The organism is Shewanella sp. GutDb-MelDb (assembly GCF_002836075.1).
Taxonomy (GTDB): domain Bacteria; phylum Pseudomonadota; class Gammaproteobacteria; order Enterobacterales; family Shewanellaceae; genus Shewanella.
In genome coordinates, this window is record NZ_PJBM01000257.1 from 57,672 (window position 1) to 98,219 (window position 40,548).

At 43.8% G+C, this 40,548-nt stretch carries 41 protein-coding genes and 1 pseudogene (1 of these 42 cut by a window edge); 29 read left to right on the top strand and 13 right to left on the bottom strand.

The features are described from left to right. From argS to tsgA, 7 genes are all read left to right on the top strand, one after another. On the top strand, positions 1 to 192 hold the end of the coding sequence (gene argS / locus CXF82_RS18240) for an arginine--tRNA ligase (RefSeq protein ID WP_101089815.1). It extends 1,554 nt beyond the left edge of the window; only the last 192 of its 1,746 coding nucleotides appear in the window; its start codon lies off the left edge, out of view; the stop codon is at positions 190 to 192. Positions 193 to 202: 10 nt separating this feature from the next. Beyond that, positions 203 to 772: an SPOR domain-containing protein gene (locus CXF82_RS18245; RefSeq protein WP_102038898.1), complete on the top strand. Its 570-nt coding sequence runs from the start codon at positions 203 to 205 to the stop codon at positions 770 to 772. Positions 773 to 1,567: 795 nt separating this feature from the next. Further along, the gene (gene hslV / locus CXF82_RS18250) at positions 1,568 to 2,092 is read left to right on the top strand and encodes an ATP-dependent protease subunit HslV (protein WP_101089813.1); all 525 of its coding nucleotides are present in this window, start codon (positions 1,568 to 1,570) and stop codon (positions 2,090 to 2,092) included. Positions 2,093 to 2,142: 50 nt separating this feature from the next. Further along, positions 2,143 to 3,468, top strand: a complete 1,326-nt coding sequence (hslU, locus tag CXF82_RS18255; protein ID WP_101089812.1) for an ATP-dependent protease ATPase subunit HslU — start codon at positions 2,143 to 2,145, stop codon at positions 3,466 to 3,468. Between the two features lie 105 nt (positions 3,469 to 3,573). Next, positions 3,574 to 3,966, top strand: coding sequence for a gamma-butyrobetaine hydroxylase family protein (locus CXF82_RS18260; RefSeq protein ID WP_101089811.1), 393 nt, complete (start codon positions 3,574 to 3,576; stop codon positions 3,964 to 3,966). A gap of 219 nt (positions 3,967 to 4,185) precedes the next feature. Then, positions 4,186 to 4,890, top strand: coding sequence for a purine-nucleoside phosphorylase (deoD, locus tag CXF82_RS18265; RefSeq protein WP_102038899.1), 705 nt, complete (start codon positions 4,186 to 4,188; stop codon positions 4,888 to 4,890). A gap of 78 nt (positions 4,891 to 4,968) precedes the next feature. After that, positions 4,969 to 6,138: an MFS transporter TsgA gene (gene tsgA / locus CXF82_RS18270; protein WP_101089809.1), complete on the top strand. Its 1,170-nt coding sequence runs from the start codon at positions 4,969 to 4,971 to the stop codon at positions 6,136 to 6,138. Positions 6,139 to 6,188: 50 nt separating this feature from the next. Here the strand turns inward: tsgA and CXF82_RS18275 are convergent, their stop codons facing one another. The 4 genes from CXF82_RS18275 to CXF82_RS18290 all read right to left on the bottom strand — a co-directional run bounded on the left by CXF82_RS18275 (position 6,189) and on the right by CXF82_RS18290 (position 9,069). Further along, positions 6,189 to 6,860: a Crp/Fnr family transcriptional regulator gene (locus tag CXF82_RS18275; protein WP_101089808.1), complete on the bottom strand. Its 672-nt coding sequence runs from the start codon at positions 6,858 to 6,860 to the stop codon at positions 6,189 to 6,191. Positions 6,861 to 7,012: 152 nt separating this feature from the next. Then, complete coding sequence (locus CXF82_RS18280) at positions 7,013 to 8,068, bottom strand: MJ1255/VC2487 family glycosyltransferase (RefSeq protein ID WP_102044706.1); 1,056 nt, start codon at positions 8,066 to 8,068, stop codon at positions 7,013 to 7,015. A 9-nt stretch (positions 8,069 to 8,077) separates the two neighbouring features. Beyond that, the gene (locus CXF82_RS18285) at positions 8,078 to 8,590 is read right to left on the bottom strand and encodes a phosphatase PAP2 family protein (protein WP_101089806.1); all 513 of its coding nucleotides are present in this window, start codon (positions 8,588 to 8,590) and stop codon (positions 8,078 to 8,080) included. A 227-nt stretch (positions 8,591 to 8,817) separates the two neighbouring features. Beyond that, positions 8,818 to 9,069: a YgjV family protein gene (locus tag CXF82_RS18290; RefSeq protein WP_101089805.1), complete on the bottom strand. Its 252-nt coding sequence runs from the start codon at positions 9,067 to 9,069 to the stop codon at positions 8,818 to 8,820. A gap of 335 nt (positions 9,070 to 9,404) precedes the next feature. On the opposite strand from CXF82_RS18290, the gene rraA reads away from it, so the two are divergent. From rraA to CXF82_RS18355, 13 genes are all read left to right on the top strand, one after another. Continuing rightward, the gene (gene rraA, locus CXF82_RS18295; RefSeq protein ID WP_101089804.1) at positions 9,405 to 9,890 is read left to right on the top strand and encodes a ribonuclease E activity regulator RraA; all 486 of its coding nucleotides are present in this window, start codon (positions 9,405 to 9,407) and stop codon (positions 9,888 to 9,890) included. A gap of 156 nt (positions 9,891 to 10,046) precedes the next feature. After that, entirely contained in the window at positions 10,047 to 11,081 is a 1,035-nt protein-coding gene (locus tag CXF82_RS18300) for a formimidoylglutamase (protein WP_102044707.1), read from the top strand. A 374-nt stretch (positions 11,082 to 11,455) separates the two neighbouring features. Further along, positions 11,456 to 12,211 (top strand): bifunctional demethylmenaquinone methyltransferase/2-methoxy-6-polyprenyl-1,4-benzoquinol methylase UbiE, encoded by a 756-nt coding sequence (ubiE, locus tag CXF82_RS18305; protein ID WP_101089802.1) that lies wholly within the window; start codon positions 11,456 to 11,458, stop codon positions 12,209 to 12,211. An 11-nt stretch (positions 12,212 to 12,222) separates the two neighbouring features. Beyond that, positions 12,223 to 12,846: a ubiquinone biosynthesis accessory factor UbiJ gene (locus CXF82_RS18310; protein ID WP_101089801.1), complete on the top strand. Its 624-nt coding sequence runs from the start codon at positions 12,223 to 12,225 to the stop codon at positions 12,844 to 12,846. After that, positions 12,843 to 14,492: a ubiquinone biosynthesis regulatory protein kinase UbiB gene (gene ubiB, locus CXF82_RS18315; protein ID WP_101089800.1), complete on the top strand. Its 1,650-nt coding sequence runs from the start codon at positions 12,843 to 12,845 to the stop codon at positions 14,490 to 14,492. Before CXF82_RS18310 ends, ubiB begins: the two co-directional genes overlap by 4 nt. Positions 14,493 to 14,553: 61 nt before the next feature. After that, the gene (gene tatA / locus CXF82_RS18320) at positions 14,554 to 14,811 is read left to right on the top strand and encodes a Sec-independent protein translocase subunit TatA (protein ID WP_101089799.1); all 258 of its coding nucleotides are present in this window, start codon (positions 14,554 to 14,556) and stop codon (positions 14,809 to 14,811) included. A 6-nt stretch (positions 14,812 to 14,817) separates the two neighbouring features. After that, complete coding sequence (gene tatB / locus CXF82_RS18325; RefSeq protein WP_102038904.1) at positions 14,818 to 15,213, top strand: Sec-independent protein translocase protein TatB; 396 nt, start codon at positions 14,818 to 14,820, stop codon at positions 15,211 to 15,213. Positions 15,214 to 15,216: 3 nt separating this feature from the next. After that, positions 15,217 to 15,981 carry a twin-arginine translocase subunit TatC gene (gene tatC / locus CXF82_RS18330; RefSeq protein WP_101089797.1) on the top strand — a complete coding sequence of 255 codons (765 nt, stop codon included), beginning with the start codon at positions 15,217 to 15,219 and terminating at the stop codon, positions 15,979 to 15,981. A 382-nt stretch (positions 15,982 to 16,363) separates the two neighbouring features. Further along, complete coding sequence (locus CXF82_RS18335; RefSeq protein WP_101089796.1) at positions 16,364 to 16,882, top strand: hypothetical protein; 519 nt, start codon at positions 16,364 to 16,366, stop codon at positions 16,880 to 16,882. Next, a complete protein-coding gene (locus CXF82_RS18340; RefSeq protein WP_101089795.1) occupies positions 16,882 to 17,676 on the top strand; it encodes a TatD family hydrolase in 795 nt (264 codons plus the stop codon). Before CXF82_RS18335 ends, CXF82_RS18340 begins: the two co-directional genes overlap by 1 nt. Continuing rightward, positions 17,676 to 19,547 carry a sensor domain-containing diguanylate cyclase gene (locus CXF82_RS18345; protein ID WP_101089794.1) on the top strand — a complete coding sequence of 624 codons (1,872 nt, stop codon included), beginning with the start codon at positions 17,676 to 17,678 and terminating at the stop codon, positions 19,545 to 19,547. The genes CXF82_RS18340 and CXF82_RS18345 overlap by 1 nt, the downstream gene beginning before the upstream one ends. Positions 19,548 to 19,590: 43 nt before the next feature. Continuing rightward, entirely contained in the window at positions 19,591 to 20,601 is a 1,011-nt protein-coding gene (gene hemB / locus CXF82_RS18350; protein WP_101089793.1) for a porphobilinogen synthase, read from the top strand. A gap of 247 nt (positions 20,602 to 20,848) precedes the next feature. Further along, a complete protein-coding gene (locus tag CXF82_RS18355) occupies positions 20,849 to 21,388 on the top strand; it encodes a thioredoxin family protein (protein WP_101089792.1) in 540 nt (179 codons plus the stop codon). A 59-nt stretch (positions 21,389 to 21,447) separates the two neighbouring features. Here CXF82_RS18355 and CXF82_RS18360 read toward each other — a convergent pair whose 3' ends face one another. From CXF82_RS18360 to rhlB, 3 genes are all read right to left on the bottom strand, one after another. Then, on the bottom strand, positions 21,448 to 24,447 hold the full coding sequence (locus CXF82_RS18360) for a TonB-dependent receptor (protein ID WP_101089791.1): 3,000 nt from the start codon (positions 24,445 to 24,447) through the stop codon (positions 21,448 to 21,450). A 350-nt stretch (positions 24,448 to 24,797) separates the two neighbouring features. Beyond that, positions 24,798 to 25,712, bottom strand: a complete 915-nt coding sequence (locus CXF82_RS18365) for a Ppx/GppA phosphatase family protein (RefSeq protein ID WP_102038907.1) — start codon at positions 25,710 to 25,712, stop codon at positions 24,798 to 24,800. 15 nt (positions 25,713 to 25,727) lie between these two features. After that, positions 25,728 to 27,041 (bottom strand): ATP-dependent RNA helicase RhlB, encoded by a 1,314-nt coding sequence (gene rhlB, locus CXF82_RS18370; protein WP_101089789.1) that lies wholly within the window; start codon positions 27,039 to 27,041, stop codon positions 25,728 to 25,730. 408 nt (positions 27,042 to 27,449) lie between these two features. Here rhlB and trxA point away from each other — a divergent pair, with 408 nt between their 5' ends. Beyond that, the gene (trxA, locus tag CXF82_RS18375; protein WP_101089788.1) at positions 27,450 to 27,776 is read left to right on the top strand and encodes a thioredoxin TrxA; all 327 of its coding nucleotides are present in this window, start codon (positions 27,450 to 27,452) and stop codon (positions 27,774 to 27,776) included. A 234-nt stretch (positions 27,777 to 28,010) separates the two neighbouring features. Further along, positions 28,011 to 29,276: a transcription termination factor Rho gene (gene rho, locus CXF82_RS18380; protein WP_101089787.1), complete on the top strand. Its 1,266-nt coding sequence runs from the start codon at positions 28,011 to 28,013 to the stop codon at positions 29,274 to 29,276. Positions 29,277 to 29,377: 101 nt separating this feature from the next. Here the strand turns inward: rho and CXF82_RS22710 are convergent, their stop codons facing one another. From CXF82_RS22710 to CXF82_RS18405, 6 genes and pseudogenes are all read right to left on the bottom strand, one after another. After that, positions 29,378 to 29,845, bottom strand: coding sequence for a GNAT family N-acetyltransferase (locus tag CXF82_RS22710; protein ID WP_308304389.1), 468 nt, complete (start codon positions 29,843 to 29,845; stop codon positions 29,378 to 29,380). 36 nt (positions 29,846 to 29,881) lie between these two features. Beyond that, positions 29,882 to 30,781: pseudogene (locus CXF82_RS22650) on the bottom strand (LysR family transcriptional regulator); the annotation flags it as partial. Positions 30,782 to 31,005: 224 nt separating this feature from the next. After that, positions 31,006 to 31,749 (bottom strand): fumarate reductase iron-sulfur subunit, encoded by a 744-nt coding sequence (locus tag CXF82_RS18390; RefSeq protein WP_101089786.1) that lies wholly within the window; start codon positions 31,747 to 31,749, stop codon positions 31,006 to 31,008. Beyond that, entirely contained in the window at positions 31,746 to 33,743 is a 1,998-nt protein-coding gene (locus tag CXF82_RS18395; RefSeq protein WP_101089785.1) for a fumarate reductase flavoprotein subunit, read from the bottom strand. Before CXF82_RS18395 ends, CXF82_RS18390 begins: the two co-directional genes overlap by 4 nt. Before the next feature lie 90 nt (positions 33,744 to 33,833). Continuing rightward, positions 33,834 to 34,508 (bottom strand): fumarate reductase cytochrome b subunit, encoded by a 675-nt coding sequence (locus tag CXF82_RS18400; protein WP_102044709.1) that lies wholly within the window; start codon positions 34,506 to 34,508, stop codon positions 33,834 to 33,836. Between the two features lie 149 nt (positions 34,509 to 34,657). Next, entirely contained in the window at positions 34,658 to 35,362 is a 705-nt protein-coding gene (locus CXF82_RS18405; protein WP_101089783.1) for a fumarate reductase cytochrome b subunit, read from the bottom strand. 498 nt (positions 35,363 to 35,860) lie between these two features. Here CXF82_RS18405 and prmA point away from each other — a divergent pair, with 498 nt between their 5' ends. The 7 genes from prmA to CXF82_RS18445 all read left to right on the top strand — a co-directional run bounded on the left by prmA (position 35,861) and on the right by CXF82_RS18445 (position 40,374). Continuing rightward, positions 35,861 to 36,742, top strand: a complete 882-nt coding sequence (gene prmA / locus CXF82_RS18410) for a 50S ribosomal protein L11 methyltransferase (RefSeq protein ID WP_101089782.1) — start codon at positions 35,861 to 35,863, stop codon at positions 36,740 to 36,742. A gap of 151 nt (positions 36,743 to 36,893) precedes the next feature. Then, entirely contained in the window at positions 36,894 to 37,865 is a 972-nt protein-coding gene (dusB, locus tag CXF82_RS18415) for a tRNA dihydrouridine synthase DusB (RefSeq protein ID WP_101089781.1), read from the top strand. Between the two features lie 14 nt (positions 37,866 to 37,879). After that, entirely contained in the window at positions 37,880 to 38,185 is a 306-nt protein-coding gene (gene fis, locus CXF82_RS18420; RefSeq protein ID WP_012153658.1) for a DNA-binding transcriptional regulator Fis, read from the top strand. A 263-nt stretch (positions 38,186 to 38,448) separates the two neighbouring features. Further along, complete coding sequence (locus CXF82_RS18425) at positions 38,449 to 38,706, top strand: helix-turn-helix transcriptional regulator (protein ID WP_102044710.1); 258 nt, start codon at positions 38,449 to 38,451, stop codon at positions 38,704 to 38,706. Beyond that, positions 38,706 to 38,912 (top strand): helix-turn-helix transcriptional regulator, encoded by a 207-nt coding sequence (locus CXF82_RS22805; RefSeq protein WP_374702377.1) that lies wholly within the window; start codon positions 38,706 to 38,708, stop codon positions 38,910 to 38,912. Before CXF82_RS18425 ends, CXF82_RS22805 begins: the two co-directional genes overlap by 1 nt. A 412-nt stretch (positions 38,913 to 39,324) precedes the next feature. Further along, a complete protein-coding gene (locus CXF82_RS18440) occupies positions 39,325 to 39,570 on the top strand; it encodes a hypothetical protein (RefSeq protein ID WP_102044712.1) in 246 nt (81 codons plus the stop codon). Positions 39,571 to 39,750: 180 nt separating this feature from the next. After that, entirely contained in the window at positions 39,751 to 40,374 is a 624-nt protein-coding gene (locus CXF82_RS18445) for a YagK/YfjJ domain-containing protein (RefSeq protein WP_102044713.1), read from the top strand. Positions 40,375 to 40,548: the final 174 nt, after the last annotated feature.

The window sequence follows — 40,548 nt, forward strand, 5'->3', positions numbered from 1 at the left end:
CAACCACATGCACTATGTGCTTACCTATTTGAACTTGCCGGTGCATTCTCTAGCTTTTATGAAGCATGCCCAGTACTGGCTGCCGATAACGAAGCACAGAAGAAGAGCCGCTTATTATTGGCTAAGCTAACAGCGAAAACACTTAAGCAAGGGCTGAACTTGCTAGGACTAGACACTTTAGAGCGGATGTAATCATAACCCTATGACGAGTCGTGACTACGCAAACCGTAAACCCACGCGCAAAGGCAGTACTAAAAAGCGTGGTTCAAAGGGAAATGCCCCCAAGCGTTTCCCTGTTTTACTGCTATTAATAACGCTCGCAGGTCTAACTGGGTTTGGTTATGTATTATGGTTATTAAGCAGTGAAGATGAAGTCGTAACAACACCGGTTGTGGTTGAAGAACCAAAGAAAGCCAGTGTTAAAAAAGATCCTAATGCGCTACCGCCGGCCCCAAAAGAAGAGTGGACCTATCTTAAGGAGCTGGAAAACAAAAAGGTCGAAGTGGACCTGCCTGCAACTTCCACTAAGCCTAAGCGTCCTTACCAGATGCAATGCGGTTCATTTAGAAAGGAATCTCAAGCAAATTCGCTTAAGGCAACCATTGCGTTCCAAGGGTTGGAAGCGCAAGTGCGTAAAGTTAAAGGCACTAGTGGAATGTGGTATAAGGTCGTTCTAGGGCCTTACGACAAGAAACGTGATGCTGAAAGACAGCGCCATGTACTGCAAAACTCTGGCACTAACGGCTGCCAAATCTGGTTCTGGGAAAGTTAAATCCCGCTTCAGAATCTAATCTTAAAGCGCTACTCATGTAGCGCTTTTTTATTGCTTTAACTAAAAGCCTATACGTCATTTAATTGTTTTTTATTACGCTATTGGATATTTGCTTCCAATGACCTGCGGTCAGCGTATCAGCAGACACTACTGAAGTACGCCGCAAGCAAATTTGATCTCCAGAGATGGAACAAAACAGGCCTGTTTCCGAAGGCCTCAGCCGTATTTACACTGGGTTAGAAAAGCGCAATTCTCAGCATTTTAGTTTTTAAATTGAAAACACTATGACCACCATCTCCTTGAACTCATTGATAACACCCATTCCCCATCGAAGTTGCCGAAATACGTAGACATTAATGCCGTGGAACCATCATGGATGATGGTTCAGGCTCGGGGGTACATGGATGTACCATCTGAGCCGTTAGACAATTTTTGTTGAAGTATGAGGAAGACAACTTCGTCCGGGCGGCAGGGGCGATCCAAGAGGGGATATTGCTGTTGATCCCCTTTTGGCCGAGTGTGGGATGGAATCCCACGACCTTTATCAAGCGGAGTTTGATTATCTCAATTTATATGTGGGCGAAGCACCACGACTTACCTCGGCCGTAAGACCGAAGCTTTCAATAGCAATCAGATAACCACTCATAGACCGGCCATGACCAGCAAATAAGCAGACCCTAGCTGAGTCAGGCTAGCAATCCAAGTTCCCCCTTGATATTTACTCAACTCCCCCCCATATCTCTATTATCACCAACCAGCAGGCACATTGTCGCTGGCTAGAGAAGAGGATTTATCGTGACCACTATCGTATCAGTACGCCGAAATAACCAAGTGGTTATCGCCGGTGATGGCCAAGTTTCTCTTGGTAATACCGTGATGAAAAGCAACGCTAGAAAAGTTCGTCGTCTATACCACAATAAGGTATTGGCAGGCTTTGCTGGCGGTACAGCAGATGCATTTACATTATTCGAGCGCTTCGAAGCCAAACTCGAAATGCATCAAGGCCATCTTATGCGCGCAGCCGTTGAAATGGCCAAAGACTGGCGTTCAGACAAGGTGCTACGCAAACTAGAAGCACTGTTAGCTGTCGCTGATGGTGAATCGTCATTGATCATTACCGGTAACGGTGATGTTATTCAGCCAGAAAATGACTTAATTGCTATAGGTTCTGGTGGCAACTTTGCCCAATCAGCAGCCATAGCATTGCTTGAAAACACCGATCTTAGCGCCTTAGAAATTGCAGAAAAGTCATTAACGATTGCCGGCGGCATCTGTGTTTTCACCAACCAATTTAAGACCATCGAAGAGTTAAAGTACTAAACGAACTTTCGTTTATACCCAAGACTGATGCTTAAGCATGAGGAAATAATATGTCTGAAATGACACCGCGTGAAATTGTTCACGAACTAGATAGTCACATTATTGGTCAGCAAAAGGCCAAACGCTCAGTCGCAATCGCGCTACGTAATCGCTGGCGCCGTATGCAACTGGATGCTGACCTTCGTCAAGAGGTCACACCTAAAAACATTCTAATGATTGGCCCAACAGGTGTGGGTAAAACTGAAATTGCCCGCCGTTTAGCACGCCTTGCAAAAGCACCGTTCATCAAAGTGGAAGCCACTAAGTTCACTGAAGTGGGTTATGTCGGTAAAGAAGTTGACCAGATTATTCGCGACCTTACCGATTCAGCCATTAAGCTGACACGTGAAGAGCAGATGGCTAAGTGTAAATTTAGAGCCGAAGAAGCCGCTGAAGAGCGCATTCTTGATGCCCTATTGCCTAAACCAAAAGAAGATTGGGACAGCGAAAAACCTAGCGACAATAGCACTCGCCAAGTTTTTCGTAAAAAACTACGTGAAGGCCAGTTAGACGATAAAGAGATTGAAATTGACGTCTCTGCGCCACAAGCCGGTATTGAAATCATGTCGCCTCCAGGCATGGAAGAGATGACTAACCAGCTACAAAGCATGTTCCAGAACATGGGACCCGGTGCGAGCAAGCGCCGTAAAATGCCGATTAAAGAAGCCTATAAACTGCTTATAGAAGAGGAAGCGGCCAAACTCGTTAATCCTGATGATCTGAAGGAGCAAGCGATCGAATTGGTTGAGCAGCACGGTATCGTTTTCTTGGACGAGATTGATAAAATTTGTAAGCGCGGTGACTCTTCAGGCCCAGACGTTTCTCGTGAAGGTGTGCAGCGTGATCTGCTTCCTTTAGTTGAAGGTTGCACGGTTAATACTAAACACGGTATGGTCAAAACAGATCACATTCTGTTTATTGCATCGGGTGCATTCCAGATGTGTAAGCCGTCAGATTTGATCCCTGAGCTGCAAGGCCGCTTGCCGATTAGAGTCGAACTTGATGCGCTATCAGCAGGTGATTTTAAACGTATTTTGACTGAGCCGTTCGCATCGCTAACTGAGCAATATGTTGCCCTTATGGGGACTGAAGGCGTTAAAGTTGAGTTTACCGAATCGGGTATCGACTCTATTGCTGAAGCCGCATGGCAAGTCAACGAGCGCACAGAAAACATTGGTGCCCGTCGTCTGCATACTGTGATGGAGCGTTTGATGGAAGAGTTATCTTACGAAGCGTCTGACAAATCAGGTTCTGTAACACTAATCGATGCCGATTATGTGAGCGCACATCTCGATAACTTGGTCCAAGATGAAGATTTGAGCCGCTTTATTCTCTAATCTTGCAGTAACCAAACGCTAATTTAGTGATGGCGGTTAAGGACAGTTCTGTGCTTAACCGCTATTCTGTTTTATGAACCGAGACTTTTAATCATTGGTAGACTTATGACTCAAGATAACACCCCTAATGTTGAATCCTTAAAGCTTAAGCGTAAATCTCGCCAGCTAGAGGTGCACTTTGATAATGGCGACATTCATCAGCTGAGCTGCGAAATGCTAAGGGTTTACTCTCCATCAGCAGAAGTACACGGTCATGGCAATCCAGTACTGGTTACCCACAAGAAAATGGTCAATATCTCTGCCATTGAGCCTGTCGGCAATTATGCCGTTAAAATCATCTTTGATGATGGCCACGATACAGGGCTCTTCTCATGGAAGGTGCTTTATGACTTAGCCACTCATCAAGTCGACTTATGGGAAAAATACTTAGCGCGATTACGAGCAGCAAAAGCCAGCCGCGAACCGCTTATCGATATGGCAGTGAAATACCACAAGTAACACAGTGTTTATTCGAAATGCTCCGCCCAAAAAAGGCGACCGACATCACACTCCAAGTAGTAGCAAAAAAACACTCCATCACAAAATGACGCAGATAAGCGTCATTTTTTGTGATCAAACAGTAGATCCTGTGTATTAATCCCCCTATGCGGACTTATGTCCTCAACGGATTATAAACAGACAATTACTATCGAGAGTAATCAAAATAGAGGATTACTCATGACTGCACATATTAATGGTAAAGCCGGTGATTTTGCCGAAACCATCATCATGCCTGGCGACCCACTTCGCGCTAAGTATATCGCTGAAAACTTTTTAGATGATGCGGTGGAAGTGACCAATATCCGCAATATGTTTGGCTATACCGGTTTTTATAAAGGCCAACGTATTTCTGTTATGGGCCATGGTATGGGTATTCCCTCTATGGTGTTATACGCCCATGAACTAGTCACTGATTTTAATGTGAAACGTATCATCCGCGTCGGTAGCCTTGGTGCAACCCAACATAACGTCAAGATCAACGACGTCATCCTAGCGCAAGCTGCAGGTACTGATTCACCCACGAATGCCAAGCGTAGTAGTGGTTATCAAATGGCGACCTCTGCCACATTCGAGCTGCTGCACAAAGCCTACACCATCGCTCAACAGAAGCAGATCAACGTTAAAGTGGGTAATGTGTTCAGTGGTGACATGTACTACGATCCAGATGAAGATATGATCCCAGCATTAGAACGCTTTGGTGTATTAGGTGTTGATATGGAAGTCGCTGGCTTATATGGCCTAGCGCATCACAAAGGTTTCGAATCACTCGCGATTCTTACCGTTTCAGACCATTGCTTAACGGGCGAAGAGACCAGTGCTGAGGCTCGCCAGTTAACCTTTAATCAGATGATAGAGCTGGCATTAGAAACAGCCTGTCAGTAACGCTTTATTAAGCCGCTCGAAGCATCCCTTTGCGCGGCTTAACTTTAACGCTTGATATAGTGATACTAGGAACTAATGATGAAAAATAAAATATCCTTAACCTTGCTCAGCTTTTTAGCCAACTTTGTGATGGCAGGCTTTGCGACCCAGTTCGGCATGCTGATTGAACCTATAGCTGAGAAGTTTTCAGCTAACGTCAATGAAGTCGCCTCAATATTCTCACTGCTTAATGGCGGAGCCCTCGCGGGTACTATTGCTGCTTTTTTCTTAATTGAAAAAATCGGTGTAAAACGCATGACACTTATTAGCTACGTGAGCATAGCACTCAGTGCAGCAGCATTACACTTCACCGGTTCACTCACTGTTGTGATGATCGCAATGACGATTATCGGACTTTGTGGCGGTGTTGGCCTTTGTATCGCAGGTACTATCGTAGTATCGGTATGGAAAGATAAAATCCAAAGCACCATGCTCGTGGTACAAGATGCCACCTTTAACGTAGCGGGCGTTGTATTCCCACTCATTACCACTTATGCATTAAGCCATGCACTATCTTGGAGCTTCAGCTATTTGGCCGTGGGTATCGTTGCATTAGCGACGGCAGCCATTGCACTTGCGACCAACTTTGAACTTGTTGAAAATCAAACATCAGCAGAAAATGGTAAAGATGAGTCTGAGTGGAACTTAGGCATCATTAGTGGCGGACTGGGTTTATTCCTTGGCATGCTAGCACTCTACACCTTCCTAACTTGGGCACCGATGTTCGTTAAAACCAAGTTCGATATTCCATTCGAGGAAGCGGGTAATATTATCACTCAGTACTGGTCTGCCGCGCTAATTGGTGCGCTAGTGTCGACGGTGATTGTATCAAGAGTTAAGATTCAGCACTTCATTATGGGGATGATTTCACTGGCTTTTATCATCACCAGTTTGATTGTAACTACAGATAATTTAGCGTGGATTGGTTACCTAACCTATGGTTATGGCTTTGCTTGTGCCGCGCTTTATAACGCCTTTATTGCTTACGGTGTGTCATTTGTCAAAAATGCCAGTAGCCGGAACGTCTCTTACATTTTGATTAGTGGTAGTGCGGGCGCAATGTTCAGTCCTGCAATTAGCTCACTATTTGAAAGCATTATTGGCTTACAAACCGTTATGTATGCCATACCAGTGATCTATGGATTAATCATCGTCATGCTAGTGCTCTCTATGCGCCAAAAAATCGGCCATACTGCGCAAGTTGCATAATTAACCATTAACACCTTATCGGTCCCAAGCCTTAAGACTAAGGTTTGGGACTATTCGATAAAGGCTTTTAGGCCGGCTAAATCACAAATTATCAGCCCCTCTTTATCTCGCTTAATCAAGGCTAAATCTTCCAACTTTTTAACTGCACGGCGATAAACTCTATCGGTTGTCGCAAAGCGTTCAGCTTCTAAATAGCACTTAGTGAAGCCCTCTACAGGCTGATCTTTTAAATACTGATGATAGAGGTCGTAAGCAATATTATAAGCGATGGGGTATAACATGCGGCGGGTGAAAATATCCACAGTATCTTGATAGTCTATGGCGATAGCACTGGCAAAAAACAGTGCAAACTGAGGCGTTTTTAATAAAGCCTGTTGTAACTTATCGCCATTAATAATTGAGATTTCTAATGGCTCTTCGGCAATAATATCTAACTGGCACAAGTAGTGAGTAAAAAACTCCATCTCCCCAAACAGCTGAGAATCGCAAGTCATGGTTCCCAACTGAAAGCTACGGCCATTTCGAGCGGTATAACCCATTGAGATACGGCCATGTGGCACCAGTATGAGGTCGTTAACCTTTTGGCCTTGCTCCATTAGTCGATGTTGTGCAGTCACCGTTTTCGTTTCGGTAATGCACTCACGCATAGTCTGCTCAATGGCATCATGTTCTTGATGCCATAATGAATGAAAACGCCCTTTCTCGAGTGGTTTTAGCTGCATAGTATTGCCGATATGGATTTATGTTAGGCGAAAGACTTAAGCATTATACCTCTTTAAAAGTCAGTAGTAATAGCGCACGCCTAGGTATGTACAGCGGCAGCATTGTCTCTTTATATTAGTGACATACTAAATCCCAGTAGTAACCATTAGTTTTAAGGGCTCTTTTTTTGCCAGCTCTGAGGTAAATTGACTTGCGACCAAAGTGACTGGCATAACTCCTCAGGCTGATTCCAATCGCCCTTAAGTAACCAGCTGACTAACTCATCTGCCACTTGAGGATAGTCTATAGATTCGGGCGTCGGTGACTTTAACCAACGCCGCAGTGCATCAGGTTCTAAACATGTTTTCATGCACTCAGCGGCCCCCAGTAGTTCAAGTGCTGCGACATTAGATAACTGTTCAAATTGGCCTAACAGTGGCTTGATCAGCAGCTTTTTACCCAAGGTTAACGCTTCACTGGCAAGCTCAAAACCCGCATTGCCAATCACACCACCACAGCTTGCCATTGCCGCTTTAAAACCATCGCGGTCAAAACCATGCCATTTAATATGTGACGGCATTGACTGGTGAGTTATCCCTGCGTGGTACACCAAAAAGGTGTAATCAGTAAAAGGCGCCAAGAAGTCTACAATTGCATCTGGGGACTCAAAAGGCAGATAGACTAATACTTGATGCGCTAACTCTTTCTCAACTTTATCAACCTCGACAAAAGGTGGCAAAATGGGGAAGCCAAAGTGATGCCAATGGCAGCCTAACGCTATATCCACTGGTGCAAAGTAGTTCAACATCGTTTCGTTAAACCAATTGTCACCCACTTTAGGCACCGAGAAATTAAGCGCGGCTTGATGGCTGATACCAATGGACGGCACACCTTGATTTTTAGCTGCCCAAGCGGATACGGGCTCAAAATCATTAAGGACCAGATCATAGCCGCTTAAATCTAGGTTTTTGACATCTTTAACGAATCCAAACCACGCGTTCATCTTAGCGGTTTGCCCCACATTCACGCGACCATCTTTAGTCGCAAACGTCAGGCCTGATTGCACCCGATATTGCCCAAAGCACTGCATATCAAAAAATTGCTCCGAAGAGCGGCCGGAAAAGAAAAAGTCTACGTCGACTCCTTGCTTATGCATCGCTTTAGCCATCACTCTTGCCCGACTTAAATGGCCATTTCCAGTGCCTTGTACTCCATAGAGGATCTTCAATGCGCTCTCCTAAATAATTTGCTGACTAAGCACAACAGAAGCGATACCGAGTAAGGCACCGGCGATAATATCCAGCGGATAGTGAACCCCTAAAATAATGCGCGACAGACCAATGCCTATTGCCCAGCACGTGGCAATATAAAACAGTTGTGGATAGATAAAGTAGATGCTTGTAGCCATCACGAATGCAGCAGCGGTGTGACCCGAGGGCAAACTAAATTTGTCAGCGGGTTCAAAACGGGCAATGCCATCAGCAAGCGCATGGCAAGGACGTTGTCTACGGATCATATTTTTAAGCAGAAAATAAAGCGGCAACTCAACCAAATATGAAGCTAATAGCGTATTAAGCAGTGACTCGCCATTACTATCTAGCAGTAAAAACAGCACCACCATGTATAGGTAAACAGGTCCGTTACCTGAGGCCGAAAGTGATAAAGCCAACGGTTGTAAACCATGCTGCTGGCCTTGCTTAACCACAAATTGATAGCCACTGCGATCTAGTCTTGATATTGAGGTGATCATTGCAAACTCCAAAATCATTATTTAATAGCAAGCTATGAAAAATCCATGACGTGAAGGTGACAGCGACCCTAAAGTTTTATGACACTGTGTAAAAGTAGACGTTATCGTGTTGGATGATTATCGAGGAGAGATGAAAAAATAAGAGAGGAAAGAGATTTGCTAACCTAATTATCCGTAGATAATCAGGCCAGCGTGAAATACCCAAGTCGCTTAGGTATATCTACTCATTAATCAGTAGCAAGCTCAACATTATTGCGATTACGGTAAATCTTTAGCAAGTGGTAAATATTAATACATGCAACAAAGGCATTCATACCCGCAACAGGCCATGCTTCAATTGACGCTCCATAAATAACAAACAGTGAACAACCGGTAAAGTTCAAACATCTCAACCAGGTAATGTCTTTCATCATTAGCGAAATCGCGACCATAATTGACGCAGCATAACCGATGATTTCAATAGTATTAATAGCTTCCATAAGGCACCTTTTAGGCCCTCTGCCGTCCCTAAGCTAACCGGGGGATCCGTGCCCCTAAAGCGACTCAAAAATTAAGTTAAGTTAATATGTCTACACTTATGCTAACAAAAATACACCATCTTGGTAATAAAAAAACGTTATATAATGACCTATGTCATATTTTTGCTGAATTAGTAACCTAGATGTCGAAATATTACCACAACATAGCTGAGTGATGCGTTTATCGGCAATTGCGTGATTGATAAGACTTTTCTTTTCAACAATCCCTTATATACTGGTTAAATTACTCTTTTGCTCAAATTACTGAGCTACGCCTATCTACCAGGAGCGTTCTTATGGAATACAACACCTCAGAACTTTGTGACACTTATATCGATGTAGTTGATGTTGTCGAACCCATGTTCAGTAATTACGGTGGTAGTAACTCTTTTGGTGGCTCGATTAGCACCATCAAATGTTTCGAAGATAATGGCCTCATCATCGATGCTCTACAGGAAGATGGTGAAGGCAAAGTATTGCTCGTTGACGGCGGTGGTTCACTGCGTCGCGCCCTACTCGACTCAACGATTGCCCAAGTGGCTGTGGACAATAATTGGGAAGGGATCATCATCTATGGTTCAATTCGTGATGTTGATGCATTAGAAGATTTAGACATTGGCATACAAGCGTTAGCCTCTATTCCCGTTGGCGCCGATAGCCATGCCATTGGTGAGCTTGAAGTTCCAGTCAATTTTGGCGGCGTGAGCTTCTTACCCGGTGACCATGTTTATGCCGATAACACTGGCATGATTTTATCACCTGAACCGCTCGACATTGATTAATCAAATAACACATTTAGATTAAATCTCGATTTAATCTAACCAACTAAGCCAGCCGAAGTGCTGGCTTTTTTGTGGCTGATTGTTCAGCAAGGCTTGCGGTGTTAACCCAAGGGCTTACACTGTCGGTAATGAGCACTAAAATATAAGAATAACTCAATGCAGTATCTCAGCCCTTTTACCACCATTAAGCTTGAGAGCTTATTCGCGCCGAGAGCTGGCGAAACCAAACTCGGACAACGAGTACACATTCCTACGGCAACGGATAATCTCTCAACAATACTGGCACAAGCCAAGACTGGGGGTGCCCGTTTTGCAATTATTGGTATTGGCGAAGATATTGGTCCTCGTGCAAACCTGGGCCGAGGTGGCTCAACAGACGCTTTTGACAGCGCAATGACACAGTTTCTCAATTTTCAATCCAACCGCTATTTATCGGGCGACCAATGCTTAGTCTTAGGTCAAATAAAAACCACTGATTTACAGCTGCCTGGCAGCAGTACCGCAGAGCAACTGCGCCACAATGTAGAGCAATTAGATTTAAGAGTGATTGAGGTGTTATCTCGGGTCATGCAAGCAGGGTTAGAACCCATTGTTATTGGCGGTGGGCACAACAATGCCTACGGTTTACTGATGGCCGCTAAAGCCAGCCATAAGCGCCCAATTGCCGCCGTGAATCTAGACCCTCATTCAGATTTCAGGCCAAAAGAAGGTCGCCACAGTGGTAACGGATTTAGTTACGCTGCCGCTTCTGGTGCACTGGGTATTTATCATGTACTTGGACTGCATGAGCTAAAAAACAGCGAAGCAACATTAGAACAACTCAAAGCATTTGGTGGCCACTGGCATACTTTTCAGCAAATTTGGGTGCGTCGAGAACTAAGCTTAGAAACCGCGTTGAAATCCATTACCAAAGCGCTCAATAACAGCTCGCTACCGGTGGCGGTTGAGCTCGATTTAGATGCCATAACGAACATGCCGAGCAGCGCTTCAACCGCAGCAGGAGTGCCTTTGCTCGATGCATTACACTACGTCAGCTATGTTGCTAAGCATTGCCCTTGTGCCTATTTACATTTAGCCGAAGCGGCTCCAAGTTGCCATGTTGCAGGCGTCGATGCCGGCTACCGTGAAACAGGACAAAGTATTGGCGAGTTGATCTATAGCTATATCAACGGACGTATTAATGCATTGTAGTAAATACCAATTGCATTAAATATGTAGTCAATTCAGAAGCGCTCAATCTTTTCAATTCAAGGCGCATTGACGAAAGAATGGTTATTCCCTTGTGAGCCGATGCAATACAGAAGTGGAATGAGTGAGCGCGTGAGCTGCAAAGTACTGAATGAACAGATACTCATTACAATTGGTATAATAACGATTCAACATTGGCTAGGATTATGGTGTAATGCGCAGTCAATTTTGCGAAACCCTGTGTCATCGCTCATTTTTACGAACTCCAGCGACTGATAGATAACATACATCACATAGTGATGGATGAAAGATTCAGCAATCTGGCTTGATGACTTACAATCGCGATAATTCAATTGTTAACGTATAGGAATAGATAGATGTCAGAGGACACTCCAAAGAACACTCACTTCGGTTACAAAACGGTTGAAGCTGAGCAAAAGGCCGAGATGGTCGCTGGCGTATTCCATTCTGTCGCCGCTAAATACGACATCATGAATGACGTCATGTCTTTCGGTATCCACCGCATGTGGAAACGTTTCACTATCGAAAGTGCTGGTGCACGTCCAGGCATGAAGGTTCTTGATTTAGCCGGCGGCACGGGTGATTTAACCGCTAAGTTTTCTCGTATTGTCGGTGAAAAAGGCCAAGTTACTTTAGCCGATATTAACGACTCAATGTTAAAGGTTGGCCGCGAAAAGTTAAGAGACAAAGGCATTGTGGGCAATGTGAACTATGTGCAAGCTAACGCTGAATCACTGCCGTTTCCAGACAATCATTTCGATATTATTACCATCGCCTTTGGTCTACGTAACGTCACCGATAAAGATGCCGCTATCGCTTCAATGCTAAGAGTATTGAAACCCGGCGGAAAATTATTAGTGCTTGAGTTTTCTAAGCCTAAGCACAACGTGATGCGTAAATTATATGATCTATACAGCTTTAAAGTGATGCCTAAAATGGGCGCGTTAATTACACAAGACGCTGAGAGTTACGCGTATCTTGCTGAATCTATTCGCATGCACCCAGATCAAGAAACATTGAAACAAATGATGGTAGATGCTGGTTTTGAGCAAGTGAACTATACCAATATGACTGACGGTATTGTGGCCTTGCATAAAGGTTACAAATTCTGATTGGACTCACTATGTCTCGTGACATGTCACTGCTTACATGTGCGGCGATTGAGGTTAGCTTAAACAAGCTAATCGCCCAATCGCCTGAAGACTACGCGACCCTGCGTAGTCTGCATGGCAAAGTTCTTTGCATTCAACTGACTCAGCTTAATTGGCCACTTTTTCTCTTGTTTGCTAAAGAGATCCAAGTTTACAGCCAATACGAAGGTGAGGTTACCACTCAAGTTAATGCCGATATCACCACTTTATATCAACTCACTGAAGGTGCAAACCTCACTGAATTGATCAAACAAGATAAGCTTAGCCTCGAAGGCGACCTCGGTTTATTGCAAGCTTTTAGCCACTATATTCAAAGTGTTGAATTCGATTTTTACGAGCCACTATCTCGTTATATCGGTGATATTCCAACTCACTTTGTTTGCCAAACGGTTAAGCGAGCAAAACAAGATATCACCCAAATATGGCTCAAAACACGTTCCCACTTAGGTCAGTTAACGACCGAAGAGTATCGACTTGCACCGCATAAACTCGAATATATTCACTTAAGTGATACCATCGAAGATATCGCCGTCGACGTCGACGCTTTGGAAGCACGGATAGAGCAATTACTAAATAGGGCAAGAGTTAAACCATGACAGTAACAAGTATCAGGCGCGCTTATCAAGTCATCCGCACCGCGTTGCATTACGGATTAGATGATTTAATTCCCTCAAAGTTAACGCCTTGGTACTTCAAGCTATTAAGAGGTTGTCTCTTCTGGCTCAGAAACCAACACAAAGATAAAATCGGCGGCGAACGCTTAAAACTGGCGATGCAAGAGCTTGGCCCTGTCTATATTAAGTTTGGCCAAATGCTCTCAACCCGACGCGATCTACTCAGTGATGAATGGGCTGAAGAGCTGGCGATGTTGCAAGACAGAGTGCCTCCCTTTGATTCCGCGATTGCTCGCGCCTCTATTGAGTCCGAACTTAAAGCCCCCATCGAAAATTACTTTGATGACTTCGAAGACACGCCGCTTGCATCAGCCTCTATCTCACAAGTGCATACCGCGACGCTAAAGTCTAACGGCGCTAGAGTGGTATTAAAGGTACTGCGCCCAGATGTAGAACAAAAAGTTCATGCCGACATTCAGCTAATGTCGCAGACTGCGGGCTTTTTAGAGTTACTGCTAGGGGCAAACAATCGCTTACGTCCAGCCGAAGTTGTCGAGGATTATCGCACCACCATTGAGGGTGAGCTCAATTTAAAACTTGAAGCCCTTAGTGCGATTAAGTTACGTAATAATTTCTTGGGTTCAAATTCGCTTTATATCCCTTTTATGTATGAAGAGCTTTGTTTTACCCGACTGATTGTAATGGAGCGTATTGACGGTGTACCTGTATCAGATAAAGCGGCACTTATAGCGCAAGGTACCAATCTAAAGCTGCTTGCTGAACGCGGTGTAGAACTATTTTTCACTCAAGTATTTCGTGATAATTTTTTCCACGCAGATATGCATCCCGGCAATATTTTTGTCAGCCGTGAACACCCAGATGATCCCTTTTACATCGGTTTAGATTGCGGCATCATGGGCACACTGACCGATGAAGATAAACGCTATTTAGCAGAAAACTTTCTCGCCTTCTTCAATCGTGATTATCACCGCATTGCTCAGCTTTATATTGAATCCGGTTGGGTATCACCCGATACCGATATCAGTGCATTTGAACAAGCGGTTAAAGTTGTTTGTGAGCCCATGTTTAATAAACCATTAGATGAAATTTCATTTGGTCACGTTTTACTTGAGCTATTTCGAACTGCGCGTCGGTTCGACATGGTTGTCCAGCCTCAGCTGGTATTGTTAGAGAAAACCTTACTCTATATTGAAGGTTTAGGGCGTCAGCTATACCCACAATTAGATTTATGGCAAACCGCTAAACCTTTTCTTGAAGACTGGATGGCCGAACAAGTAGGCCCTAAAGCCATGGCAAGCAAAATTAAGCAGCAACTGCCTTATTGGGCAGAACACCTGCCAGAGCTGCCAGAGCTCATTTACGATAATTTAAAAATGGGTCGCAACCTAGCAAAGACACAAAACAAATTACTCGATCGATATCTAAAACATCAGCAAAAAGCACATAAAAGTAACTATTTTTTGATCACCGCCGCTATTTTAGTGATCTGTGGCACTATTTTGTTCAATCAAGACGCTACACTATGGGCGTCTTACGGCAGTATCGGCCTAGGCGCCACATTGTGGCTGCTCGGATGGCGATCTAGACCAAAGATCCGTAAACTTTAGCTAGACCTAAATAACCAAAGGTTCATAATAGATTCAATATCTAAATTAAGAGGATTCATTCATGGGTGGCATTAGTATTTGGCAACTTCTTATCGTTGCATTGATTGTCGTATTATTGTTTGGAACAAAGAAATTACGTTCTCTAGGCGGCGATTTAGGCGGTGCTGTTAAAGGCTTCAAAAACGCCATGTCTTCTGAAGAAGATAAAAAAGCGCTAGAAGAAAAAACAGCGCTAGAAGACAGTGCAGCTGAAAAAACAGTTCAGGGCACTGAGACAGCCGAAAAAAAGGCTGAATCTAAGGACAAAGAACAGGCGTAATCGACTATGTTCGACGGTATCGGCTTTATGGAGTTGCTGTTGATTGGAGTCTTAGGGCTAGTTGTACTTGGCCCTGAAAGACTTCCTGTCGCCGTGCGCTCAATCTCAGGCTGGATCCGCGCCATGAAAAAAATGGCTAACTCAGTTAAAGACGAATTAGAACAAGAGCTTAAAATCGAGCAATTGCATACTGATTTGAAAAAAGCAGAAAGCCAAGGCTTAAAAAACCTTGCGCCTGAGTTACAGGATTCAATCGATCAATTAAAACAAGCAGCGCAATCTGTTAATCGTCCCTATCAAGTAGAAGATGTTCCTTTGGCAAAAGAAACGCCAGCCAAGGACGCCCCTACTATTGAGACATCTTCAACAGATAGTGCTAAGTCAGACAAACCTAACGGGTAGTCCATGTCACAACAAAAGCCGTTAATAAGCCATTTGCTTGAGATGCGTAATAAGCTGCTTCGAGCAATAGCGAGTGTTCTCTTGGTGTTTATCTGTTTGGTCTATTGGGCCAATGATATTTACCATTATATGGCGATACCATTGATGCAAGCTCTGCCCGACTCGAGCAGCATGATTGCAACGGATGTTGCCGCACCCTTTTTTGCACCATTCAAACTAACATTGGTACTGTCATTTTTTATTGCCATACCTTATGTTCTGTTTCAAGTATGGTCATTTGTTGCACCAGGGCTTTATAAGCATGAAAAGCGCTTAGTGGTGCCGCTGCTTACCAGTAGTACCTTGCTGTTCTACCTCGGTATTGCATTTGCTTATTACGTAGTATTCCCTGTGGTATTTGGTTTTTTTGCGTCTGCAGCACCTGAAGGTGTAGAAGTTGCGACCGATATCAGTAGCTATTTGAGTTTTATTCTCAAGCTGTTTTTTGCCTTTGGCTTAGCGTTTGAAATACCTGTAGCAGTCGTTCTTTTGTGCTGGGCGGGTGTCACCTCACCTGAAGAGCTGAAAAAGAAACGTCCATACATAGTGGTTGGTGCATTTATTGTGGGAATGTTTTTAACACCTCCCGACATTATTTCGCAAACTATGCTCGCGATTCCAATGCTCATCTTGTTTGAAGGTGGACTCATCGCAGCACGCTTTTATAGTAAAGATGAATCTGAAGACGATGAAGATGAAGATACGTCTGAAGAGAGTGAACAAAAGTAACTAAACATTTGTTGATAGAGATAAAAGGTATTGCCATTCAGTTGATGAAGGCAGTACCTTTTTTTTGCACTGAAAAACCATTAGGTTACGATGCCAGAGCCGAGAATAACTATTAGCTTCAATTCCTAATCTCGCCTACAGGGCTTTGAATTCCCGCTGAATGTTCAAACTTTTAATGCAACAGGTATAAGCCCTACCCTCTAATAGCTAACATTCTCACTGGTAACTCTGTAGGTATATTGAATCACAAAAGCAATAGACCTTAGCTTCTTTACATACCTTAATGGCCTTAACATTGAGGCTCTGAATTGATTACATATATAACGGAATTGGTATAAAATCGTCCCGTAGCCTGCTTTCTAATAATAAAAAGGAAATTTTAATGATTAAGCCGTATCTGTTATTACTGACAACAGCCTCTATTTTGTTATCGACATTTGCAAATGCCTCTGTTGAAACTCAGCTATCACAATGTGCTGCGGTACCAGACAAACTGGATCGTCTTGTCTGTTACGACAACCTCTCCGCGTCATTAGTAACAAACAGCGTCACCAGTGTTAGTTCGGCACCAGAAACCATTGCCGTCGCCGCCTCAGCAACCGTTGTCACCAGTACCGCAAATGCACAAAAAAACGCTATTGAAGAGTTTGGCAATATCAAGAATGACAAAGCGGGGCAAGAGGTTGTGGTCATCAATCTAACCGTAGATAAAGTCACCAAAGATCCATATGGCGCGCTTAAAATTCAATTTGATAACGGTCAAGTTTGGAAACAAACTGATTCACGCTCTTTCAAACTCAAGCCAGAACAACAAGTCTATATTGAGAAAGCAGCCCTTGGATCTTTTATGTTAGGCACAAAAGATCGTAACACCACCATTCGGGTTAAACGTCTTAAATAATGCCGCAGTTTATGGACATTGCTGTCAATCTCATTGGCAGCAGCTTAGAAAAAGATCTTCACGAGGTTGTAGCAGCCGCTAATCATGTTGGCGTCTCCTCTATGGTTGTTGTCGGCAGCCACATTGAAGAGAGTGAGCAAGCGATTGCGCTATGCAATTCATTTTCAGGAACGCTCTATAGCACAGCAGGTGTTCATCCGCATCATGCGAGTGAATGGACGTCCCAAAGCTGTCATCGCATTAAGCAACTAAGCTTATCTCAATGTGTCGTTGCCATTGGAGAATGCGGTCTGGACTATAATCGAGATTTCTCACCGAGAGCCAAACAAAGGCAGGCTTTTGCCCAGCAACTTGATCTGGCAGTTGAGCTAAAAATGCCAGTATTGATGCATGAACGAGACGCTCATACAGATTTCCTCACCATATTAAAAGAATACCGCTCAGCATTACCCGCGGCGCTATTGCACTGTTTTACAGGGAACCGGGAAAGTCTAGAGGCTTATCTAGAACAAGACTTACACATAGGGATCACCGGCTGGGTGTGTGATGAACGTCGAGGTCAGGAGCTAGCCGAGCTAGTGCCATTTATTCCTGACAATCGTATTGTAATTGAAACTGATAGCCCCTATTTATTGCCAAGAAGCATGCGACCAAAACCGAAATCAAGTAAGAACCAACCTAAATACTTACCTTATATCGCTGAGTATATTGCGAATCTTCGTGGGCAACAGATTGATGATTTTGCACTACAAACTTATCAAAACAGCCGTTCCTTTTTTGGTTTAACGTATTAATGCGGCTATTCATTCGTTTTATAGCCATCGCGATGCTTTTTATATCAAGCTGTACAAACGCCGAAAACATCTTAACGCTCGATAGCCATACCCCTACAGAGCAAGCCTTAAATGACTGGGTCTATTACACACCAGTAACGCCAAACACGGACGTATTCCAAGTCAGCCAGTTGTCATCAACACGTTGGGATAAATTCACGCCGGATATTATTCGCGGTCTAAGTAACAAGCAATTTTGGGTCAAGTTTAGCGTGCACAGCAGCGGTTCTTTTGTAACCCATAGAATATTATCAATAACCAACCCCCACTTGGATCTGATTGAGTTATATCACTTCAATCGACACCGTTTAGTCAACAAAGTCGTTATGGGTGACAGTATCCCTTTCTCTCGAAGGCCCATTGTTAGTAATGATTTTTCGTACCCGTTTAGCAGTAAAAATAATGATTTTCATACCTTTTACTTAAAAATAAGCACTGCGGGGTCTTCAAGTATTCCACTCACGCTTTGGACCGATAACGCCTACTATCAAAGTGCTGAGCAGCAATCATTACTCTATGGCTTCCAAATAGGTGTCTTAACAGCGATTGGGATTTTCAGCCTCTTTATTGCCATTAGCTCACACTCATTTAGTTACACCTATTATGCAGGTTATGTGCTCTCTTTGACGCTATTTGTCGCCGCTTTACACGGTATCGCCTTTCGTTTTATTTGGCCTAATTTACCGATAGTACAAACGTTTATTTTGCCTGTACTATTATGTTTATCGATGGCATTTGCCTTTCTGTTTTCAGAGAAAGTCATGCAGCTTAAGTACCATAGCCAGCCGATGCTACGGATTTGCCGGGTCGGTGCGGCCATTTCAATTTTCCTGCTTTTTATTGGATTATTACTCGACTACAACCTAGCGCTAAAAATGGATGTCTGCGTAGTCATGCTCAGCAGTTTAATACTGATGTATATCGCACTTGTTCAAGGATTTAGAGGCCATAAACTGGCTAAGTTATTCGCTATTGGCTGGGCCTGTATGATGCTAGGAGCCTTAATTTCCGGCATGATGTATATGGGTTATATCGAACTTGAGCTGCAAGCTAATACTCCCTTCATGCTTGGATTAAGCTTCGAAATTCTATTCATGGCGGCACTACTAGCGATACGCTATAACGATGAACGCCTGTCTAAACTGCAGATCCAGAAAGAAGCGTTAATTCAAGCAGAAAGAGTGAAAATAACCCGAGAAGATGCACTTCGAATAGAGGCTCGAAGTAGCGAGCAACTTGGAAAGATGGTTCAAGAGCGAACATTAGAATTAGAAATTGCACTAAGAGAGCTCAACGAAGCAAATCAAAAGCTGACGGAACAAACTACGATTGATAGCCTTACAGGTGTAAAAAATAGAAATTCGTTTGATAAGCGTATCCTTGCAGAAGGCCGCATAAGCCGTCGACAACAAACGCCAATGGCTATCCTCATGCTAGATATAGACCACTTTAAGTCGATTAATGACACTCATGGACACCTTGCCGGCGACCAAGCCTTGCGAGTTATCGCTGATGAACTTAAGCGAAAATTAAAGCGACCAACCGATCTGGTATCACGTTTTGGTGGTGAAGAGTTTGCTATTATATTACCGAATACGAATCAAGAAGGCGCCCTGCAAGTTGCTGAGACCATAAGGAAAGCTATTTTTGAATTACCGATTAGTTGGGGAAAAATAACCATTCCTCTAACCGTCAGTATTGGAGTGAGCGTTGAAATCGTTTCATCCGAACAACATACAACATTGTTATTAGACCAAGCCGATAAAGCACTTTATCGCGCAAAGAACGAAGGGCGTAATCGCGTTATGCTATACAGCCCTGAGCAAGATTGAGCCCTGAGCAAAATTGACATCATCAAAAAGTCTGGAGTCGAATGTGAATATTATTACTAGTGCCTACCCACAGCGTAGAATGCGTCGTATGCGCAAACATGAGTTTAGTCGTCGTCTCATGGCTGAAAACCAACTCTCTGTAAATGACTTAATTTATCCGATGTTTGTGCTGGAAGGGAATAATCGTACAGAGCAAGTTGCTTCTATGCCTGGTGTAGAGCGCCTTTCAATTGACCTACTGCTTAAAGAAGCGGCAGAATTAGTTGAACTTGGGATCCCACTTATTGCACTATTTCCTGTCACGCCTTCAGAGAAGAAAACCCTGATGGCTGAGGAAGCTTATAATGCCGACGCGCTAGCACAACGTGCCGTGCGTGCATTGAAAGAGGCTTTCCCACAGCTAGGCGTGATGACTGACGTCGCACTGGACCCGTTTACCACTCATGGTCAAGATGGCATCATTGATGAAACTGGCTATATCATCAATGACATCACTACCGATATTTTAGTTAAACAGGCACTTTCTCATGCTGAAGCCGGTGCTGATATTATCGCACCTTCAGATATGATGGATGGCCGTATTGGTGCTATTCGCAAAGCGCTTGAAGCCGCTGGTTATGTCAACACACAGATCATGGCATACTCTGCCAAGTATTCATCAAACTACTATGGTCCTTTCCGTGATGCAGTCGGTTCAGCGGGTAATCTCAAGGGTGGCAACAAGCATAGCTATCAAATGGATCCTGCTAACAGTGACGAAGCACTGCATGAAGTTGCTCTCGACATTCAAGAAGGCGCAGACATGGTAATGGTTAAGCCTGGTATGCCTTATCTTGATATCGTCCGTCGCGTTAAGACTGAGCTTGCCGTGCCAACGTTTGCTTACCAAGTCAGTGGTGAATATGCGATGCATATGGCCGCGATTCAAAATGGTTGGTTAGCTGAAAAAGCGATTGTAATGGAGTCATTACTTTGCTTTAAACGTGCGGGTGCAAATGGCGTCCTGACTTACTTTGCCAAGCGCGCTGCGCAGTGGTTAAAAGAAGATAAATAACCGTTTATAGATGCAGAAATGCCACTCCCTAGCGAGTGGCATTTTTATTTCTAACGTCAAATCCCCCCTATAAAGTTCAATATTTCGGTTCCACTTTTAGAGCTTAGTCTCTATTGTGTGACTCCTGCCACTAAACGAACAATCATGCAGTGATCGATATAACAGTCCTTCTAGCCCATGCTTCACCCATTAGTTAAGACATGATTGAATAAAGCAGAATTCATTTCTTCTTGCTAGAGGTATAATCATGCACAATAACGTCAAAGCATTGCTTGCCACCACCGTTTTATTTTTTAGTAGCCAAAGTATGGCTAGTGGCGGCTGTGCATTCGAAGGCCAACAAGAGGGCTTTATGGCCACTTGTAGTGAGGAGAAACAAGAAGTGATCTTAACTGGTAGCGTTACAACCGAACAACTCAACGTGCTTGATTGGTTCAATCAAGAATATACTGATTACAAAGCCGACAAAGCAACAGTAGCGCAGTTACAGGCTGTCACTGAGGCAACTGAAATCACCGTTATTATTGGTACATGGTGCCCAGATTGTCACCGTGAAACGCCGCGACTTATTCGTATAATGGAACAGGTAAATAACCCTCTGATCACGGTGAAATACATTGGTGTTGATAGAGCTAAAGAAGATCCAAAAGGCTTGGCTAAACACTATGATTTCTCACGTATACCGACTTTCATCGTTTCACAAAAAGATGAAGAGATTGGTCGTATTGTCGAAAGACCTAAAGTGTCTTTAGAGAAAGATCTCGCGGCCATTTTAAAAGCCTCGTAACTCTACCTTTAAAAACATAAAAAAGGCCGCAAAAAGCGGCCTTTTTATTTACGCGTTATTTAAAACTCGTAACGTGCAACAACCGAAAAGAAACGCTCTTCTTGACGGTCTGTAACCATGCCGTAATCAGGGTTTAATTCAAGCCCTGACGCTGTATCTGCATAGCGTGCTCTTTCTTCATTAATGTTAATTGCCGAATCAGAGTCTAATACATTGTAAACAGTTCCCTTGATGGAGAAGTCACCCTCAAAAATATCGGTCATGTAAGTCAAAGATAAATCGATATTCGTTACCCAAGGCAAGTTACCCGCTTCACCGCGTGGTGCAGGGTTTCCATTTTCATCATAGTGCGACGCTTGATCATAATAACGGCTGATACAGTCATCCCACGGATTACCCGCAGTACAACTACCCACGCCTTCTGGATGCTGTGAGAAATAACTCTGTGGACGACCCGAAGTCACACGCGTTACAAAACCAAAGATAAACTCATCGGTAATGTTATAAGCACCACTGACCTTAAATGCATGTGTATGGTCATTCGGTAAATCACCATTTGAATGATCCATCAAGTCGCCATAATCATAAGAGGTTGTCCAACCTGGATCGGCCTGATTATTATCCGTCTTAACTAAACCTTCGGTATTACCATAGCTATGCGACCAAGTGTACGATGAGTTAATACGTAAATCGTCAGTAACAGCGCCATCAAGTGTGAACTCCATAGCTACATATTTACGCTCAGCTTCAGGCAATGCCATCTCTTCTGCAGTCAAATTCACATTATCGACAGTACCATCGCCATCGAAATCATATGCTATACCCACATCTTCACCAGGATTTAGCAGCACATAGTAAGAGCTCTGACCTACATTATCTTCAATACCTAACTCTTTGAGTTTCTTACTCAATACTGGACCAACATCAGTATCTTCGACGCTGCGGCCTAAGTTACGGTATATACCACGAACACCCGCCGTCATCGTTTCAAATACTTCTTGCTGGTAACCTAACGTAAACTCATCTGAGTACATAGATTTAAGAGAAGATGAAGCGATCAAACCAGGCTCAGTAATTCCTTTTTGACGATACCAACGATCCCTCAGCATTGCCCCACGACTCGGTGAACCATCCCCAGTAATCACTGGATGACCGTCACCATCAACTTGATCAAGCTCTGAATATTCGAACCATTCAATAGAAGATGAGCCCTGAGTAATATTCATATTTGCTGATACAGGTTGAAAATAACGACCATAGGTAGCAAACACTTTTGCGCTACCATCACCAAATAAGTCATAAATAGCTTGGACACGGGGGGCAAACTGATCTTCCATCTCTACGTATGCGCGACCATCTGAGACTGTGTTTTCAAATTCGCTATAACGTAAACCAAGATTTAATACCAAATTGTCAGTCGCCTGCCACGAGTCATTGATATAGAAAGCGGTTGAAGTCACATCAGAATCAGTGAAACGGTTACGTACGCGGCGCTCTACATAGTCTTCGCCCTGAACTTGGCCAGAGTTATCATCCGCACCTGCCGTATAAATTGACCACCAACCTTGAGCATCTCCCATACCATTTTGAGATGAAGAGTAATCAACTTTGACCTTGGTATAATCAACACCAAATTGAATCGCGTGGTTGTCTAAGTCCCAGCTGAAATCAATTCTCGCTTGATCACGTTGATAATGCTCTTCTGATACCGTCGAGTTAGTATGCTGGCTTAATGTCGTAGAACCATTTCGGTAGTCCCATACTCCAGGATTAGTAGAGGCCACGACATTTTCAACATCCTCTTGCACTCGTCCGACAACTGCTGAAACTGAGAATGTATCGGTAAGATAACCGTTGTAGTTCAAACTATAAACTTTACCACCATCTTCACCAGGTGCATCTACGCCTTGCTGTTCACCAACAACATTGGTTTCCCAATCATAAGCGTAAGTCTTATTCGTCCAAGTACGCTTGTTGTTCATGGCAGAAAAGCCAATTGAATGATTTTCTGTCATGTACCAATCAAGTTTAGCAAACCAACGATCTTCTTCGCGTTCACGGTTAGTTTTAGTCGTTTGACCAGCCCAGTCTTGATCTTCGCGTCTTGGCGCAAACAAACCATAGAAGAATAGTGAGTCTTCTATAATTGCTCCGCTCGCCCATAACTGTAACTCTTTAAAGTCATAGCTATCTTGTTGAGTGTTAGTGTCTATTTCACCGCTTGATTGGTATATATTGTCATGAGATGAACGTAATGAAGATGGATCCCAGCGTGCTTCAGCACCAAATTTAAATTCGTTTTCACCCGATTTAGAAACAGCGTTTACAATACCGCCCAATGCACCACCGTATTCAGGGCTCACACCACCCGTTTTTATTTGTGTTTGAGAAATCGCTTCCCAAGGTAGACGAATTGATCCTAAACCCGTACGAATACTCGTTACATTGAGCCCATTAAAATAGTATCCATTTTCAGCGGCTGATGAACCACCAAAACTAGATGCGCCTTTAAAACTATCTCCACCAGGCGCTGCAGTGCCGGGGGCTAGCAGTGCAATACTTTCAAAGCCCGTATTAACAGGCATGGTTTGCAGCTCATCTTGACTAAACGTTAAGCCAGAGGTTGATGAAGCAGTATCGACACGACGGATCATGCTACCCGTTACGGAAATTCGCTCTATATTGTCAGCGCCTGCTTCCGTTAACTGACCATCCAAAATAACCGATTGCCCAATACTGACTCGGACGCCATTTTCTTGATTTTGAACAAAGCCATCTTTACTAATGGTGATGTCGTAATCACCAACAGGGACATTACGCAGCAGGTAATCACCATTGGCGTTTGTTTCAACAGTGAACACTAGCCCTTTAGCTTTGTGCTTAAGTGTAATCGTTGCGTTCGACAAGTCAGCGCCAGTGGCGTTGATGACATGACCTTTAACAATACTAGTATCAGCTGCAATAGCAGCTGGTGCAGAAAACATTAACACTGATCCAACAGCAATCGCTGCGAGTGTCTTTCTCGGCGTAAATCGCTTTAAAGCGTTATTTCCGTCCATAACCTAATTTCCCTTAGTTCTATCTATAGTTATTGTGCAAACTTTTTTGTTTTTTTTAGCGTTGATCGCCAACAACTGAGCTCGCCCTTAATTGCAACATTACACTAACATTGTTAGCATAATGTATACAATTTATTTCATCCATAGATTGCGAGTGGGAATAAAATATTGAAATTATTGGTTTTATTAAGTGAAGTACTTCGAGAATACGTTGAATAATGAAGGGGGAAGTTCTTAAATCAGTCAAAAACATCAATGCAACTAAGAACAATCTGAAATAATACAAAGTTATATGGATTGTTTTGGTGTTCTTGGGAAAGGGTTACAACTTGGATGTTAGCAGAGACTATTTAACCGCAGCGTTGGGCGAGTTGATGCAAAATCCCTTCACGTAAGGCGCCACCTGAAAGCTGTAACGTTTCAATATTAAGCAACTCAAATAAAGCGAGTAAAATAGCAATTCCAGCGGCGAAAGTCGGGGCTCTTTCCGGCTTTAAACCTTCAATGTCGAGCATGGATACGGAGTTTTGTGCCAGAATTTCTTGCTTCAATCTATACAGGACATCCAAGGTTATGGCTGTCGACTCACCTCGAGCGCAGAGCAGCTCAACAACCGACTGTACGCTACCTGAAGCACCTACAACACTATGCCAGCCAAGCCTGCTTAGTTGCTGCTGATATTCTCCCAGTATGTTTTCAACATGGTGTCTAACATGATCAAAATCGGATGGTTGAAAAGGAAATTGGTTAAAGAAGCTATGATTAAAAGTAACGCAACCCATTGGTAAACTGGTTTTTAACAGCACCTTATTACCGTCACCAATAATAAATTCGGTACTAGCACCACCGATATCAATCACTAACCGCCGCCCACGACCTTCAGTCGTCGCAGCCATACCTTGATAGATAAGATCAGCTTCTTCGATACCAGAGATAATACGGATGGGATGAGGTAATACAGTGAGTGCTTGTTGGCAAAAGTCATCAGCGTTGCTGATTTTTCTTAAAGTCGCTGTCGCAATGACCTCGACATTATCCGCTGAGACACCCTCTTTCTTAAGCATTTCAGCGAACATAGCGAGGCAGTCAATGCCTCGCGTCATGACTGACGAATTAAGCAACCCGTCAGCTTCGATCCCTTCAGCTAAACGTACTTTACGTTTATATTTGGCAATAATTTGTGGATGATGACTAACGGTTTTAGCCACCATCATATTAAAACTATTTGAGCCTAACGTTATAGCTGCGTAGCAAGGAGCGCTCATTAAGCGAAATCTCTGTTACGAATGTCTGCGTGTCGTGTCATGACGACGCGGACCACTGTTACGATGCCCGCCTTGTGGACGAGAGCCATTGCGATCACGTGTATTACGCGTATGACTGCTCGGCTTACGGTGAATACGCTTCGGTGCTGGAATATCATCAAGCAGCGCTTCACTATCATATGAGGTTACTGGTACCGAATGCTTAATATAGCTCTCAATCGCAGGCAAGTTTAATGCGTACTCTTCACATGCAAAGCTAACTGACACTCCCTTCTTACCTGCGCGACCAGTACGACCAATACGGTGCACGTAATCTTCACAGTCATCAGGTAGATCGTAGTTATATACATGCGAAACATCAGCAATATGTAGACCTCGAGCAGCAACATCTGTTGCGACCAAAACATCTATTTCACCGTTAGTAAACTGCTCCAGAATACGTAAACGCTTCTTCTGTGGCACATCACCGGTCAGTAAACCAACACGATGTCCATCACCTTCAAGCCATGACCACACTTTTTCACAGCTGTGTTTAGTGTTAGAGAAAACAATCGCCTTTTCTGGCCAATCTTCCTCAAGCAGTGAGAGTAGAAGTGGCATCTTCTCTTCCATAGATGGATAGAAGATCTCCTCTTTAATATTCTTCGAGGTTTTCTCGTCTGGTTCGACTTCAACTTTCACAGGCTCATTCATATGGTCGTAAGCCAGCTCTTGCACTTTCATTGAAAGCGTGGCTGAAAACAACATATTTAAGCGCGATTTAGCATCAGGCATACGTCTAAACAAGAAACGAATATCTTTAATGAAGCCCAAGTCGAACATACGATCCGCTTCATCAAGCACAACCGCTTGAATCGCACTTACGTTAATAACACCTTGGCGAACATAATCGATAATACGACCCGTGGTGCCAATTAAGATATCAATACCTTTATCAAGCACTTTACGCTGTGCGTCATAGCCTTCACCGCCATAAACGATACCGACTTTAAGGCCAGTATGTTTAGCAAGTAAGTTGGCATCTTTAGCGATTTGAATCGCAAGCTCACGTGTTGGCGCCATAATGATGGCTCGTGGCTGACTGATCTGACGATCAGCAGGAACGGGTTCAGTTAATAGGTGATTAAACGTGGCGACTAAAAAGGCAAGGGTTTTACCTGTACCCGTTTGCGCTTGCCCTGCTATATCTTTTTTCTCTAATAAAATCGGCAATGATAATGCTTGAATAGGCGTACAAAAATCAAAGCCTACTTCGTCCAGTGCCAGTTGTACTTCTTTCTGTAGCGGGAAGTCGGCAAACTTTTTTGTAGATAAATGTGTATCGCTCATAGCGCAGGCTTACCTGTAAAAGGTTGCAATAAGGAACTCGATCGTTTGAAATAACGGTAGAATTGTTATCGCTGAAAATTGGGGCTCACTCAGAGAAACGGTTTTCACGGTATTATTAGCATCGGTGACGGAATCACTATTCCCTCTTTTTATTATGATGCTTGGAATTTTAGCGTGTATTAAACGTTCTCTATAGGGCGAACTAAATACGCTTTTAGGCGTTAGTCGTCGTCGACTTAGGCTCACTATGCCTACAATTGATCGACTTGTCTAAAGCGTTTTACGATCGCTTCGAGTGGCGTCTTTAATAAATGATTAACTTTAATAGCTTGAAAAGCTATTTTACCGACCCAATATACAGGTTAAGCCATTAACAAACCAGCAATGGCAACCAAACTGGAGAACAACATGAGCGACAAGATTGTATACTTAAGCGACGATAGCTTCGAAAATGACGTAATTAACTCTGAACTACCAGTTCTGGTTGATTTTTGGGCAGAATGGTGTGGTCCTTGTAAAATGATTGCCCCAATCTTAGATGACGTAGCTGAAGAGTATGCAGGCAAGATCACTGTTGCTAAGTTAAACGTTGACCAAAACAACGTATCACCGGCTAAATACGGTGTTCGTGGCATTCCAACTTTGCTTTTATTTAAAGCGGGTGAGTTAGCGGCAACGAAAGTAGGCGCACTTTCAAAAACTCAACTAAGAGAGTTTATCGACGGACAACTGTAAGACTTTAGAGGCTAAACCTGCCCACTAAAGCTAGATTGAGTGATTCCCGACACAGCTTCAACAAGAAAATGTGTCGGGTTTAATTAAATTTCTAGACGCCCTGCCTTGTTAGTGCTACTTTAATAACCAAAGAGATTCTAACTAACCCACTTCCCGCTATCCGATCGATACTCAATAAGCTTCATACCCATTGATCTAAGATGGCATAGTCACGTGAAAACAAGACCCCCCAAGATGAATTTATCAGAATTAAAAGACACACCGATTTCAGATTTAGTACAACTAGCCCAAGACATGAAGCTAGAAAATATGGCCCGCGCTCGTAAGCAGGACATCATTTTCTCAATCCTAAAGGCCCACGCGAAAAGCGGTGAAGATATTTTCGGTGGTGGTGTATTAGAGATTTTGCAGGACGGTTTTGGTTTCTTACGTAGCTCTGATGGGTCTTATTTAGCGGGTCCTGATGATATTTATATCTCACCTAGCCAAATTCGTCGCTTCAACATGCGTACTGGTGACAGCATTTTTGGCAAGATTCGCCCGCCAAAAGAGGGCGAACGTTATTTTGCTCTGCTAAAAGTTACCGAAGTTAACTTCGATAAGCCTGAAAACTCTCGCAACAAGATCCTTTTTGAAAACCTAACGCCACTGCATGCTGAAGAACGTATGCGTATGGAACGTGGTAATGGTTCTACGGAAGATATCACTTCACGTATTTTGGACCTATGCTCTCCTATCGGTAAAGGTCAACGTGGTTTGATTGTTGCGCCGCCAAAAGCGGGTAAGACGCTATTATTGCAAAATATGGCGCAAAGCATTGCTTATAACAATCCAGATGTTGTGCTAATGGTACTGCTCATTGACGAACGTCCTGAAGAAGTTACCGAAATGCAACGTATGGTGAAAGGTGAAGTTATTGCTTCTACTTTCGATGAGCCAGCAAGCCGTCACGTACAAGTGGCTGAGATGGTCATTGAAAAAGCTAAGCGTCTTGTAGAGCACAAGAAAGATGTTGTTATCTTACTCGACTCTATTACTCGTCTTGCTCGTGCATACAACACTGTGATCCCATCATCAGGTAAAGTTCTTACTGGTGGTGTTGACGCTAATGCTCTGCATCGTCCTAAGCGCTTCTTTGGTGCAGCTCGTAACATCGAACATGGCGGCAGCTTGACTATTATCGCCACTGCGTTGGTTGATACAGGCTCTAAGATGGACGAAGTTATTTACGAAGAGTTTAAAGGTACTGGTAACCAAGAGTTACACCTTTCTCGTAAAGCCGCTGAAAAACGTGTATTCCCAGCCATTGATTTCAATCGCTCTGGTACGCGTCGCGAAGAGAAACTCACTACAACAGATGAACTTCAGAAAATGTGGATCTTGCGTAAAATCTTGCACCCAATGGATGAAGTCACTGGTATGGAATTCTTAATCGACAAATTGGCTATGACCAAAACGAACGAAGAATTTTTCACAGCAATGAAACGCGCTAAGACCTAACTCTACTAAGATCTAGCTCTAACGTCTCAACTGCTAAAAAACCGCATTTATGCGGTTTTTTTATGTCCATTTTTTATGGTTATTCCTGCACGCTGTTATTTTCACAATCGGTCTAGTATTTTCCGCATAAAGACTCTTACCAGTCCAAACGATGCATCTTGCTCCTCTCCCACAATCGACCAGCCATGTTTGACATAGAATTTGAGCGCTTGCTCATTGCCTTTAAAGATTTCTAACCGCAGGTGTTCATAACCTTCATCTCGTTGCATACTCTCAACCTGCGCTAATAGATACTCCCCTAAACCGGTTTGCTGTAATTGAGGATGGATCATCAAGAGATGGATGAATCCCTCTTCAGCAGCGCAGAAGCCTTGTATTTTTCCATCCACCTCAAGCAGCATGATATTTTCAAGATGTTCAATAATCTCTTTGTCTGAACCACCACCATTGATAAACCAGTCAACGCCTTCATCACCTAAGAAGGAACGATAACACTTGTCTATCGTCTCTCTCGCTAACGTCTTTATAACGTCTAAATCTGCGGCATCGGCTTGCCTAACTTTTGTCATTGGTTGCCTGTCAGGAATGTCTTTAATCAACCTGCTATTTGTCCGTGCCAACCACGCTTTTGAGCGCACCCTTAACATATCTCTGAGTAGTAATACCACCGGCGTCACATGCTCTCGGCCAGGACAAACAAGATAGAGGTCGGCCTCTTCACCAACGTAATCCGTTAGCATAGGCACTAATCGCCCTGATTCAAGATCATCCGTTAAATCAAGGCAGGACTTAAACACCACCCCTTGGCCAGCCACAGCCCAGCGCCGTGCAACATCAGCATCGTTGCAGGTTCGATTAGACGTCACTCGCACCTTATATTGCTGACCCTCTTTGCTGAAAAACCATTGATCATGCGTGCGCTCATCTAACATAAAGAACAAGCAGTTATGTTGCTGCAGCTGCTCTAAATTATTAACCGCTCCCATGCGCTCGATATACTCAGGAGAAGCACATAGTACTCGCGTGGAGTCACAAATTTTAAAGGCCACCAGCGATGAATCTTTGGGTTTACCAGAGCGTAATGCGACATCAATTTTGTCTCGATAAAAATCAGACAAGTTATCGCCAATATGAAGACGAAGTTTGAGTTCCGGGTACTCGGATAGAAAATCATCGAGCCAAGGTAATATGATATTACGGCCAACATCCGATGGTACGGCTAGACTCACGGTGCCCGAGATCTGGGTCAGGCTCGAGGTAATTGCCCGCTGCCCCATGTCAAGATCAGCTAATGCCGATCGACAATGGATCAGATACCGCTCGCCAGCATCGGTTAGCCTAAGGCTGCGAGTACTGCGAATAAACAAGGTTGTACCTAGCTCTTTCTCTAACCTTTTAAGGCCTGCACTTGCCACCGCAGAAGAGATATCCAGCTCAACCGCGGCGCCCGTCAGGCTGCCACAATCAGCGACTCTCACGAAAAGAGTTAGATCATTTAGCTGCATTATCAATTATTCCTTTATAAACGACCGACCATTACTAATACTTTATTGTATTAAATCACCACGTTTTTACCAATAAAAATTCTACTTAATCAGAGCATCACTGTTAGTGATTTTTATATCAGCCAAAAAAAAGCCTGCAAGTGCAGGCTTTAATGTTTAGCGTCTTTAGTCCCCCACAAGAGTCGATAGCCATGGGGTTCGAGCACTTTTTTCAACCCATAAACCTAAACTAAAGTGACTGCCATTTTTCGTCTTAGATAGGCAATCTGCTGCATATGCGGCAGGTCCTTAGGGCAATTATCTTGGCACCCTAGCAAAGTCATGCAGCCAAAGACACCGTCTTGGTTACCAATCACATGATAATAATCTTCAAGCTCACGACCGTCACGGCTATCAAGCTCAAAACGCGCAAGTTTCATCATGCCCACGGCACCAACAAAGGTTTCGCGCATCTGTTTAGTGGCACAGGCTGATACACATACACCACACTCTACACACCGTTCTAGCTCGTAGAGTTTGGCTGCTTCTACAGGGTCCATCGGCGCTTCTAAGCGGTGAACATCCAAATCATCACTGATGGGATGTAGCCACAACTTTAAACGCTCAGCCAGCTCGCGCATAAACTTGCCGGTATTGACCGACAGATCACCAATCAATTCAAACCCAGGTAGCGGCATCAACATGATGTCACCTTTCGGGTATTTGCGGGTTAATGTTCGGCAAGCCAACGTCGGAAAACCGTTAATGACCATAGCGCAACTGCCACAAATACCTGCTCGGCACACAAAATCAAATTGCAACGAGGTATCTTGTTCTTCACGTAAACGGTTAAGCGCAATAAAGACCGTCATACCCGGTGTTTCTTCAAGCTGGTACTTCACCATTTTAGGCTTATCGCCCGGTTCTTGTGGATCATAACGGAATATATTAAAGGTTAACATCCGCCCTTTTGTGGCTTCTGGGCTCATTTCGCCTCTCCTGCAACTTGCTGATCTAACATTTCACTCAAACGCTCATTCTTAGGTATTAATGACTCAGGCACCTCAAATGGCATTAAGGCATTTTGTCTTTCGTGCCTATCGGCATCATCACCTAACTGACTCAATATCTCAGTGATCTGCTGCTCGCGCTTGCCCGTATCAGGATGCGCTATCGCATTGTTAATACCATAACCACGGTAGCCAGGCGGTAACTCCATCTTCATTACATCCAACTGCTCATATTCCAGCGTCGGCGATAACGCTTCTGCGTTTGGCCAGCTTGCCAAAGTGCGGTTTAGCCAGTCTTTATCGTTACGCTGCGGGAAATCTTCACGAGCGTGTGCTCCGCGGCTCTCAGTACGTGCTGCAGCGCCAGCAGCAACCGTTAGCGCAACTTTCAGCATACGTTTAACACGCAGTGCTTCTACAAGCTCTGGGTTAGCGTGGCGCTTCTTACATTTAAGGCCTAATGCTTGAGCACGCTTAAGTAACGCTTGTAGCTCGTTAACGGCTTTTTCAAGCTCAGGGCCATTACGGAAGATGCCCACGTAATCCATCATGATCCGTTGCATCTGCTTTTTCAGTTCAAACGGACTTTCAGTCCCTTCACCATCGACTAAGTCATCAATCTCGCTTTGCACTTTGCCAACAAAAGACTCAACCAGACCAGTATCAATCTCTAAGGTATTTTGCTGGCAGAAATCAGCCACGTACTTGCCGATAATCATGCCGCCAACGACCGTTTCAGCAAGAGAATTACCACCGAGTCGGTTAAAGCCGTGCATATCCCAACAAGCGGCTTCACCTACACTAAACAGGCCTTTTAACTGCGGATTCTGCCCTGTTGAATCGGTACGGATACCCCCCATTGAATAATGTTGAGTCGGGCGTACTGGGATCCACTCCTTAGCAGGATCGATACCTAAAAAGTTCTCACAGATCTCTTTCACTTCACGCAAGTTAGTTTCAACATGCTTACGGCCAAGCAGGGTAATATCAAGCCATAGATGCGGTCCATAAGGGCTATCAACGCCTTTACCTTTGCGCATATGTTCGGTCATACGGCGCGACACTACATCACGTGATGCCAACTCTTTCTTTTCAGGCTCATAGTCTGGCATAAAGCGGTGACCATCTTTATCTCGCAATAAGCCGCCGTCACCACGACAACCTTCTGTCGTTAAGATCCCGACGGGTACGATGGCTGTAGGATGGAACTGCACCGCTTCCATGTTACCCAACTTGGCAACACCGGTTTCAAGCGCAAGTGCTTGGCCTATCCCTTCACAGATAATGGCATTGGTTGATACTTCATAAATTCGGCCGTAACCACCGGTGGCTATCGTGGTCGACTTAGCGACATAAGCACGTAGTTCTCCGGTCACCAGACAGCGTGCTACTACGCCATGGCAGCGCTTACCATCATGGATAAGCGATAAGGCTTCCATGCGCTCATGCACCGGGATATCCATCGATATCGCTTTGTTATCGACGGCATATAGCAGTGAATGACCGGTACCATCAGCCGTGTAACAGGTACGCCATTTTTTAGTACCACCAAAGTCACGGGCATTAATTAAGCCATGCGCAACTTCAGCCTCTTCGAGGGTGACTTTCTCGGCGTTAACCACCACTTGTCTTGGGCCTGCCGTAACGCGTGTCCAAGGTACGCCCCAATTCGCCAACTCACGGACTGCTTTAGGGGCACAATGAGCAAACATACGTGCCACATCTTGATCGCAACCCCAATCAGATCCTTTTACCGTATCTTGGAAGTGCACATCTTCATCATCTCCCATACCTTTCACGGTATTGCCCAGACTTGCTTGCATGCCACCTTGCGCCGCAGCCGAATGCGACCGTTTAGCAGGGACTAATGACAATACAACAGTATCTAGCCCACGCTCTTTTGAGGCGATGGCGACGCGTAATCCAGCAAGTCCAGCGCCGATCACTAACGAATCGGTATATATCAGTTTCACACGTGCTCCTTAAGCGGGTACAGAGTCAATTTATGGTTCTTACATTCAAATATTTGATTTACACAGCATTGTGCTAATAAGTGCTTTCGACTAACCATTTGCGTAAGGCAAAAAGGCCAGCAATGAAGCAATACCCACCACAATAAAGATGGCACTGATAATGCTTTTTATTTTTTTCAGCCTGCTACGACTATTGAGATCTCTGACGGCACCCCACTTAACCGCAACACGATATACACCAATGGCTGCATGCAGTTCAACGCAAAAGAGTAAAGGTAAATACAGTAACCATACGCCCTGTTGCCAAATTCTATCCGCACTGCCATAGGGCCCTATGGTTTCCGGTGCAGCGCCAATGAGCCACAAATGCACTGGCAGTAGCAAAAAAATCACCACGCCAGTAACGGCTTGCCAAACCCATAAACGAGTGTCGCCGTGGTTCACCATGCTGAGTTGCTGCTTTAGCGCTTTTTGTTGACGTAGGTTGAGCGGCATTTTGTGCGCCGCAACCAAAACGTGAACCAATACGATAGCGGCAATAACAACAGCGATGACCGTCACCACCCAAGGGTAGCCATGACCGTCAGCCGTTAAAAAACTCAGTTCCATGGTTTTAGCGACCCATGTCATCGCATCTTTACCCAATAATATGGATGACACCAATAATAGGTGCGTCCACAAAAATACCGCTAGCACTACCCCACTGGCGCTTTGGCTTATATCAAGCCAACCACTCAATTTACCGCGATTGTTTATTATTCTCATTCGCTTCCCTATCCATGTTGTTGAATTTTCGCTTAAAGACACTGTAACCAATGTCGCTCACAAATAACTTCCCAACAGTGAGGTAGATCAACAAAAAAGTAATTAATCCAGCGATACCTAATTTATCGATTAATAAAATATGGCCGTAACTAACTAGGGCGATAAGCTTCAACGGGCAAGCTCAAATCACTGCCAATGATTAGATAAGATATAAGACTCATAAGACCAATGACGATAAGATAAATAATCAAGCCTTTAGCCAGCTTACGCAGCCCCGTACGTTTAGTGGTTAAACCCCACTTAACTGCCACGCGATAAAGTCCTATCATCGCGTGGATCACCACAGCAGGTAGCAGTAAGGCGTATAGCAACCAAGCATTTTGGTTGTAGACTCTGTCAGCCGAAAGATGAGGACCTATTTCTGGATTGGCTATCATGGTAAAGAGGTGTACAGGCACAAGGAAGAACAACACAAAGCCCGTAATCAGCTGCCAGAACCACGCATGGCTGTCTTTATGATTAATCACTGACATATGACGTCTAAGTGCACGCCACTGCCCTATTTGCGCAGGGAAACGACGTAAAGCCACTGCCGCATGCGCCATCACCACCAGTAACATAAACACCGAAAAAACCTTAGTGACAATCGGGAAGCCATGTCCCGTTGAGCTAAACATGCCCCCTTCGAGAAACTGCACTACGGTATAAAACGCCTCTTTACCAAGTAAAATGCTAGATTCAAAATGTAGATGAGCTAATAGAAAGCAGCCCATCAATACACCGGTGATGCTTTGTATTTTGTCCGCTTTAGCTGATGCGGGATGTCCGGTTGCGCTTACGTAGGATGCTAACATAGTAGTTATCTTGTTTATCTTATGCCTAGTCGTGGGATTTACACTCTAGCAACTTGTTAATCACCTCGTTGAAACTGCATTTTCAATCGTGATCTTGCTCACGCTCTTTCAAGTGAGTATTAGAGTAAGATCACAAACAAGGCATAAAACACAGAACAGCGGTAATACCTTTTAACCAATGATTTTCAGCTACTTGAAGCAACATTTCAAACAAAACAATCTAAACGTTCTCCTGAGGGATACTGTTATTACAAGCGGACTATAAGTCACTAATTGCTCAAGTAAAACAGTGACTAATTGCCATAGAGTCCTGCACCTGATTTAAGCTTAACGAAATACCCAACTCACTTCAAAACGCTGGTTTCAGAGCTCAAGTAGGATAGCTGAACAAGGCAATGATTGAGATAATGGTTATTCCCTTTTCGACATGCTGAATACTGCATTCTGAGGTCGTTTGGGTATACAATACGTCGATATATCTAGCTAACGAGAATTATCATGCCTTGGATCCAACTAAGAATTGATACCGACGGCCCTCACGCAGACGCACTTAGCGATCAGCTGATGGAAGAAGGGTCAATTTCCATTACCTTCGAAGACGGTAAAGACACCCCGATCTATGAACCCACTTTGGGTGAAACACCACTGTGGAGTCACACGGTCATCATTGCACTCTTTGAGGCCGATCACGATTTAGCACCTGTGGTTGAGCGTCTAAAACTGCTGCCTTATTTAGGTAAAAACTTCGGCCATAAGATAGAGCAAGTTGAAGACAAAGACTGGGAACGTGAATGGATGGATAACTTCCACCCAATTAAGTTTGGTGACCGCCTTTGGATCTGTCCAAGCTGGCGTGAGATCCCAGATCCAACCGCGGTCAACGTGATTTTAGATCCCGGCCTTGCCTTCGGCACAGGTACTCACCCAACCACCGCTTTATGTTTAGAGTGGCTAGATGGACTCGACTACCGCAATAAAGACGTCATCGACTTTGGTTGTGGCTCAGGCATTCTCGCTGTCGCTGCGCTCAAGCTAGGGGCTGAACGTGTCACAGGCATCGATATCGATTACCAAGCAATTGACGCATCTAAAGCCAATGCAGAGCGTAACGGCGTGCAAGACAGGCTTTCGCTGTATCTGCCAGAAGACCAACCCGCAGATCTGCAAGCAGACATCTTAGTGGCAAACATTCTTGCAGGCCCATTACGTGAATTAGCGCCATTAATTGCTGATAAAGTGTTGCCAGGCGGCCAACTTGCCCTTTCAGGTCTACTAAAAGAACAAGCTGAAGAAGTTTCAGCCTTTTATAGCAAATGGTTCGACATGGACGAGCCTGCTCACAAAGACGACTGGAGCCGCTTGACAGGGATACGCAAATAACGGTAATACGCGGCGCACTCTGCGCCGCGACAGACTTCTCACCTAGCAAAAGTCAAGAAAAAAAGTTGCCCTCAGGTCATTTATTGACCTTTTCACAGGCTTGAAAAAGGCGTACTATAGCGCCCCTTTGACGAGCAAGGTGATTTGATAAATGCAGATTGGACCCTATCGACTGAAAAATCAGCTGATCGTGGCCCCAATGGCAGGTGTCACGGACCAGCCCTTTAGAAATCTTTGTATTCGTTATGGCGCAGCCATGGCGGTTTCAGAGATGCTTTCATCTAATCCTGATGTTTGGGATACCGATAAAAGCCGCTTACGTATGACACACGTAGGTGAAGACGGAATACGTTCGGTTCAAATAGCCGGTTCAGACCCTGAATTAATGGCGAATGCCGCTGTTGTGAATGTGCAACAAGGCGCTCAGATCATTGATATCAATATGGGCTGTCCAGCAAAAAAAGTGAATAGAAAGCTAGCAGGCTCCGCTTTGTTGCAAGATCCACAGCAAGTAGAATTAATTCTACGTGCCGTAGTAGCAGCAGTTGATGTGCCTGTGACACTAAAAATTCGAACGGGGTGGGCTCCAGAGCACAGGAATGGTGTTCATATCGCCCAGATTGCAGAAGATTGTGGCATTGCTTCGTTAGCCGTTCACGGCAGAACAAAACAGTGCATGTACAAAGGCAATGCCGAGTACGACACGATTAAAGCAATTAAAAAACAGATCTCGATACCTGTCGTCGCTAATGGAGATATTTTAACGCCAGAGAAAGCACGCTTTGTGCTGGATTATACTGGTGTGGATGCTTTGATGATAGGCCGGGGCGCTCAAGGACGGCCTTGGATATTTAGGGAAATCCAACATTACTTGGACACAGGTAATAAGCTAGCGCCCGTTGAGATGGATGAAAAGCGTCAATTGATGCTGGAACACCTTAAACTGCTTTACGCATTGTATGGCGATTATAAAGGCATCCGTTTCGCAAGAAAGCACGTTGGATGGTATCTAAACCAAGAAACACAACGCGCTTTTCGAGCTGAGTTTAATCAGCTTGTGACCGTTGAAGAACAATGTTCCATGGTGGAACACTATTTTGATGAATTTGCAGCAAATAAATAAAGAGCAGAATACGAATGTTTGATCAAACAACTCACACTGAAGTTCACCCACTGACTGTTGGCAAAATCGAAACCGCAAGTGGCGCAATCAAGCCACAGTTATTACGCGATGCAGTAAAGCGTGCGGTAACAAACTTTTTCGCTCAGATGGACGGGCAAGAAGCTGAAGAAGTATATGAAATGGTGTTAAGCGAAGTTGAAGCTCCGCTGCTAGATATCATTATGCAACATACTCGCGGCAACCAAACTCGTGCTGCAAACATGCTAGGTATCAACCGTGGTACTTTGCGTAAAAAATTAAAAAAATACGGCATGAACTAAGACTCACGTCTTAATATGTTGTATCGAAACGGGCTTTCCAGCAATGGGAAGCCCGTTTTTGTTGATATGTACCCCCATATGTACCCCCGTTGTTTTGTAGCCTAAAGCTCATAACCCTCTTTTCATACTCAATACAGTATTTCTAACATAGCCTCTCAACCAGCTGATTAAGTTCATTCCACCTTCGATCCCCGAAAATTTTATTTTCTAATTTCCTTAGATAAAAATACCTGCTCAATACAAATGGAAATCAGGAAATACCAATGAAACAAGTAGATTTAAGCGTCGCAGATGTTTTTTCAGCAGGTAATTTGAAACTTGACAGATTTGTCAAAGAAAAGGAAAGACTGCAAATAACAGCCCTTAGCAGACCCCATGCCTTCCAACTGGAAAGAAATGGCGAGTTCCCTAGTCGTAGACGTATTTCTAAACGCTCTGTCGCATGGCGACTATCAGATTTGTTAGAGTGGGTAAACTCACGAAGCATCGTTATCAGCCAAACAGAGAAAGGAGCGTCATGATGGCTTCTTCAATCAAATTAACAGGGTTCGTTCAAGTAGATTTAGAACCACTGATAACAATCAAGCAAATGTGTAAGAAACTGGATATAAGTCGGAGCACACTGTATCGGCGGGTTAAAGCAGGTCGAGTAATCTCACCAGTGATGAAAAACAACCGAACTATTGGTTGGAACCCTGAGCTAATACAAGCATACACAACGGTCTAATGATTCAAGCTGGTGGCCATGAGTGATGACCACCAGCTAGCTCAAACCAAACTCCAAGCTCTTGCAAAATCAATTCAAAACCCTTCAGTTCCCAAAAATTTTATTTTCATTTTTAAATTAAACACAATCATTACTTCAACCCAATAAGCCAATTGAAAACGAGGTAATACAAATGAAAACAAGCCTATTCACACCCCCTTCCCACGATAATTCTCAAGATCCAATAATCAAAGAGCCACTGCGCAAATTTATAACTGCAGTCAGTCGATCTCACGCCTTTCAACTTGAACGCCAATCGCTGTTTCCAAACATATAGATTTAGGCGATAACTCCATAGGTTGGAAGCTGAGCGAAATACTTGCTTGGGTTCACTCTCGCCCAGTGGTGACATTTGAACAAGGAGGGGCTGACAATGACTAAACCCGCAGATAAAAAAAGCTATAAGAAAATAAGACTATGTCAGTTAGTCGCAGCAACCCATACCGTTGAACCAGCACTGACAACAGCTCAAATTGCCATTCGACATGATGTCGGTGAAAAAGCCATTAGAAATTGGCTAAGACAAGGTTCTGATGCGCCTAAAGCCTTTAAAGACCAGAATAAATGGTATGTAAGTATATCGGAGTATCAAAACTGGGAAGTACGCTCAAAGCGGTAGAGAACACCGATTTGGCTAGGGGCAATACGTTGCCCTTTTTCTAAAGAAAAAATGAAACAAACAGGGCTGTTATAGTGCTTTATCAAACTAAAAAAAACGAAAAAATCGCCTCCAGAGTCAACAGCCGCGCGGCCTTCAAAGCAAGGCACTCACTAAATGAACTAGGTTTTTAATATTATTATGTCTTTAATCTTAAGTAGTACATATGAAATAGAGGATACAGAAGATAATGAAGATAATGAAGAGAAGATAGATCAAGCTATAGACGTTGTTCTGGGTGGGATAATATGGAAAGTAATGTTTTTCACTGAAGGATTAAATCGCAAACTTCTTAATAGCCTATACAAAACTTTGACGACCTATATCTCATGGCACTCAAAGGTTCTAATGATCCGTTTCGATGTATCATTATATGATTCATCACCCCACAATAAAACTATCAGTAAACTTAGAAACTACATGCTGAAGCAACTCAACAAACATTATAACTCAAAGGCTGATTTTGGCTGGGTTAGGGAGCAGAACCAATTTAAAGACATGTGCCATTACCATTGCTTTATATTGTTGGATGGGCAAAAGGTCAGGAGCAGCCACACCTCATTCAATCTAACTAAAAAGGCACAAGAACTAATCATAGACATAAATATCCACTTTCCTAAATATTGTACTTACATGTTGTTACCTAAATCTATAAAGACCATCCAAGCCGCTTTATATAGATTAAGCTATTTATCCAAAAAATCGACTAAAAAAAACAATCCAGCTTTGGCAAAAAGTTATTACTTTAACCGTACAAAGCTCTGATGGATTGGGAGTTAGACTCCCCCCAACTCACGCCCCCCCTAAGTAATCTGTTGCTTTACAACAATAATTGTTACGACATTGTTAACCGTCTTACTGTTTGAGAATAAAGCACTCGTTAATGTGATCACTTGATAGCCCCCCCGCTATCACTTCTATATTAATCATATAGTTATC

Excerpts from the sequence above, each read along its gene's own strand:
- CXF82_RS18400 (WP_102044709.1), bottom strand. The coding sequence starts at position 34,508 with ATGAGAATAATAAACAATCGCGGTAAATTGAGTGGTTGGCTTGATATA.
- CXF82_RS18245 (WP_102038898.1), top strand. The coding sequence starts at position 203 with ATGACGAGTCGTGACTACGCAAACCGTAAACCCACGCGCAAAGGCAGT.
- hslU (WP_101089812.1), top strand. The coding sequence starts at position 2,143 with ATGTCTGAAATGACACCGCGTGAAATTGTTCACGAACTAGATAGTCAC.
- tsgA (WP_101089809.1), top strand. The coding sequence starts at position 4,969 with ATGAAAAATAAAATATCCTTAACCTTGCTCAGCTTTTTAGCCAACTTT.
- CXF82_RS22805 (WP_374702377.1), top strand. The coding sequence starts at position 38,706 with ATGGCTTCTTCAATCAAATTAACAGGGTTCGTTCAAGTAGATTTAGAA.
- rhlB (WP_101089789.1), bottom strand. The coding sequence starts at position 27,041 with ATGAGCGATACACATTTATCTACAAAAAAGTTTGCCGACTTCCCGCTA.
- tatB (WP_102038904.1), top strand. The coding sequence starts at position 14,818 with ATGTTCGACGGTATCGGCTTTATGGAGTTGCTGTTGATTGGAGTCTTA.
- prmA (WP_101089782.1), top strand. The coding sequence starts at position 35,861 with ATGCCTTGGATCCAACTAAGAATTGATACCGACGGCCCTCACGCAGAC.
- tatA (WP_101089799.1), top strand. The coding sequence starts at position 14,554 with ATGGGTGGCATTAGTATTTGGCAACTTCTTATCGTTGCATTGATTGTC.
- CXF82_RS18275 (WP_101089808.1), bottom strand. The coding sequence starts at position 6,860 with ATGCAGCTAAAACCACTCGAGAAAGGGCGTTTTCATTCATTATGGCAT.
- CXF82_RS18360 (WP_101089791.1), bottom strand. The coding sequence starts at position 24,447 with ATGGACGGAAATAACGCTTTAAAGCGATTTACGCCGAGAAAGACACTC.
- rraA (WP_101089804.1), top strand. The coding sequence starts at position 9,405 with ATGGAATACAACACCTCAGAACTTTGTGACACTTATATCGATGTAGTT.
- CXF82_RS18290 (WP_101089805.1), bottom strand. The coding sequence starts at position 9,069 with ATGGAAGCTATTAATACTATTGAAATCATCGGTTATGCTGCGTCAATT.
- deoD (WP_102038899.1), top strand. The coding sequence starts at position 4,186 with ATGACTGCACATATTAATGGTAAAGCCGGTGATTTTGCCGAAACCATC.
- CXF82_RS18355 (WP_101089792.1), top strand. The coding sequence starts at position 20,849 with ATGCACAATAACGTCAAAGCATTGCTTGCCACCACCGTTTTATTTTTT.
- CXF82_RS18390 (WP_101089786.1), bottom strand. The coding sequence starts at position 31,749 with ATGAGCCCAGAAGCCACAAAAGGGCGGATGTTAACCTTTAATATATTC.
- CXF82_RS18340 (WP_101089795.1), top strand. The coding sequence starts at position 16,882 with ATGCCGCAGTTTATGGACATTGCTGTCAATCTCATTGGCAGCAGCTTA.
- CXF82_RS18365 (WP_102038907.1), bottom strand. The coding sequence starts at position 25,712 with ATGAGCGCTCCTTGCTACGCAGCTATAACGTTAGGCTCAAATAGTTTT.
- ubiB (WP_101089800.1), top strand. The coding sequence starts at position 12,843 with ATGACAGTAACAAGTATCAGGCGCGCTTATCAAGTCATCCGCACCGCG.
- CXF82_RS18285 (WP_101089806.1), bottom strand. The coding sequence starts at position 8,590 with ATGATCACCTCAATATCAAGACTAGATCGCAGTGGCTATCAATTTGTG.
- trxA (WP_101089788.1), top strand. The coding sequence starts at position 27,450 with ATGAGCGACAAGATTGTATACTTAAGCGACGATAGCTTCGAAAATGAC.
- ubiE (WP_101089802.1), top strand. The coding sequence starts at position 11,456 with ATGTCAGAGGACACTCCAAAGAACACTCACTTCGGTTACAAAACGGTT.
- fis (WP_012153658.1), top strand. The coding sequence starts at position 37,880 with ATGTTTGATCAAACAACTCACACTGAAGTTCACCCACTGACTGTTGGC.
- CXF82_RS18335 (WP_101089796.1), top strand. The coding sequence starts at position 16,364 with ATGATTAAGCCGTATCTGTTATTACTGACAACAGCCTCTATTTTGTTA.
- CXF82_RS18300 (WP_102044707.1), top strand. The coding sequence starts at position 10,047 with ATGCAGTATCTCAGCCCTTTTACCACCATTAAGCTTGAGAGCTTATTC.
- CXF82_RS18345 (WP_101089794.1), top strand. The coding sequence starts at position 17,676 with ATGCGGCTATTCATTCGTTTTATAGCCATCGCGATGCTTTTTATATCA.
- CXF82_RS18260 (WP_101089811.1), top strand. The coding sequence starts at position 3,574 with ATGACTCAAGATAACACCCCTAATGTTGAATCCTTAAAGCTTAAGCGT.
- dusB (WP_101089781.1), top strand. The coding sequence starts at position 36,894 with ATGCAGATTGGACCCTATCGACTGAAAAATCAGCTGATCGTGGCCCCA.
- CXF82_RS18445 (WP_102044713.1), top strand. The coding sequence starts at position 39,751 with ATGTCTTTAATCTTAAGTAGTACATATGAAATAGAGGATACAGAAGAT.
- CXF82_RS18310 (WP_101089801.1), top strand. The coding sequence starts at position 12,223 with ATGTCTCGTGACATGTCACTGCTTACATGTGCGGCGATTGAGGTTAGC.
- CXF82_RS22710 (WP_308304389.1), bottom strand. The coding sequence starts at position 29,845 with ATGACAAAAGTTAGGCAAGCCGATGCCGCAGATTTAGACGTTATAAAG.
- tatC (WP_101089797.1), top strand. The coding sequence starts at position 15,217 with ATGTCACAACAAAAGCCGTTAATAAGCCATTTGCTTGAGATGCGTAAT.
- rho (WP_101089787.1), top strand. The coding sequence starts at position 28,011 with ATGAATTTATCAGAATTAAAAGACACACCGATTTCAGATTTAGTACAA.
- CXF82_RS18440 (WP_102044712.1), top strand. The coding sequence starts at position 39,325 with ATGACTAAACCCGCAGATAAAAAAAGCTATAAGAAAATAAGACTATGT.
- CXF82_RS18405 (WP_101089783.1), bottom strand. The coding sequence starts at position 35,362 with ATGTTAGCATCCTACGTAAGCGCAACCGGACATCCCGCATCAGCTAAA.
- CXF82_RS18425 (WP_102044710.1), top strand. The coding sequence starts at position 38,449 with ATGAAACAAGTAGATTTAAGCGTCGCAGATGTTTTTTCAGCAGGTAAT.